The sequence below is a fragment of the Facklamia sp. P13055 genome (assembly GCF_050409445.1).
GTDB lineage: Bacteria > Bacillota > Bacilli > Lactobacillales > Aerococcaceae > Facklamia.
Genome location: NZ_JBNUPL010000013.1, coordinates 1 through 45,097 on the forward strand (window position 1 = coordinate 1; position 45,097 = coordinate 45,097).

The 45,097-nt window shown below is 36.3% G+C and carries 30 protein-coding genes and 2 pseudogenes; 26 read left to right on the forward strand and 6 right to left on the reverse strand.

Annotated features, from left to right (window positions below):
• The first annotated feature begins 146 nt into the window (after positions 1–146).
• Positions 147–803: a fructose-6-phosphate aldolase gene (fsa, locus tag ACQV2O_RS06005; RefSeq protein WP_428875247.1), complete on the forward strand. Its 657-nt coding sequence runs from the start codon at positions 147–149 to the stop codon at positions 801–803.
• A gap of 45 nt (positions 804–848) precedes the next feature.
• Here the strand turns inward: fsa and ACQV2O_RS06010 are convergent, their stop codons facing one another.
• Entirely contained in the window at positions 849–1,001 is a 153-nt protein-coding gene (locus tag ACQV2O_RS06010; protein ID WP_428875262.1) for a hypothetical protein, read from the reverse strand.
• Positions 940–1,131 (reverse strand): DUF1294 domain-containing protein, encoded by a 192-nt coding sequence (locus tag ACQV2O_RS06015; protein WP_428875248.1) that lies wholly within the window; start codon positions 1,129–1,131, stop codon positions 940–942. The genes ACQV2O_RS06010 and ACQV2O_RS06015 overlap by 62 nt, the downstream gene beginning before the upstream one ends.
• Positions 1,132–1,286: 155 nt before the next feature.
• On the opposite strand from ACQV2O_RS06015, the gene ACQV2O_RS06020 reads away from it, so the two are divergent.
• The 12 genes from ACQV2O_RS06020 (at position 1,287) to ACQV2O_RS06075 (ending at position 14,751) form a co-directional block, all read left to right on the forward strand.
• A complete protein-coding gene (locus ACQV2O_RS06020; RefSeq protein ID WP_428873379.1) occupies positions 1,287–1,964 on the forward strand; it encodes an LPXTG cell wall anchor domain-containing protein in 678 nt (225 codons plus the stop codon).
• 211 nt (positions 1,965–2,175) lie between these two features.
• The gene (locus ACQV2O_RS06025; protein WP_428873377.1) at positions 2,176–4,017 is read left to right on the forward strand and encodes a heavy metal translocating P-type ATPase; all 1,842 of its coding nucleotides are present in this window, start codon (positions 2,176–2,178) and stop codon (positions 4,015–4,017) included.
• A 132-nt stretch (positions 4,018–4,149) separates the two neighbouring features.
• Positions 4,150–5,913 (forward strand): ABC transporter ATP-binding protein, encoded by a 1,764-nt coding sequence (locus tag ACQV2O_RS06030; RefSeq protein WP_428873376.1) that lies wholly within the window; start codon positions 4,150–4,152, stop codon positions 5,911–5,913.
• Complete coding sequence (locus ACQV2O_RS06035) at positions 5,900–7,684, forward strand: ABC transporter ATP-binding protein (protein WP_428873375.1); 1,785 nt, start codon at positions 5,900–5,902, stop codon at positions 7,682–7,684. Before ACQV2O_RS06030 ends, ACQV2O_RS06035 begins: the two co-directional genes overlap by 14 nt.
• Before the next feature lie 127 nt (positions 7,685–7,811).
• On the forward strand, positions 7,812–8,177 hold the full coding sequence (locus ACQV2O_RS06040) for a DUF937 domain-containing protein (RefSeq protein ID WP_428875263.1): 366 nt from the start codon (positions 7,812–7,814) through the stop codon (positions 8,175–8,177).
• Positions 8,178–8,525: 348 nt separating this feature from the next.
• Positions 8,526–9,017: an FUSC family protein gene (locus ACQV2O_RS06045; protein WP_428873373.1), complete on the forward strand. Its 492-nt coding sequence runs from the start codon at positions 8,526–8,528 to the stop codon at positions 9,015–9,017.
• 25 nt (positions 9,018–9,042) lie between these two features.
• Positions 9,043–10,032, forward strand: coding sequence for an MsnO8 family LLM class oxidoreductase (locus tag ACQV2O_RS06050; RefSeq protein ID WP_428873371.1), 990 nt, complete (start codon positions 9,043–9,045; stop codon positions 10,030–10,032).
• An 85-nt stretch (positions 10,033–10,117) separates the two neighbouring features.
• Positions 10,118–10,381 (forward strand): YkvA family protein, encoded by a 264-nt coding sequence (locus ACQV2O_RS06055; protein ID WP_428873370.1) that lies wholly within the window; start codon positions 10,118–10,120, stop codon positions 10,379–10,381.
• Between the two features lie 128 nt (positions 10,382–10,509).
• Complete coding sequence (locus tag ACQV2O_RS06060) at positions 10,510–11,301, forward strand: Cof-type HAD-IIB family hydrolase (RefSeq protein ID WP_428875249.1); 792 nt, start codon at positions 10,510–10,512, stop codon at positions 11,299–11,301.
• Between the two features lie 11 nt (positions 11,302–11,312).
• Positions 11,313–12,392: a M42 family metallopeptidase gene (locus ACQV2O_RS06065; RefSeq protein ID WP_428873368.1), complete on the forward strand. Its 1,080-nt coding sequence runs from the start codon at positions 11,313–11,315 to the stop codon at positions 12,390–12,392.
• A 157-nt stretch (positions 12,393–12,549) separates the two neighbouring features.
• On the forward strand, positions 12,550–14,058 hold the full coding sequence (locus ACQV2O_RS06070; protein ID WP_428873366.1) for a DUF1846 domain-containing protein: 1,509 nt from the start codon (positions 12,550–12,552) through the stop codon (positions 14,056–14,058).
• Between the two features lie 342 nt (positions 14,059–14,400).
• On the forward strand, positions 14,401–14,751 hold the full coding sequence (locus ACQV2O_RS06075) for a hypothetical protein (protein WP_428875250.1): 351 nt from the start codon (positions 14,401–14,403) through the stop codon (positions 14,749–14,751).
• A 75-nt stretch (positions 14,752–14,826) separates the two neighbouring features.
• On the opposite strand, the gene ACQV2O_RS06080 is transcribed toward ACQV2O_RS06075, so the two are convergent.
• Positions 14,827–16,167 carry an MATE family efflux transporter gene (locus tag ACQV2O_RS06080; protein ID WP_428873364.1) on the reverse strand — a complete coding sequence of 447 codons (1,341 nt, stop codon included), beginning with the start codon at positions 16,165–16,167 and terminating at the stop codon, positions 14,827–14,829.
• A 161-nt stretch (positions 16,168–16,328) separates the two neighbouring features.
• On the opposite strand from ACQV2O_RS06080, the gene ACQV2O_RS06085 reads away from it, so the two are divergent.
• From ACQV2O_RS06085 to ACQV2O_RS06105, 5 genes and pseudogenes are all read left to right on the forward strand, one after another.
• Positions 16,329–17,516, forward strand: a complete 1,188-nt coding sequence (locus ACQV2O_RS06085; protein ID WP_428873363.1) for a M20 family metallopeptidase — start codon at positions 16,329–16,331, stop codon at positions 17,514–17,516.
• Between the two features lie 117 nt (positions 17,517–17,633).
• Positions 17,634–18,139 (forward strand): annotated as a pseudogene (locus ACQV2O_RS06090) (2-keto-3-deoxygluconate permease).
• A gap of 79 nt (positions 18,140–18,218) precedes the next feature.
• Positions 18,219–18,467, forward strand: a pseudogene (locus ACQV2O_RS06095) (2-keto-3-deoxygluconate permease); the annotation flags it as partial.
• Between the two features lie 92 nt (positions 18,468–18,559).
• A complete protein-coding gene (locus ACQV2O_RS06100; protein WP_428875251.1) occupies positions 18,560–19,429 on the forward strand; it encodes a radical SAM protein in 870 nt (289 codons plus the stop codon).
• A gap of 124 nt (positions 19,430–19,553) precedes the next feature.
• A complete protein-coding gene (locus ACQV2O_RS06105) occupies positions 19,554–19,763 on the forward strand; it encodes a hypothetical protein (protein WP_428875252.1) in 210 nt (69 codons plus the stop codon).
• Between the two features lie 294 nt (positions 19,764–20,057).
• Here the strand turns inward: ACQV2O_RS06105 and ACQV2O_RS06110 are convergent, their stop codons facing one another.
• Positions 20,058–21,251 (reverse strand): coenzyme F420-0:L-glutamate ligase, encoded by a 1,194-nt coding sequence (locus ACQV2O_RS06110; RefSeq protein ID WP_428875253.1) that lies wholly within the window; start codon positions 21,249–21,251, stop codon positions 20,058–20,060.
• Between the two features lie 337 nt (positions 21,252–21,588).
• On the opposite strand from ACQV2O_RS06110, the gene ACQV2O_RS06115 reads away from it, so the two are divergent.
• The 8 genes from ACQV2O_RS06115 (at position 21,589) to ACQV2O_RS06150 (ending at position 36,259) form a co-directional block, all read left to right on the forward strand.
• Positions 21,589–26,703, forward strand: a complete 5,115-nt coding sequence (locus tag ACQV2O_RS06115; protein WP_428875254.1) for a SpaA isopeptide-forming pilin-related protein — start codon at positions 21,589–21,591, stop codon at positions 26,701–26,703.
• A 4-nt stretch (positions 26,704–26,707) separates the two neighbouring features.
• Positions 26,708–28,237, forward strand: coding sequence for a SpaH/EbpB family LPXTG-anchored major pilin (locus ACQV2O_RS06120; protein ID WP_428873358.1), 1,530 nt, complete (start codon positions 26,708–26,710; stop codon positions 28,235–28,237).
• Positions 28,238–28,336: 99 nt separating this feature from the next.
• On the forward strand, positions 28,337–29,683 hold the full coding sequence (locus tag ACQV2O_RS06125; protein WP_428875255.1) for an MSCRAMM family protein: 1,347 nt from the start codon (positions 28,337–28,339) through the stop codon (positions 29,681–29,683).
• Complete coding sequence (locus ACQV2O_RS06130; RefSeq protein WP_428875257.1) at positions 29,664–30,515, forward strand: class C sortase; 852 nt, start codon at positions 29,664–29,666, stop codon at positions 30,513–30,515. The genes ACQV2O_RS06125 and ACQV2O_RS06130 overlap by 20 nt, the downstream gene beginning before the upstream one ends.
• Positions 30,516–31,373, forward strand: a complete 858-nt coding sequence (locus ACQV2O_RS06135) for a class C sortase (protein ID WP_428875258.1) — start codon at positions 30,516–30,518, stop codon at positions 31,371–31,373.
• 145 nt (positions 31,374–31,518) lie between these two features.
• Positions 31,519–32,874, forward strand: a complete 1,356-nt coding sequence (locus tag ACQV2O_RS06140) for a TrkH family potassium uptake protein (RefSeq protein WP_428873354.1) — start codon at positions 31,519–31,521, stop codon at positions 32,872–32,874.
• Between the two features lie 4 nt (positions 32,875–32,878).
• The gene (locus ACQV2O_RS06145; RefSeq protein WP_428873353.1) at positions 32,879–33,541 is read left to right on the forward strand and encodes a potassium channel family protein; all 663 of its coding nucleotides are present in this window, start codon (positions 32,879–32,881) and stop codon (positions 33,539–33,541) included.
• Between the two features lie 204 nt (positions 33,542–33,745).
• Positions 33,746–36,259, forward strand: coding sequence for a CAMP factor family pore-forming toxin (locus tag ACQV2O_RS06150; RefSeq protein ID WP_428875259.1), 2,514 nt, complete (start codon positions 33,746–33,748; stop codon positions 36,257–36,259).
• 981 nt (positions 36,260–37,240) lie between these two features.
• Here the strand turns inward: ACQV2O_RS06150 and ACQV2O_RS06155 are convergent.
• Together ACQV2O_RS06155 and ACQV2O_RS06160 are read right to left on the reverse strand one after the other, a co-directional pair.
• The gene (locus tag ACQV2O_RS06155; RefSeq protein WP_428875260.1) at positions 37,241–40,513 is read right to left on the reverse strand and encodes a G5 domain-containing protein; all 3,273 of its coding nucleotides are present in this window, start codon (positions 40,511–40,513) and stop codon (positions 37,241–37,243) included.
• 411 nt (positions 40,514–40,924) lie between these two features.
• Positions 40,925–44,674 carry a YSIRK-type signal peptide-containing protein gene (locus ACQV2O_RS06160; RefSeq protein WP_428875261.1) on the reverse strand — a complete coding sequence of 1,250 codons (3,750 nt, stop codon included), beginning with the start codon at positions 44,672–44,674 and terminating at the stop codon, positions 40,925–40,927.
• Positions 44,675–45,097: the final 423 nt, after the last annotated feature.

Below are 45,097 nucleotides of genomic sequence, written 5' to 3' on the forward strand. Positions count from 1 at the left end.
ATAGTGGGACATTTTGATTTGTGTTCTCTTGAGACATTATCATTTACGTTTAACAGGGCAGTTGACTATAAAGTTTTCAAGATTGAAATAATTCTTTAAGCTTGTTATACTCAAAGAAGTAAACGAATACAATTAGGAGGCCCTATATGAAATTCTTTTTAGATACTGCAAATGTTGAAGAAATTAAGCGCATCAACGACCTAGGTTTGGTGGATGGCATTACTACCAATCCTACATTAATTTCTAGAGAGGGAAAAGATTTTGAAACAGTTATCAAAGAGATTTGTTCAATTGTTGATGGACCTGTTTCGGCTGAAGTCATTGCCTTAGATTATGAAGGCATGGTTAAAGAAGCTAGACAAGTTGCCCAATGGGCAGATAATATCGTGGTTAAAATTCCGATGACTGAAGCAGGCTTAAAAGCTGTTAATACATTGTCTAAAGAAGGAATTAAGACTAACGTCACACTTATTTTCTCAGTGGCTCAAGGCCTTTTAGCGGCTAAGGCAGGTGCCACATATATATCTCCATTTATTGGACGAATCGATGATATGGGAGAAGATGGTATGGAATTGATTGCTGACTTACGCTTAGTTTTAGATAACTATGCATTAGACGCTGAAATTATTGCTGCTTCCATTCGTCATATTGGACATTTTGAAGCCACAGCTGTTGCAGGAGCAGATATTGCAACGGTACCCGGCAGTCTATTCCCTAAATTATGGTCTCATCCATTAACTGACAAAGGAATTGCTGGCTTCTTAAAAGACTGGGAAGCTTTTCAGCATAAACAATCTAAATAAAAAGAAAAAGGATCTAGCTTTTAGATCCTTTTTAATTAATTATTTTTAAAAATTTAGACCAGTCAGATAACCCACAAAGGCCACAATCATTAAGCAGGATAATCGGGCAGTTGCTAAAAATATCCCTTTACGGCTCTTATGACGGCAAAGATAGATAGCTAGTAGACCACCTAAGCCCCCTAAACAAAAGGTGGCTATTAATAAGCTTTTTTTCTGAAATACGCCAAAGCTGATGTTTGGCTTTATATTTATCAACAGCATAGAGTGAAAAAACAACAATATTCCAAAGACCAAGCAGTCCTATGACAAAGTAAATATAAGTCGGCATAAGTCACCTTTCTATTAATAAGTTAATATTATTATAACGCTAAACGGGCTAAATAGAGCGATGGTTCTTGCAAAATAAACTTTAAGCAAAACATTTTTCTAAAGACAAGTAAATGAGTTATAATGGTTATAACAAAATGACAGAGGAGAATGTATATGATAGATACAAGTACTTTATTATTGATACTCGGATTGGTTATTATTTTAGGAGCCATTTACTTCTTATCACGTAAAAGTAAAGATTCAAATAATAAACCTCAGGTTACTGACAAGACTATGAACGATCCTTTAGGTCCGGTTCATATTAATTCTGATATTGATTCTTCAACCAATGCTTTAGGGGAAGATCCGTTCAAAGATAACGTTCCTTTACGTGAAGGTCAAGCAGCTCAAAAAGCTCAGCATTATAATGATGAAATAGGAGTAAATCCTGATGAAGCAAGTGAAGCAGAGGACGGAAAAACTCCCCCCCTAAATAATAGTCAAAACGCATTTACCTCAAGTGAATCATTCGACCATTCTTCTTATCGTTTTGTTCACTATCAAGAACTAATTGATAATAATGGCTTAAAAGATGAATGGGTGCAACTTGAAGGAAAAATCGCATCGTTCTTTACTGAAGATTTAGGAGTAGAAGGCGCTATCGCCTTAGGTTCTTTATCTACTAGCCAAGAAGAACCCGTTAATCTTGTAGCTTTAAAATTCATTAACGAGACGGACCAAACGCTAAATACAGACGATCATGTCAAAGTTTATGGTAAGATGCAAGGCTTAAAAGTTTCTAATAAACAGCTTGTTCCAGCCATGTTAGTCGATCATTTCGAAAAGATTTAAAAACACCTTGACAAAGAATAAATAGACGGTATAATATGTTTATAAACTTTAACAATTAAATATTTCTGATCAAGCGGTGATATAATCATGCAGCCCGGTCCTCATTGCGAGGACAGCAGAGATACCTTAGCGTACCTGTGAGACAGTTTTTATTAACTGTCTTTGGTGCGCTTTTTTTGTTAGAGAATTTCGAAAGAAAGAAGGAGATTTTGTGGTGGTTAGTATCTTTAGGAATCGTGAAGGGCAGTTTTTTGCCATAGGAACTATCTTAATGATCGCGGGTTTCTTATTTTCATTTAATCCTCTTTTGAGTCGGTTTGCTTTTTATTTAGCTATTTTCTTTTTAGGCTTTTTTGCCACTAAAGAAGCTGTCAGTGAGACTTTTATTGAAAAAAAATTGAATGTAGACCTCCTCATGGTTTTAGCAGCTTTAGGAGCTGTTATTATTAATTATGAGTCTGAGGGAGCTATGCTTTTATTCATCTTTGCAGGGGCCGAAGTTTTAGAAGAATATGCAACCAATAAATCTACTAAGGCCATCGAAGAACTAATGGGGCATGTGCCTAATGTAGCCTTAAAAATTTTACCAAATGGTGAAACGAAAGAAGTGCCTACAGATAGTTTAGAAATAGGTGATCAAGTATTGGTAGCTAAGGGTGATGCCTTACCAATCGATGGTTTCTCAGATCGATCGGTAATCATAAATGAAGCTGCTTTAACCGGAGAATCTTTACCAGTAGAAAAAAATCAAGGCGAAGAAGTTTTTGCTGGTACAATCAATGAAGGAAATTCTTTTAGACTAGAGGTAAGTAAGCTAAGTAAAGATACAGTCTTTTCTTCCATTATTCGGATGGTTCAAGAGGCCCAGTCCAATCCATCTAAAATAGCGAGTTTTATCGATCGCTTTGAATCGCATTATGCTATGGGTGTTTTAATCGCTGTGCCTTTATTCATTGTTGCCTTATATTTTTTAGTGGATTATTCCTTCCAAGAGGCTTTCTACCGCGGCATGGTCTTGCTAACGGTGGCTAGTCCCTGTGCGTTAGTTGCTACGGCTACTCCAGCCACTTTATCAGCCATTTCTAATGGAGCTAAAAATGGTATTTTGGTCAAGGGTGGAGCAGCCATGGAATCATTAAATACCATGGATATTCTATTTTCAGATAAAACTGGTACTCTAACTCAAGGTGTCTTTGATGTGGTAGATTATGAGCTAGAAGAAGACTACTTAAAAGAAGTAGTTTATATGGAACAAGGTTCCAACCATCCCATTGCACTAGCAGTTGTTAAGCATTTTAAGGATCTAGACTTGTCGGAAGTAGATACCCATGAAAAGGTGGAAGAATTACCAGGACAAGGGATGAAAAAAGGAGAAATTCAAGTTGGAAAGCCTTCTACTTTTGAACACTTAGCAAATTATGCACAATATATTGATCGAATAGAAGAAGGGCATACAACTATCTTTATCGCTAATCAAGAAAAAGTATTAGGTTATCTCTCATTAGCTGATAAGATTCGTTCCGAATCAATTGAAGCGGTTAAGAAATTCCAGCAAGCCGGAGTAGAAGTTGTCCTGATTACTGGGGATAACCATCAAGTTGCTAAAAAAGTAGGTCACCAGGTAGGGATTGAAGATGTAGTGGCTGAATGCTTACCCAAAGATAAAATAAAATATGTTAAAGAAAGTCAAGCAAAGGATAAGGTAGTGGGCATGATTGGCGATGGAATTAATGATGCTCCTGCTTTAGCCCATGCTAATATTGGTATTGCCATGGGATCTGGCTCTTCTATCGCGATGGAGTCATCTGAAATTATCGTTGTAAAAAATAATTTATTGAAACTATTTTATTCTTACCAGTTGAGTCATAAATTAAATCGAATCATTAAGCAAAACATTATCTTTGCTATTAGTGTCATCTTTATATTAATTGTCCTTAACTTTCTAGGTACTTTAGACTTACCTTTAGGTGTAGTTTTTCATGAAGGCTCTACTATTTTAGTTATTTTAAACGGTCTTCGTCTTTTAAGACAAAACGAGTCTTTAAATGAATAATTTTTACTTTTAATCTTGGTTCTCTCCCATTTTTGGTATTTTGGGAGAGTTTTATGCATTTAATATGAAATCGAGATTAAAATATACTACAATAAGAGTTACTTGAAAAAAATATAGAGAGGAAGAAAAATAATGTTTGCAATTTTTCGCAAATTAGCATGGTTTTTTAAATTAAGATGGAAGACCTATACCTTGGCAATAGGGGGGTTGATTTCTTGTGCGGTTTTATCTGCAATAATTCCTTTATTAATTGGTCAAGTAGTTGACCAAATGGCAAAAGGTAGTCTAACTTCATCCTCTCTTTTACAGTATATGTTATTGCTTTTATTGGTCGGTCTAATGATGTATGGCTTACGTTATATGTGGCGATCGAATCTATTTACTAATTCCACTATTTTAGAGTCGATTATGCGTAATAAATTATATGACCACTTTACAAAAATGGATCAAACCTTTTACGGAAAATACCGTACCGGTGACTTGATGGCTCACGCTACTAATGACCTACGAGCGTTACGCTTTGTAGCTGGGGGAGGTATTTTAACCTTAACTGATGCCTTATCTATCACAATCGTCACACTTTTTTCCATGGTAATTATTATTGATTGGAAGTTAACACTCTATACAATTGTTCCTTTCCCTTTGCTTATTTTTGTTTCAAGATACTTAGGTAAGTGGATTAATAAATACTTTAGAGAGTCCCTAAGAGCTTTTTCTAAAATGAATGATCATGTGCAAGAAAGTGTAGCTGGAATGACAGTCATTAAAGCCTTTGGCGAAGAAAAAGAAGACCACTTAGACTTTGTAAAAGCAACTGATAATGTAATTGCTCAAAATCGTAAGGTCCACTTAGTCAATTCAGCCTATTCTCCTATCATTAACTTAATTACAGGATTAACTTATGTTTTAACAATTATCTTTGGCTCATACTTTGTCAGTGAGGGGAGAATCTCGATTGGTCAATTGATTGCTTATTTTTCTTATTTAGGTAATATGACATGGCCACTTTTAGCAGTGGGTCGTTTAGTCAATACCATGGAAAGAGGGAATGCATCCTATGACCGGGTAACAGAACTCCTAGCTCAAAAGGCGAGTGTTACTAATCCAAAAGATGGCATTAAGAAACTTCCATTTAAAAACCTAAAGGTTGATATCAAACAATTTACCTATCCTACTAGTGAAGAAATTAATTTACAAGATGTTACTTTTGAACTAAGCGAAGGACAAACATTAGGAATTGTCGGCAAAACTGGTTCAGGCAAAACGACCCTTTTAAACTGTTTAGTTCGTCTCTATGATTTAGATCAAGGTCAGATTTTATTTGACAATCAAGATTTAACTAAGATTGATTTAACTTACTTAAGAGACCATGTAGGCTATATTCCGCAAACAAACCTGTTGTTTTCAACTTCTGTTAGAGAAAATGTTCGTTTTGGCCGGCCAGATATGTCACAAGATCAAGTGGAACATTACACTCAAATAGCTGATATTCACCAAGATATTCTTGATTTTACTGATGGCTATGAGACGGAAGTAGGTGAGAGAGGGGTATCACTTTCTGGTGGTCAAAAACAAAGGATTTCAATTGCAAGAACGCTGGCTATGCAGCCTCAAATTTTATTAATGGATGATGCCCTATCAGCAGTGGATGCTAGAACTGAACAAGCTATTTTAAGTAAGTTAAAAGATGAAAGAGATAATGGCATTTCGATTATTGCGACTCATCGCCTATCTTCTGTTATGCATGCCGATGAGATTATTGTGCTAGACCAAGGGAAAATAACTGAAAGAGGAAACCATCAAGAGCTAGTTGCCTTGAATGGTTGGTATGCCAATATGTTTACCCAACAACAATTAGAAGAGAAATTAGGAGGTGAAGTCGGTGAAGAAGAATAAGAAAACTAGACAAACTAAATTTTCAATTCTTGAACAAATCGATATCTTACGTTATCTCTTCTCTTTCGCTTCCAATCAGTGGTGGCGGTTTCTTATTTCTGTCATTGCAATGATTGCTTCCTCATCTATTGCTGCCTATTTGCCGATTATTATTAAACGTTATTTAGACAGTATTTCAGCTGGTCAAGTGACAAGTTTTAATATCACCATCAAAGTGGCTTTAACTTATTTGGGCCTCTTGATTATAAGAATGATCTTGATTTATGCCAAAGATTTTTACTTCTTTATGGCGAGCGAATACACTGTGGCAAGTATGCGTAACCGTTTGTATTCAAAACTAGGCCGGTTAAGTATGAACTATTTCAACCAAACCCCTAACGGCGAAGTTGTTTCGCGCATTACAAATGACACTGAAACAATTAAAGAGTTCTGGAATGTTTTCTTAACTTTTTTTGATGGCTTCATTAATGCTGTAACCGTTGGAACAGCTATGTTTAGTTTACACGCTGGTATTTCTTGGATGTTTATTGCCTTTCTACCTTTAGTGTTTATTCTAATTTATATTTATCAAAAAATATCGACAGTCGTATACCGCAAGATGCGGTCTGCTCTAGCACGAGTGAATGCTAAATTGGCCGAATCGACTATGGGAATGTGGTTAATTCAGCAGTTTAATCAGACCGAGCGTATGAAAGATGAGTTTGACCAAGTTAACCAAGAATATGTTAAAGCAAGAACGAATATGTTCAAAATGAATGCGATCTTTTTAATGCCAGCGGTTAATTTGATTGAACAAATTGTTCTAGTATTAGTAATTTGGATTTTTGGTAATCAACTATTAAAAGGAAACAACTTAGATATCGGTATAATTTATGCTTTCACCTCTTACTCCAAGTCATTCTTTAATCCAATTGGTAATATGTTGGATAGTCTTTCTGTTTATCAAGATGGCCTGGTATCTGCTTCCAGAGGGCGTAAGCTGTTATCAAACTCAGATATTAACCCCAGCCAAACTAATAAGAAAATTCAAAGACAATTGGATGGCGAAGTTTCAACTAAAGATTTAAGCTTTTCATATGACCAAGAGCAACTGGTGCTTAAAGATATAAATATTCAAGCCCATCAAGGTCAGATGATTGCTTTGGTCGGCCACACTGGATCTGGTAAATCGACCATCATCAATCTCTTAATGCGGTTTTATAACTTTGATCAAGGAGAAATTAATTTTGACGGAGTCTCTATCAAAGACTATGACATAGAGACCCTAAAAGACCAAGTCTCCTTAGTACAACAAGACGCTTTTATGTTCTATGGTAGTATCAAGGATAATATTCGTTTGCATGGAGACTATTCGGATGAAGAAGTAATTGCAGCTGCAAAATTCACCGGAGCTGATCACTTTATTGAAGCTTTCCCTGATGGTTATGACCATTTAGTAACCGAGGGAGGAGCTTCCCTATCAGCTGGTCAAAAACAATTAATCAATATTTCGCGCTCGGTGATTCGCCAACCTAAAATCTTAATTCTTGACGAGGCAACGGCCTCCATGGATACTGAAAGTGAGCAATATATTCAGACAAGTTTAGATAAAATTAGACAACAAGCTACTTTAATAGTGATTGCCCACCGTTTATCAACCATTAAAAAAGCTGATCAAATCTACGTTTTGAATAAAGGAAATATTATTGAAGTTGGCAAACATGATGAACTAATTGCTCATCAAGGAATCTATTACGATATGTACCGTTTACAGTCCTTAAAAGAAAAATAGTTAAGTTGCTAAAGCCTCAGTCAGCGTTTTAGTAGTTCTTTCTTAATTTTTACATTATCCTTAAATAATAAAACTTTAAAGAGTTGATGATGGGCTTACTTGATGTATTGAATCTATTAGATAGATTATTACAAGGTTCAAAGGCACAAATAAGAAAAATCTTGCTAATAAAGCAGGCTTAAATTTAGGAGTCTTGGGTAAAATTGCTACTATTGGTTTACCAATTATCTTGACAGCAATTAATAAAAAGACTCAAACACTTGAAGGCTTAGAATCCATTAATAATGCTTTAAGCAAGCATGAAGACATTAATGACTATCCATCCGTCGACCAATTAAGCGAAAATGTTGATCCTCAAGATAGAGATAAAATTCTAGCTCATGTCTTTGAAGATAAGCCAACTATTTTTGATTGTATCGCCAACACTTTAGAATTGTCTGTGAATGCTGTTAAGCGAACTTTGATTGTAGTAGCACCCTTGCTATTAAAATAGATGGTCGATCGTAAAATGGCTAAAAAACTAGATAAAGAGGGCCCTCAAAAAGAAGTCAGTCAGACTTATGAAAGAGTTAATTCTTCTTTAAAAGAGCGTGGGGAGGTTCCAACTAGCGCAGGTAATACCCTATAGGTGATCAAGCTGCATCCTGATTATAAAGAACAAACTAATGGCGAGGAAGGTATCCTGGGTGGGATTTTGGATCTATTTAAATAATGCTAAAAAAGTTCGCTATTCTTAGCGGACTTTTTTAGCTTCATCCCTTTTTAGGGAAAATATGCGATATAATGATTATCTAGAGAAGCCGTGCTATAATAATTCTATCTATTTAAAGAGGGTGTTAAATTGGATTTTTCAAAATCGCCGGTCGGTATGCGTACTTTTAAAACAGCAGTCGCTGTCTTTCTTTGCATTCTTTTTTCCTTTTACGTCCTTAAAATCAGTCCAACCCTTTCTTGTCTAGCGGCTATTTTTTCACTCAGACAGGACTTGGAAAGTAGTTATACCTTTGGCAAGGCAAGAATTATGGGTGTTCTTTTATCAGGTGTGGTGGCTTTATTATTTATTTTCCTCTTTCCGATTACATCTAGCCAAGATGAAATATTGATTATACTCGCTCCAATAGCCATTATCTTATATATTTCTGTCGCTAATCGTATTCACTTACAAAAAGGAATTATAACCGGCTGTGCCACTATGTTAGTAATTTTTTTTAATATACCGGTAAATAATCAATTAAGCTATACGCTGATTCGTTTGTTTTCAACGGTCATGGGAGTCCTTGTGGCCCTTGCCATTAATTATCTCTTACCCAGTCCGTCAGATAAAAACCATTAACTCAACACTTAAGAAGGAGATTAAAATGAAATTAGGAATTCATGATTTATTACCCTTAAATGAAGGAGAGTCCACTCAAACCAGATATGAAAAGACCATTGAAATGGTTAAAGAATTGGAAGCTATGGGGTATGATCGCTACTGGGCTTCAGAGCATCATGGCAGGTCTAACCTGGCTAGTTCTGCTCCAGAAATTTTATTGGCCTATTTAGCAGCAGTTACCAAACAAATTCGCCTTGGGACAGGTGGAACAATGATTGTAAACTATTCCCCCTTAAAAGTTGCTGAAACTTTTAAGACTCTAACTTTATTAGCACCCGATCGGATTGATTTTGGTATTGGAAGGGCGCCAGGAACGGATTACAATGGTATGATGGCTCTTTCTCAAGGAAATTCGATTGATTTTGACCATTTATATGACAAAGCTCAAGTCATATTAGATTATATGACAGATACTATTCCCAAAGGATTTTACGGCCTGACTCAAGCCATTCCAGTTAAAACCCGGACTATTGCTCAACCTTGGATGTTAGGGTCATCTGGGCAATCCGCTATCAAAGCCGGTCAAATGGGATTGGGATATTCTTTTGCAAAATTCTTTGGAGTAGAAACGGAAACTTCTGTATTTAAAGCTTATCGCGATCATTTTCAACCCAGTGAATTTTTCCAAGAACCCAAAGTGATGGTTTCTTATAAAATTATTTTAGCTGATTCAAAAGAAGAAGCAGATTATTGGGCAAGACCTTCCGAAATTACTCATATTCGTAAAAATAATTTAGCGTTAATGTCTTCTGAACGTGCTCAAGCCATCGATTTAAGTTTAGAAGAACAAGCTATGCTAGACGAAAAATATCAAAGAAGATTTATCCTAAAAGGTACACCAGAACAAGTTGGAGAGATTCTACATGAAGAAATTGATCGCTTAGGCATCGATGAATTAATGGCTTATATGCCCATACCTGATCAAAGAGCACGTCTACATTCTTATAAACTACTGGCTGAACTTTTTAAATAAAGTCAGACTCTAGTTGGATTAAAGTATAACAACAATCATTTAGAATATAATTGTAGAGTCGTAGTCAACCGAAAGAAGTGATTAAATGAAAAAGAAACCGATTAAATTAACTTTAGTCGAAAAGTTTCCACTCTTTATAACATCCTTATTCAAGAGAGAAACACCCATCTTAGCTAGAGTTCTAATTTTTGCAACTTTTTTATATGTCTTACTACCAACCGATTTGCTGCCCGATTTTTTAGGTCCTTTAGGCTTTATGGATGACGCTTTATTACTTCCTTTAATGGTTAACAGTGTGGTCAAACGTTTGCCTGAACATATGCTTCAGCAAGCAATTAAAGCCAATTAATACTATGAATTCGCCAAGTTCACTTCCAATTAAGTGAACTTGGCTTTTTGCTTATAATTTATTTTATATAATATTTGGGGTATACTAAATCAGGTAATGATAACAAATTATGTAAGTAAGGAGAAACTATGTTTAAATTATTTCTATCCGATTTAGATGATACACTTTTGGATCATAATAAGAAGTGGAGTCCCAATTTTGAACAATTTAGAGCCACTTTGGCTGAAAAAGATGTCGCTTTCACATTAGCAACTGGTCGCTCAGCTAAGGCTGTGCAACCCATTATTGATGAATTAGATTTAAAGCTTCCTTATGCGACCTCTAATGGCGCTAATATTATGCTAGAAGGACATGTAATTCAGTCTTTTAGCTTTCCTATTGGACCTTTACGTCCTTTAATCGAAGTGGCTTTAAGCATGGGACTAACGGTTGTTTATGTTGTGAATGGGGAAGAGTTTGCTTTAGAGGATACTGAGTTTATTCGACATGAATTGAAAAACAACTTTACTGAACAAATCATTCGCCCAATTAAGCCAGAAGATTGGGCTAGCATGGAAGTGGATAAATTCTTAATCGTCGATGACCATCCACAAACAGCTTTGTCTCGACTCCATGCTTTAGTTAATAATCTTAAACCAGAGTATCGCTATCTTACTTATTCAGATTGGGCGATGGATATTGTAGCAGCGAATGTTAGTAAAGGGAGAGCCTTGCATTGGATCGCTGATTATCTAGGAATTACTAGCGATCAAGTTATAGCTGCTGGTGATAACCACAATGATATTGACTTATTAAAAGAAGCAGGGCGTAGTATTGCTGCTTTCAATGCTTTAGACGAAGTTAAACGAACAGCCATGATTACAGCTAAGAAAAAATATGGTGATGGGATTATTGAAGAAGTACTCAAAATATTAGAATAGGAGAGAATAAAGTGAACTATCAACACCTAATTCGTGATTTAGTAAACGCTAAAGGGGCGCCTGGCTTTGAAGATGAAGTCTTAGAGGTCCTTAATAAGTATAAGGGAGCTTATAGTCTACAAATCGACAACCTTAAGAATGCTTATTATAACCTTGATCAACTAGACCCTTTAAAACCCACCTTGATGTTAGACTCCCACACTGATGAAGTAGCCTTTATGGTTAAAGCAATTGATAAGAGCGGTTTAATCCACTTACAGCCTCTAGGTGGTTGGCTAGCAGAACACGTTTCGGCCCAACATTATTTAGTCCGTGATAGTCAAGGCCATTACCACCCAGGTATTTCAACTTCTAAACCAATTCATTTTATGACTGCAGAAGAAAGAGCCAAAAAGATAACCTTATTTGATTTAAAAATTGATGTTGGGGCAAGTAGTCGTCAAGAAGTGATTGAAGATTTTAAAATTACAATCGGGCAACCGATTGTGCCTGCTACAAAATTTGCTTTTAATGAGCGCAATCAAGTAATGTTTGGCAAGGGATTTGATAATCGAATCGGTGTGGCCGTTTCGGTGGCTATAATGAATGAGATGAAAGATCATCTTAAAGATCTACCTTTTAATCTTGTCGCTGCCTTTGCTGCCCAAGAAGAAGTGGGAATGCGTGGAGCAGTCATTACTAGTAAACGTGTAAATCCCCAAATGGCCTTAGTTTTTGAAGGGACCCCTTCGGATGACTTTACTGCCGATGAATACTTGGAACAAGCTCGCTTAGGAATGGGACCTCAATTACGTTACCGGGATAACTCTTATATTGCCAACGAATGGTTACTCAATCGCATTCAGCAACTAGCTACTGAAAAAAATATTCCCTTACAACATGCGGTAAGAGAAGGTGGTTCAACCAATGCTGGGTCTATTCACCTTTCTAACAAAGGAGTTCCTGTAGCTACTTTAGGTACTCCGACGCGTTATGCGCATACTAATTATTGCTTCTGCTCTTATAAAGACTTCGAAAATACTGTGGACCTGAGCCTAGCATTCGTTAAGAACTTAACAGCAGAAGACTTTAACCACTTTGAATTAAAGTAAAAGAATACAATGGATTCAGTAATTAGCAGACTTTTTCATGCAAAACTGAACGTTAAAAAGAAAAAAAGTCTTTATTAACTCATTTAATAAAGAAAATCTTTAGTCCCACCAAAAATTTTGATAAAATAATTCGTATGTGATGAAAGGGGTTGGGAGGATGCAAAAATTAGGTTTCGATAACGATAAATATCTCAAAGAACAATCGAAATATATCTTTGAGCGACTTGAGAATATTGATAAACTCTATTTAGAATTTGGCGGTAAATTAATCGGTGATAAGCATGCTAAGCGGGTACTACCAGGTTATGACGAGGACGTCAAATTAACGCTCTTAACCAAGCTTAAAGATCGTGCTGAGATTATTATCTGTATCTATGCCGAAGATATTGAACATCATAAAATGCGGGGCGATTATGGTATTACTTATGACCAAGAAGTGTTGCGGCTAATTGATGAATACCAAGCGTTAGACATTCAAGTAAACAGTGTTCTATTAACTAGATATAAAGGACAAAAAAATGCCACTGTCTTCAAGAAAAACATTGAAAACAGAGGAGTTAAAGTTTACCTACATGAGAGTATTAATGGCTATCCAACTGATCTGGAAGTTGTCTTTTCGGAAAATGGTTTTGCTAAAAATCCATACATTGAAACTAGTCAACCTTTGATTATTGTAACTGGTCCAGGGGCTGGATCGGGCAAGCTAGCAACTTGCTTGAACCAACTTTATCATGAACATCAAAAGGGAATTAAGGCTTCATATGCTAAGTTTGAAACTTTCCCAGTTTGGAACTTACCACTAAAACATCCAATTAATGTGGCTTATGAGGCCGCAACAGTTGATTTAAATGATATTAATGTTCTTGATTCTTATCATTTAGATGCCTATAACGAAATGGCGGTCAATTATAATCGCGACATGCAGATGTTCCCAGTTATTCGTCGGATTTTAGCTAATACGAGTTCACCCAATTTAATCTACCAATCCCCAACGGATATGGGAGTTAATCGGATTAAATCGGGAATTACCGATGAAGAAGTTGTTAAAGAAGCGGCCCAGCAAGAAATTATTCGCCGCTATTTCCAAGTAGAACAAGATTATAAAGTCGGCATTGTGGATGAAGAGGTTCGTTCGAAAATGCACTTGTTAATGGAAGAAAGTGGGTTAACAGCTGAAGATCGTCTTCCAGTGGTTAAGGCTCAAGCTTATGCTCAATCGGTTAAGGAACGTTTTTCGCAGGAAGAGATTCCGGCAGTCATTGCTATTCAATTAAGCGATGGACAAATGATTACTGGCAGACGAACCGAATTAATGGATGCACCGGGGGCAGCGATTATGAATGCTCTAAAGACCTTGGCAGGTATCTCAGACCAAATTGACCTCTTAGCTCCCATGATTTTACAAACCATTCAAAATCTTAAAGCTAACAAGTTGCAAAGTAAGCATCCCATTTTAACTTTAAATGAATTACTAATTGCTCTAGCAATTTCAGCAGTGACAAACCCAACGGCTCAAGCAGCCTATCAAGCCTTATCTAAATTAAGTGGGGCTCAAGCGCATTCTAGCATCATCCTATCACAAGATACTAAAAACCAATTACAAAACTTGGGGATTGATATTACTTGTGATGCCGTTTTTGTTTCGGGTTCATTAAAAGGTAATTAAGCCCAGATGACACTCAATCCAAACTTCTACTTATTGAAGTCTCAGTAGGTAGAAGTTTTTAATTAATAGTTTAAACTAGTTTTAATACTTTATATTTACGATAAAAATTTAGAAGGAAAAAGATGAAGAAATTCACAGATTCTATTCGCTTAAGACACGGTGCACAATTAGCTAACCGGATTGTTCAACCCCCTATGATGTCTTTTTGGGGGGGTTAAAAAGGGGGTTCCAGCCAAGAAACCTTGGAGGATTACCAAAGAAGGGTGCAATTAGCCGCTTTGCTGATGCCTATTTAGCTGGTTTAAAAGAACTAGCTAAAAAGTAAAGTCTAAAGGCAACAAAGTGATTATACAAATCCACCATTCCGGTTACCAAGCTCATCAAAGAGCCAGCGAAGGTTTAACAGTATATGGTCCGTCAGCTGTGGATTTAGATTTCCTAGATCATGAAACTGTGCCCTTAACTATCCAACAAATTGTTTTATTAGGAGGCGTATTTGATGCTAACGCTGCTCAAAGAGCCTTGAATTATACGGATTTAGTGGCTATTGGACGTGCTACGTTCATCGAACCGGACTTCGCCTTAAAAATAAGTCAAGGATTCGTATATTACAAAAGATATTTTGACCGATCTGGCTTGATCGACTGGTCGATACGAGGTTTTTGCTTCACTTCATTCAACACTACCTCCTAGAGCTGGAATGCAAGAAATATTAGAAGAACTCCATTAATTATAAAAGACTGCCGTTTATGAGCGGCAGTCTTTATTTTATGAGATTTGATGAATCCATTTTTTAGATTTTACTCTAAATAGGCCAATCACTAATTTGGTAATTTCTTCCGTGGCCGCTAACATTACAACCCATTGAATAGAAAAGTTAAGCACAGCCGCTCCTAGAAAAGCTAAGGGAACGCCTACTAACCATACAGATCCCATTTCTAAGAAAAGGGAATACTTCGTATCGCCTCCACCTCTTAGAACACCTACAATCAGAATGGAGTTAATAGCTTTTAAAATGAAGATAAAGCCCATATAATTTAGTAAAGTCTTACAAAGTTCATAGACTTCTGGTGTTAAATTGGGAAACAACTGTAAACTAATTGAAGGGGTAACGGATAAGAAAAGGCCTACAAATAAGGCAATGACTCCGCCCATTTTAAGAAAACGGATGGCATGAGGATAAACAACATCCATAACGCCGCGCCCAATCGTATTTCCTAACATAATCGTACAAGCATTGGATAGACCACGTATTAAAACAAAGGCTAAGTTCTGGATGGCAAAAACAACTTGAATGGCAGCTGTTTCTTTAGTACCAACCATGGCGTAAGCCACACTATATAATACTTGACCGAGTCCCCAAAAGGTTTCATTAACAATGACAGGAAAGGTGATGCGCAAAAAGTTTTGAATAAAATCTCCCTTAAAATTAAACATCTCTTTAATCGAACCATTAAGCGGACAATCATAGCGACTGACTGTGTAAAAGATAACCAATAATTCCATTAATCGAGCAATGATTGTACCCACTGCTGCTCCCACTACCCCTAATTCTGGGAAACCAAACTTACCAAAAATAAAGGCATAATTGAAAAAAGCATTGAAAACAAAACCAACTATAGCGGCTGTTAATGGCGAACGAGGGTTTCCAGTTGAGCGAAGAGCCACACTGTTCACGAAGCTGACACCAGTTAAGGCATACGACCAAGCAACTACTCTTAAATATTTAGACCCTTCTGCAATGACAGCAGGATCATCAATCATTAAGCCTAATATTCTTTCTGGTATTAGCCATGCCAACAAAGTGAAAAGACAAGCTACTACAAAGGTAATTAAGCACGAGAAAGCATTAACCTTTTGTAATTTAGCAAGATCACCTCGACCATGGTATTGAGCAATCATTACTGAAGCTCCCGTGGCTGTACCAAAACAAATCATAGTGAAAAAAAAGAAGACTTGATTGGCCAAGCCGACTCCTGCGATTGATTCCGGTCCCAGTGATGAGATCATCATGGTATCTAAAGTATTTAGAAACGAAACGATTAAACTTTGCAAAGAAATCGGAATCGCAATGGCTAACATTTTACGATAAAAATCTTGATTATTCATAGGACACCTCACTTTAAACTGTCCTTTCATTATACCTAATTCTAAGAAAAAAGCTGTAAGAATTTGATGAGAATTTTTTTGTCTTAATTATATATCACCCTATGTGTATGTCTTTACTTTTTAATTAAAGTAGATATGATGGAGTAGAGGAGGCGTTTGCTATGACACTATTAGAGCAATTAATTTCTAAAATCGAAAATAAAGAAGAACGCATAATTGAAATCCGCCGTTATTTACATCAACATCCAGAGTTATCCTTTCAAGAAAAAGAAACTTCTAAATATATTAAAAACTTCTATAAAGACCTTGATATAGATCATATCGAAACGGACTTAGGAGGACAATATGGCCATGTTATTACAATTAAAGGGGGGCAAGAGGGACCTACAATCGCTTTAAGGGCAGATTTTGATGCATTACCTATTACGGAAGAGGTAGATTTGCCATTTAAATCTAAAAATAATGGGGTAATGCACGCTTGTGGTCATGACGGCCATACCGCTTATATGCTGATTTTAGCCGAGTCTCTAATTGAATTAAAAGACCAAATTAAAGGTACAATTAAAATCCTTCATCAACCAGCTGAAGAAGTTCCACCAGGAGGAGCTAAAGCAATGATTAAAGCTGGAGCCTTAGAAAATGTAGACTACATTTTTGGTGCTCATGTGATGAGTCAGTTTAAACTCGGAACCGTTTATACGCATGAAGGAAATACCCAAACTGCCCGAGCTTATTTTAAATTAACCATTAAGGGTAAAAGCGGACATGGTTCGGCTCCACATGATGCAAACGATGCAATTGTAGCTGCTTCGTCTTTCGTCATGAATGCTCAAACGGTAGTTAGTCGTCGAGTAAATCCATTTGATATGGGCGTTTTATCAATTGGTTCATTCGATGGTAAAGGTCAATTTAATATTATTCGAGATAAGGTAGTTCTAGAAGGTGATGTTCGCTCAATGTCGGAAGAAACAGCTAAGACTATTCAAGATATGGTAACACAATTAGCCAAAGGTTTAGAAGAGAGTTTCCAAGTAGAAACAGAATTAGAGTATAAGCCAGACTATCCTGTATTATATAATGATCCTGCAGTTACTAAGAGGGTTACATCAGCACTTGAAAGTCTAAATATCTCTGATATTAAGGCTGTTGAAGATAGTGGACCTATTTCTCCTTCGGAAGATTTCTCTTATTATCTTAAAGAAGTTCCTGGTTGTTTCTTCTATATTGGTGCCAATGAAGATCCAGAAAATAGTTACCCTCATCATCATCCAAAGTTTGAAATCGATGAAAAATCATTAAAAATTTCGGCAATATCAATGGCTGCAGTCGTTGATGAGTTTGTAGGTTAAAAAGGAGTCCCATCTGTTACAGTGGATAAAAAATACCTGCTGGAACTTTCCTCCTTCCCTTACTAATTTCTTCTGTATTTTCACACTTTCTGGCCTGATTTGTCCTATATTGTTAGAATGACTGAGGCTATACTAAGTAAAAACTCAATTGCTTTTATTTTGGCTGCCATCACTTTTTGTTTGGGAACGATGATTAATACAAAAAGTTTGATGAAAGTTATTCAACGAGAAGGGGGCCTTTCTCTTGTTAAAGCTAATTATCAATCATTATTGGGGGAGTGATATTAAAGGTGTTTGGAGATGAAGGTTTCTTAGGTATTAGTCTTTTAGCGCTTATTCTTGCAGTATGTTCAGCCAATCTAGCCATCTTCTTACCCTTAGTTACTGATTATGCCCAAGAAGAAAATAAGATTGGCTTTAACTTTATAGTCTTTTTTAGAATACCAACTTTTCCATTAATCGTCTATTCGCTTGGAAAAGCTGATAGCTCTGGCTTTAATTAGATGCCTTTGCTATCAACTCTTATTCCCCTAGTAGTAGGAATTATTATTGGAAATATCGATAAAAAGGCAGTAAAACTTTTTTCGCCAGCTATCGGATTATTCCTGCCTTTATTAGGATGAGGAATCGGTCAGGCTATGAACATTGTCGATAGTTTGCATTCTGGATTAATCGGTGTGATGAGTTGTATTCTTCTATTTAGTAAGCTCACCACTATTTTTAGTAGACAAGTATTTACTTAAAAATGATGGTGTAATGGGCATGTCCTTCAATGCTAAGCTAGAAAGTTCTGCTTCATTTCCCACTTTAATCGCTCAAAGCTATCCTAGTGTAGAACCTTACGTAACACAAGCATCTGCACAAATTCTAACAGGGCTTATTCCCACATTTTTAACATCATTCTTAGTAGCAAAATTCACCAAAAAGCTTCTTAATGCTTTCTGTGGTTGAAACCGATACAAGTTCAATCATATAATTAAGCTAACCATAATTTGGGGTTAGCTTTTTATATATAAACTATTCAAATAGGAGCGATTAAGACTATGAACCAACTTTATTTAAAAATGGTCAATTTCATAACCAATCAGCTAAAAGGCCAAAAAATATCTATTCATCACCCAGCTATTAAAAATGATCAAAAGGCATTCGATTCAAATAAACCGTTTAATGTACAAGAATCTATTATAAATAAGAAAGAATTAAAAAGTAAAAAAGGTGAAGAAACAAAAGAGATAGTGATTATTAATCAAAATATATTAGATGTAGATATAGAGAGTTTAATTAATATAATCCCTGCAATTAAAAAAGATCTTTCTAATGCAAAAACTTTAAAAGGTATTACTAGCTCACAAAGTATTTTAGATTCTTCAGAAGAAGATTTATTGAAGTTAAGACTTCACGGTTTAGACCAACTTTATCTTTTAATTGAAACAGGATCAGATCAAACATTAAACTTTTACAATAAACATCTAACTATTCATCAAGAAAAAATCGCTTTAAAAAAATTGAAAAAAGTAGGCATTAACTATTCTATAGTGACTGTTATAGGAGCTGGTGGAAATGGTTTATCTGATAGACATGCCATTGAAACTGCCAAACTTATTAACCATGTCGATGCAGAAGAACTTATTTTATTGACAATCGATGCAGAAGACTTATCTAGTTTAAAAGAGGAAGAGAGAGAAGGCTTTGTAATTTTGACGCCTCGTGAAAGTTTAGAGGAAGAATTAATGCTACTGAATCATATTAATACAAATATCAAAATAAATGGAAATCACTCCTCAAATACAATTTCATTAAGTGGGAAGTTCCCTCAAGATAAAGAAGAAATTATCAGTCAACTGGAAGACAAGCTTTACAATTGGGAAGAAGAAAATAAAAAGAGCTTTAGGGACTTTTTGAAAATATTTTAAGCATCTAAAAGTTATAGAGATTAATTAATGCAACTTTTTTGCTAAAAAAGACAAGCGAATTTATATTTAGTAATGTAGGAGAGAGTATATTTATACAATCATATCGCATCAAGTAGACTTCACCTTGTGCAGTCATTTTCTAAGTAGTAAATATTTTGACTCTTTAGATAAGTATGACCGTATAACAATCTCGCAAGTAGCCCAAATAGATAATACTTTTTATGAAAGTTTAGCTAAGATTGGCTTTAAACAAATTGCCTATTTATTAAATATGGCAGGTGGTGGCATCATTCATTCCAATGACTGGATCAAAGTTTTAGATGAAAACCATTGAGCCGGAGCTGGTCTGGATAGCTCTGAGGGTGAAGGCCCTTATGCAGGCAATGGCTTTAAAAATCAAAAAATTTCAGATGAAACCTTCCTTCAAATATTAAATCACCCTAAAATCATCTCCTCACCACACAGTGCTTTTTATACCGACCAAGCCGCAAAAAACTTAGTAGAAGGTGAGCTTAATACCATTTTAGATGTTTTGAAAACAAGAACAACAGCCTACCTCGTGAATTAATCTAAAAAAACTCTGTTAAACACTCAGGTGCTTAACAGAGTTTTTATTTAAAGGGTAAAATTATTGATCAGAAAACTTATCGAAGTAACCTTTGATATAGATGAAAGGTGTTCCTTTATCACCTGAGCCAGAAGTTAAATCAGCTAAAGAACCTAATAGGTCTGTTAGTTGACGCGGGGTAGTTCCGATTCTTTCTGCTTGGTCTTGGCTCGCCTCCGCATGGCCTGCAATATAATCTGAAATAGCTGTTTGTAAATCTTGACCTTCAAGATCTTTAAATTTGCCATCTGCTAAATACTTTAGCTTTACTTCATTAGGTGTTCCTTCTAACCCACTGGTGTATGCAGGGGATACTATCGGATCGGCTAATTCCCAAATTTGACTTTGAGGATCTTTAAAAGCGCCGTCACCGTAAATCATAACTTCGATTGTTTTACCAGTTAAATCTTTAATTAAAGACTGGACCTCACTGACAAAGGCTTCACCATTAATAGGGAAGAGTTTTACGATTTCATCAGAAGATAGGTTTGCACCTAACAATCCAAATTCTGGATTCGAACCACTACCGTCGACTGGCTGATTCATAATCTCATCCAGTCGGAGTACTTTTGAAGCACCAGCTTGTAATAGGCGTTTTTGAGTACGATTGCGTGTATGAAGATCTGCTGTAATTATGGTGTCTGTGTAATCTAGGACAGCTTTTGGTTGGTTAGCTAAAATAATCGTGCAAGCAGCTCCTTCAGCTTCGATGGTTTCTCGGTAAAGACTTAAATAATCAACACCTGTGAAGGGGTGCTTCATATCGGCAAATATTTTTTTTATTTCTGCTTCTGTGAAGACATCTGTCCATGGATTAATACCAGCATCATCCAAATCTTCAATTAACATAAGCGGATTTCCCACTTCATCGGACGGATAACTCAATTGAACGATCACTTCATCGGCTGCACGAGCAATCGCTTTAAGGGTTGATTGAAAACGGTTACGACTTGTAATAGGGAAGACAACTCCTATTTTTTTGGCTTGCAATTTATCCTGAATGTCCTTTGCAATTTGATCAAGGGTCACGTAATTGCCTTGGGCACGCGCTAAAATGGATTCCGTAATCGCAAGAACATCTCGATCCTCTATCTTGTACTGAGCTTCCTTAGAAGATTCTAATAAAGTCTCCACAACAATCTTGACTAAGTCGTCTCCTTCATGGACAACTGGTGCTCTTAACCCTCTTACTACGGTACCTACTGTTCTTTTCATAATCAAATTCCTTTCTCTCATTGAGATAAATTAATCGACCAACAATGTATAAATGAAAAAAACGACGGAAGACCGCCATCACCCATTTACTAAAATAGTCTATCATAGAGTCTTCTTTGGAGAAAGATTTATATGATTTTTTACAAGAAATTTAAGCCGAATGTTCGGATTCATAGTTATTTTTGCTCTTAATGTTTAATTTTTTTATAAATGCTATAGATTTATTTGCAATGGAACTGTTTTTTTAGATATAATATTTGAAGAAAGCTATGCAATTGATTATGATCTTAAAATGCTATTAAGTTAAAGAATACACAACGATTAAGAGGTGATAAAATTGAAAAAATATTCACAAACCCTTTGGAATACTATGTTAGTGCTCCTATTGCTTCTATCAACCATTCCCTTTAAAACTTTCACTACGGCCTATGCCCAAGAAGCAATAGACCCGAATATTCTTCAATTAAAAAATAATCCTTCTACTTGGCAAATATTTTTGAATAGCAACAATAATATGGAACCAAGTGATCAGCTTATAATGTTTGAAACAGATGCTGAATTTGAACAAGTCCATTCATTTAAACTTATTACCAATCAAGAAGAAACTATTTCCATGCGATTAGTTAATCAGCAATCAGATTTTAATAGGGCTATTAAGAATTTTATGCAATACCGCGAAGAGATGGAGGCCTATCAGCAGGATAAGGTTCATTACGAAGAAAAATACCAAACTTATCTGGAAGCTAAAAAGCAAAATGATCTTGAGTGGCAAGCCTACCAAGAAGCCCTAGAGACTTATCAGCTAGAATATGCAAATTATGAGCAAGAACTAGAAGCATACTGGACACAATATAACCAACTAATTGAGAGTGGTCTTGAAATTCCTTCCGACCTAGTTGAACCACAAGCCCCAAGTCAAGCTGATTTAGTAGAACCTGAAGTTTTTACAATGGAAGAACCATTAGCACCAGAAAATCCTTATAATGAAGAAAAAGAGAAACTTTGGCAAGTCGGATTCAAAGCGAATGCTAATGAAGAAGTTTATCAATTTTGGATACCAAAAGCTTACTTTAAACATACACTGCAAGCAGAGGTAGATCGTTCAGATTCGATGAGTAAAAGTTTTACCGTTAAAGCCGTTACGCTTTTTTCGAATAGGAAGATTACTGCCCAGCAAACTGTTCCTAAAAACGATGACAATAATAAAGAATTAGCGACAAACGAAGAATCAACAACAGTCACGATAGTTGATGATAATGCAACTACTATAAATCAAGAAAATAAAGAATCAAGTCAAGAAGATCAAACAAAAGATAAAAGTACTCAGCTAAATCCTGAGCCGATCTTAAAAGATGAAATTCTTGTTCAAGTCGATCAACCTTTGTTAGCGGAAAATGTAGTCGAAAATTACAGTGATTTATCGAAAGAAGTGCTGTACGAATGGGAGGAAGCCATAGATACTTCGCAAACAGGGGTCTTCCAAACCATTTTATCCATCACTTTTCCTGACGGTGAAACCATTAAATTACCTGTAGAATATGAAGTAATAGCAAGATTTTCTAATATCCAAGCGCGATCAGCAACGGATTCTACCACACCCGTCTCAAATAAATTTAATATCTTAGCCTTAGACCAGTTTGATAATCCGGCGCCTGATGTAGAAGTAAAGCTTTTTCATTATAATCGAACAGAAGAAGATTGGTTTACCTTTGATCTAAGCCTTGTAAATGACGACTCCCAACCAACTTCATATACAGGGACTAATGGCTATACTGCTTATTACAACGTTCCAAGAGATGGAAGTTACCCTTACTTTTATGTCAAGCTTATAAGTACACCTAATGGGTATGCACCGCCTAAAATTGGCCTACTAGAAAAGAATCCAAGTCTTGTTGCAAATAAATTCGACCCCAAAGAAGGCAGTTATTATGGAGCATACAATCTTTCAGCCAATGGTACTTTATCTCCTGATTATAATAATATTTATCGTCCATTTGCCAAAAATGGTCGTGAGGTACTAAATAACGCCGCACTAATCCGACTGGAGATATTGCTGACGGATTTAACTTTTAAAAAAGTTGACCAAGAAACGCAACAACCCTTAGCGAATGCAGTCTATCGCTTAAGTAAAGAGGGGGATCCTTCCTTTAGTCAGACCGTAATTTCTAATCAAGAAGGAAAGTTAGATTTTACTAAGTTGAGCTATGGTAGCTATGAACTCAAAGAAATTAATGCGCCTGATGGGTACCTTGAAAGTGAGAAGATAATTTTATTTGATATTGATCAAAACGAGGATAAATCAGCCGTTTTCGCCAGAAATTTTCGCCAATCCTATAAAGGAAGCGTTACTTCGCTAGGGGATACCCCTCCCATTTTAGAAAACAAACCCAATCGTTTAAGAATTCGCAAAGTTAATAAACAAGGCGATTTACTTGAAGATGCTCAATTTACATTAAAAACACTTAATGGAACAGTAATTCCAAAAGAAACTAGCAATTCGTCAGCAATTTTTGAATACAGTCGCTTATCAGAGGGAAGTTATCTCTTAACTGAAGACAAGGCCCCAATTGGCTACTATTTGCCTCACAATAACAAGTGGACCCTGGTGGTGGATGCAGATGGCAAGATCCGTCTACAAGGCAATACAAGCAATATTAGTGAGATAAATTCTACAGATGATAGCCAAAGCTTTAATCTTATCAATCAAGAACATACACTTGATTTTAAGTTCACAAAAATTGGCTTAAATGAAAGCCGTTTAGCTGGGGCTCAATTTGATTTGAAACAAACACAGCCCTTTGAAGCTGAGATTGCTTCAGTCACAACGGATTCCAGTGGAGAGGTTCAATTTGAGGACTTAGGAGTCGGCTCCTATGAATTAATAGAAACAAAAACACCGCCTGGCTATGTAAAACAACATTTAAAAACCCTTTTTGATTTGGAATTATTAGCAGATAATAGCGGGTTAATAATTAAAAATATTCAAACAATTAACTTAGACACACAAAAAGAAGTGGAACCCCTTTTAAAACGCAATCCAGTTTCTAATCTTTATGAATATAGCAATACTAGAGAATCCTATTCCTTCTTTAAGGTAGATGAAAAAGGCAAGCCTTTATCAGGGGCTCAATTCCGTGTGGTTAATGACGCTAAAACTGAAGAGGTTTTAATAAAGACAAGTGATACAAAAGGGCGAGTGACTCTCAATCGAACAGCCACTCAACCTAATTCAACCTTTACTATTCAAGAGATTCGAGCACCTTTAGGGTATCAAAAGAGTCAAGCAACATGGAAAATTACAACAGATGAATTTGGACAAGTCACTATGGAACCCCCTACTGGATCAGACGAATTTACTGGTTCAAGTGTCGTAGATGGGGCAGAGGATCAGATCAAAATGACTAACAAACTCTTAACCTATACCATTCAATTCACCAAGGTGGGACTTAACGACTTGCCGTTAGAAGGGGCAAAGTTTACTTTAACGCCTGTTATCAAGAATGATCAAGGTGAATATATTGAGGACTCGAATCAGACTGCTCTGATCGCTCAATCAGCTGCAGATGGCACAGTCATTTTTAACGATCTCCCCCTAGGTTTCTATCGTTTACAAGAAATACAAGCTCCACCAGGTTACGTTGCCCAAAGCGATGCCTATGATATCATTGAGATAAAATTGGATACGCTAGACAATAAATATATTGCGGATATACTGCCAGAATACAATCAATTGCTCACTGGAGATGACAATCAAGGCTATACCGTTTCAAACCTAGTGGACTCGAACTTTAAAATTGTGAAATACGGCTATAGTGAAAAAGGGGAAGAGTTGGATCCTTTTACGCAACCGGTTATTCCTTTAGCTGGTGTGCAATTTGAACTAAAAGGAATAGAAGGAAAAGACTATCTACAAACAGCCACGACCAATGCGACGGGAACAGCAGGTTTTACCGATGTAGAAACAGGTAAATATGAATTAAGGGAATTGAGTAGTCCCAACACTCATTTAAGGTCAAATAATGTCTATCAAATAGAGATTATTTCGGATGCAGGAGGAATACGCCCTCACATCACCCGTATAGAAGGTACTGATGAGGAGGACTTCTTAACAAAAGACGACTCTGGCAAGTATCGCTTAGATTTTGCCATTAATCGTCAAAACCCCACCAATATCCAACTAAAGAAAGTAGCAGATGATAATGAAGGTCTGTCTATCGAGTCAATGCCCCCTTTAGAAGGTGCAAGCTTTCAAATTTATGAGTACGATAGACAAAAACAAGAACGAGTCGGACAAGCTTTGGCTACTAAAGTAACCGGAGCAGATGGCTTGCTTGCATTCAAGAATTTGCCAGTTGGCAAAACTTATGAAGTTGTAGAAACCCAATCACCTGTTAATTATGAGACAATAAGTGGAGGAGGTATCAGTGCAAAAGTAGAAGTTTCTGACAAAGGAGAATTAACTTGGCTTTCCCAATCTGATGCCCATTGGAATTTCGAAAGCAGTGATGGCATTCCGAGAGTGATCAACCGTTTCCATCCGATCGAAATTGAATTTTGGAAACGGGATGATATTAATAATCAAAATGGAGACTATGGCAATGCTATAGCTGGTGCCGGCTTTACATTGACCCGTATGGAAGGGGACCCAGCAAGTGGATTAAGTTCGAGTCATGAAAGCTGGACAGTTACCAGTGATACCAATGGAAGAGTTAGTTTTAACCAAGAATTATCTAATTATCGTCCCATCAGAACAGAGGAGAATTATGTTTATTTCCATCTGGATGAAAGCTTTGTACCAGATGGCTATCGAAAAATTGTTAAGCCAGTTATCATTCAAGTAGATAGAAGTAACAACGTCTCTATAATGCCGGATGATTTAATTAAGAACGAAAATGCAATCGTCCTAGATGCTAATAAGGGCTATGTTGTGATTAATGAACTTATCAGGACCGATTTTAGTTTCAATAAAATTGACGGTGAGGACCCTACTACAAGAATAACTGGCAGCATCTTTCGCTTAAAATCTAAAGCTGAGGATAATAAAGATCACCGTCTTATTGATCAAGTCGTTAGCCAGAATAATTATAATTCCATCGTCTTTAAAGATTTACCTCTTGGAAAGTACCTATTATATGAAGAAAAGGCACCTGCAGGCTATAAGCTCCTGGGACAACCATTAACTATTGAAATTATTGAAAGTACCGATTCCCAAGGGAATAAAACAGGCCAAGCGGAATTCATATTGGATGAAAAGCAAGTCGATTTTATTAGCAAACGAGAAACAAGCTCTGACGGTAATGACAATGAAATTGTTGTAATGAATTACCAATCGCATGACCTTATACTTACTGGAGGAACGGGGGTGCTGATTTATCTAGTTTCCGGCTTCATATTAATGGCTTTAACAAGTTTTTATTATCTTCAATCAAAAAAAACACATGAAAAGGAGTAAACACATGAAAAAAAGCAACTTATTAACAGCAGTCCTTGTTTTTATTTTGGGACTCTCGAACATTTTAACTCAGGCCCCTTCAGTATTTGCAACAGAACCTTTCGATGCAAAGGTAACCATTCATAAACTGCAAGCAGATTCATATAATTCTGATTTGCCAAAAGCAAACCAGGACGGGACAATAATTACAGACCTTTCTACTCTCGGTACCAATGTAAAACCCTTATCTGGAGTAAGTTTTACAGCTTATGAAATTGATAAAGATAGCTATGATAAAGCAATTGCTGGTACAAAGCCTACCCAGCCAGCATCTGGAGGCCAACTTCTCGGTGAAACCGATTCAAATGGAACGGTTGAATGGACAGTAAATGTTGATCCTGCTAACCCTAAATACTTTGCTGTTTTTGAAACAAAAAAACCAAATTCCGTAACGGAGTCATTAGCGGTTCCATTTGTAATTGCTTTTCCAATGACTAAATTTGACGGTAGTGAATATCTTAAAGATATTCATATTTATCCTAAAAACGTCACAGGTGCTTTTCCGGTTATCGGTAAGGATATTGCTAAGTTAGGTTTTAATGAAGCCTCATTCAATGTTGGCGAAGCTTTTCAATATATTTTAAAAGGAACCATCCCAACAAATATTGAAAAATATTCAAAATATACCTTTACAGACCAGTTAGATCCGGCCTTAACGATTAAGCATGATGACCTTAAACCGACGATTAAGGTGGGGAATGAAACGTTAATTATAGAAGATCATTTCAATTATTCAGTCAGTGGTCAAACTATAAGTATTGCTTTAACACCAAAGGGTATCGAACAAATCGCTTCTCAAGTTCCTTTAGCAAATCGAAATAAAATCGCTGATAATGAAATCGATGGTATTTCGTCCAATACAAATGAAGCACCATTTATTGAAGTTAGTTTTACTGCCTACCTTAACGGCACTCACTCATCTACTGATACACCAATTACAAACAATGCAACAATTACTTACAATAATAGTGTGGTAGAAGAGACTACTAGCGCTTCAAATGATGTTTCGATCAAATACGGAAGTCAAGAATTTCAAAAAGTTGACTCCAATAAGAAAGCTCTTTCAGAAGCTGTTTTTACTGTCTTAGAAGATAATGCTCCGATGAAGTGGAACGAACATCTTATCACCCTTAACAATGCCGAGAGTAATCCAAAATTCCCAGATGCAATGGTTGGTAAGGTTATCCAATTAAAATCTGATGCCGAGGGTAATTTTTCAATTGACGGACTGGCATACTCAGCGCAAGGAAATGAGGGAACTAAACCATCGCAGTATTCAGTTAAAGAAACTAAAGCACCGGAGGGTTATCAGTTGTTAGCCGATGCTGTTAATTTTTCAGTAGAAAAAGATAATCAAAAACTTGAGATTACTAATAATTTACGTCCATCTATCCCAGCAACTGGTGGTATGGGGACTGTCATCTTCATCGTAGCAGGCGCATTACTAATGTTCCTTGCAATTTATGGTCGTCGTAAGGCCAAAGAAGAAGCCTAAACGATTAAGAATTTAAGGTATGGAGATTTTCTCCATCCTTTGTTAAGGGAAATAGGCCTATTTCCCTTAACAAAGGATATTCAAACTAGGAGGTATGATATGAAGTTATTTAAACAACTTACTACATTTCTATTGATGCTTTTTACCTTAATGATCATACCGTTTAATCATATTTCAGCCACATCCAATCGCTTGATCATTCATTCTGTTGATAGTGAAACAATAAGAGAATATAGAGTATGGAAGGTCGATCCCACCTATTCTCAAGCAGATATCGCTTCTTTAAAAGAAAAGAAAGTTAGTGAATTAGATCATCTATTTAAACAATCTTACTCTTCAAAAACGAATGAAAATTCTCTAGCCATTATTGACGGGCTTCCGGATGGTAGCTATTACGGATTAGAAATCAATCAAGCCGGTAAAAAAGAAGAGCGTACGGTACCATTTATCATCGATTTGCCTTATCAAAACGCTTTTGAAGTTGATGTTTTCCCTAAGCGCGTTCAAACGGGCTACCTAAAAATCAAAGTGATCGGTGAAGTGACCACTAACCAAATGGATGATTGGAAGAATTTAGCGAATGTTACTTTTTATATTTATGCAGCGAATTCAGACCAGCCAATGTTGTTTAAAGAAGGGCATTTTACAACGGATCCTTCGGGCAAGGCTGAATTGAAGTCGAATTCTCTTGGTGAAATCACTCTCGCTTCATTACCAGAAGGAGACTATGTATTAGTTGAACTAAAAACGGTCGATGGGTATCAGCTTTCAAAAAAAATACATTTCACTATTAAGGCTGGTGAAGTTACTGAAGTTTTAGTTAAAAATTATCTGATTGCTAAAGAGACTTCTCAAGACTCAACCACAGAGCCTACAGATGAAAGCTCATTTGAAGAAGGGCTTGAAAAGGGCGGACAACATTTCCGAAAGGTCAACCATAAAAAGCCGGCGCAAGGCTTGATGGGTGCACGCTTTGAAGTAGTCACTTGGAATAGTAAAAAACGCCTCTTCGAACCAGTCTCTTCGAAAGAAGGGTCTTTCTACATTGTAGAATCTGATTCACGAGGATATTTTGAAGTCAATAATCTGCCCTTAGGAAAATACTATCTTATCGAAATCGAAGCCCCCATTGTACAAGGTCTAAAATACCAACCCTTTGAACAAGCCATTCCCTTTGAAATAACCAGTCAGAGTTATTGGAACTATACTGTAATGGAGATCGTCAACCATCCAGTTGAAGCATCAAAGCAAGAGCAAGATATTCCTATTAACCGACCTGCTAAACCAAGTGATATTGGCTTTTTACCAACGACAGGAGAATGTAAAACTAAATATTTCTACCTTGCTTTTCTTTTTATAACCATCGGTTTATTCATTCTTTTTTATAAGTCGACAACTGGTACAGAAAGGATTTCATGTAAACTTTATGAAGAAGAAAAAAATTAAACTCTTTTTTTATAATCTACTTTTTATAATGGGAGGGATAGCTTTATGCTATCCTTTTATTTCACGTTACCTCTATGACCAAGCCTCACGCGTGGAAGTGAATAGCTATAAGGAGGCTGTGCAACAACTGTCTATACAAGAAGTGGACCGACGTGTTTTTCTTGCCCAAGCCTACAACGACCAATTAAGTCAGAAAAAAGAGGGCGTTTCAAAGCTTTCGGATCCTTTTTCAGAAAAAGATCATCAAGAAGGACGTGCAGCCTATGCGCATATGTTGGAGATTAATGAACAAATTGGTGTCATTGATATTCCTAAAATAAATGAATACTTACCAGTTTTTGCTGGAACCAGTGAAGAAGTGCTGCAAAAAGGAATCGGACATTTAGAAGGGACAAGTCTGCCGGTAGGTGGACTTCACACCCATGCAGTTATTACAGGGCATCGAGGGTTGCCGAATGCACGTTTATTTTCGCATTTAGACAAGTTAAAAATAGATGATGTCTTTTATTTTAACAACTTAAATGAAACTTTAGCCTATCAAGTCGATCGAATCGATGTCATCTTACCTCATGAAATAGGATATCTTGATATTGTTCCAGAGCATGATTATATGACATTAATTACTTGTACCCCCTATATGATCAATAGTCACCGCCTACTGGTTAGAGGACACCGTATTCCTTATGTAGAGGATGAATTTGAAAAAGACCGCAAGACCTCTATGAACTTCTTTATCAAGTACCGCTGGCTTTTATTACTCCTGTTACTTTTACTACTACTTACTATTCTTTTTTGGCTGTATAATCGAAAAAAGACTGACAATGGAAAGTAGGTGGCTACAATCAATAGAAGAAATATCAAAGCTGTTTTAAACATCTTTATTTTCCTTTTGGGTTTGACCTTGGTCGCCTATCCTTTTGTAGCGCGTTATATTCATAACCAAGCGGCAAGAACGCAAGTAGAAGAATTTAGGGACCAATCTATCAAAATATCACAAACTGAATTAGACCGTCGGATTGAATTAGCCCATGCTTATAATTCGACCATCCTTCCTAGTATGAATGGCGTGGTGGATCCTTTTACCAAAAAACAAAAGGAAGGAATTAAAGAATATGCTCGCATGCTCGAAATCAATGAACAGATAGGCTTTATCGATATTCCTAAGATTGATCTCTCATTACCTATCCATGCAGGAGCGACTGAAGAAGTCTTACAAAAAGCAGCCGCTCACCTCCAAGGAACCAGCTTACCTGTTGGTGGTAAAGGAACAAATAGCGTCATTACAGCTCATAGAGGCTTACCAAGCGCCAAATTATTTTCTGATTTAAACAAAATGGAAGTTGGCGACTTATTTTTCCTCCATAACTTGCGCGATGATTTAGCTTATCAAGTGATTGAAATCAAAGTGATTGAACCTAATGATTTTGAATCCCTCAAAATTGAAGAAGCAGAAGATCGAGTAACTTTATTAACCTGCACACCCTATATGATTAATAGTCATCGCTTATTGGTTATTGGTAAACGTATTCCATATCCGAAAGAAAGCGTTCAAGAGACAATAACAAGAAGACAGCCATCTCCATGGAAGTTATGGCTTACGATTGCGTTAAGCTTATTTATTTTCTTGTCTATTATAGTTTTATTCATCAAAAGAAAAAAAGCTAATCGTAGCTTTTCTAGGGTAAAATGAGTCTATTGATAAGTTGCTGGTCAAAATAAACAATGAGTAATTTGTGTTTGAAATTCCTGTTTTTTTTCACTACTATAGGAATAGCAAAATTAAAAAAGCTAAACCACGATATAACTAACTTTTGTGCACAGAAGGGTGGAAAGTCATGCTTGTCTATAACCAGTGGAAAAAAGATCTCATTTCAATCAATCCTGCTGAATTATTCTTCTATAGCTACTTGGGCCTCATCTTAATTGGGAGCCTCTGTTTAAAATTACCTTTTGCAACTAATGAGGGTGTGCAGACCTCATTGATTGATAGTATCTTTACAGCCGCTTCTGCAGTTTGCGTCACGGGTCTAGCGACTTTAACCACCGCAAGTCATTGGTCGCCATTTGGTAAAACGGTCATTTTAATTCTCATACAAATAGGCGGTATTGGAATCATGACCGGTGTGGGAACCATTGGTATGTTAATGGGGAGACGGCTGTCTTTTTCTAATCGTAAGTTCTTAGCAGAAGAAAAAAATACCACTACTTTTAGTGAGGTAGCAGACCTTGTGCGGTATGTCGCTTATTCTACTTTAATTATTGAAGCCATTGGTGCTGTTTTATTAAGCTTTCAATTTATACCTGAATATGGGGTCATTAAAGGCGTCATCAATAGTATCTTTCACTCTGTTTCTGCTTTTTGTAATGCCGGCTTTGATATTATCGGTGACCAAAGTTTTATGGGCTATGTCGATAATAATTGGATAAATATCGTACTAATGTTCTTAATTATAGTAGGGGGACTCGGTTTTTCAGTTAGCAGAAATTTAATCCACCATTACTTAAATGGAAAGCCTCTTCGCTTGCATACAAAACTTGTTATAGTGACAACAAGTCTTTTAATTATCTTACCTGCCTTATTCTTTTTAGTTGTTGAATGGCAAAATCCTAGTACGTTAGGACCCTTAAATCTTGTGGATAAATTGACTGCGGCTTTTTTTCAATCGGTAACGACAAGAACGGCTGGTTTTGCGACGATCGAACAAGGAGGCTTACGCACCCCGAGCTACTTGGTGACGAATCTACTGATGTTTATTGGGGGGGCACCCGGAGGAACAGCCGGTGGCTTAAAAGTTACAACCTTTGCCTTATTAATTCTTTATACTCTGTCGTATTTGCGCGAAAGTCAAGATACCGTTGTCTTTAGACGTCGGATTCCTAGGAAGAATATATTGAAATCACTGGCCATTTTCTTTCTTTCTTTTTCTTGGGTGGGTATCGCTTTAATCTTGCTTACCCTCTTTGAACCTAATAAGTCACTGGTTAATCTTTATTATGAGATTATCTCTGCTTATGGTACAGTGGGATTAAGCCAAGGAATTACAGCCAGTTTAAGTGTGATGAGTAAAATAGTGATAATCTTTACCATGATTTTTGGTAAAATTGGACCCATGGCGATGGTGTTTGTCTTCTTCAAATCCAAAGCCTCGAACAATTATCGCGAAGCACAAGAAAGTATCTTAGTGGGGTGATTATGTGAAGGAATATCTAGTGATTGGCGCCGGAAGATTTGGGCGTAGTTTAGCGGAGAATTTAATGAAACTGGGACATGAAGTGATTATTATTGATCATAATGAAGAAAGCATCAACCGAATCGCTCCTTATGTAACCCATGCAATTTGCGCAGATATCAAAAACATTGAGGTTTTTCATGAGTTAGGGCTAGCGAATATCCAAACAGCCATTATTGCAATTGGATCGGATTTAGAAGCGTCTATATTATCTACCATCACTTTAAAAGAAATCGGTGTAAAAACAATCATCGGCAAAGCTTCTACCGATTATTATGCCAAAGTTCTTAAAAAGGTTGGCATTGATAAAGTGATTATTCCAGAAAAAGAAAGTGGCCGTAAATTAGCTTATAGTTTATCCTCTAAGAATCTTGTTGATTATTTTAATATTATTGATGACTATTCCATCTTCGAAGTAACCACCCCTTCATTATGGGTGGATAAAAGTCTAATCGATTTAGACGTGAGAGCTAAACATGGCTTTAATATAGTTGGAATTATTCGAGATTCGGGTGATTTTCTTGGAAATCCTGAACCTCATTCGGTCATCCATAAAGGGGATATGTTGGTAATACTGGGAACCTCAAAAGACTTTATGACGGTTGAGAAGCTGATTAATGAGCAATAATTGATCCATTGAATAAAGTATCAAATCCTGAAACAATCTACATTTTAGATTGTTTCTTTTTTATTTTAAATGGGAGGGTTTGAGAATGAACATATTACGCATTTTAATATAAGCAATTTGTATCAAACTGTTTCGAGATAAAATATTGATTTTTTTTCTAATCGTGTTATAATTATTTTATCATAATAGATCGAGGTGGTATTTATGAGAAAAATGTCAATCATTTTTTCAAGTGCATTATTGCTAGCTAGTGTTGGAACTCCTCTGATGCAACAATCAATATACGCACAAGAAGAAGCGTCAAATACTTCGCAAGCTTATAGTGCAAATGTACAAGATTTAGCAATAGAAATAGTAAATCAAAAAGACAAATTAGAAGCATTAGAACAAACGGTCTTAGGGACTCCCTATGAAGATCTCCTAAATAAAAGTTTTGATATTTTAGAAACAGTCATCTCAGACGCTACTGCAATAGCAAAAGGCGAGGGTATAAATCCTGAAACAATTTATGCTTTAAATTCAATAGGGCCACGTCTAACTGCTATTACAGAAGTAATTGAGGCAATTGATTATTCCGTTAATCATTTGAATAATAAAATAATCGATGCCCACCATATGATGGGATTAAAAATTACACATCTTACATACACTCTGTTGAATCCGCTTTCTTCGAACAATAGCATTGAGAAATTAATTGCTGAATTGAGAGAAACCAAGAGTGAGGCAGCTGCTCTACCAGATCTCAGTGAAAAAGATACAGCAACTATTTACTCAAAAGCTAAATTAGATAAAGCCATTTGGAATACGCGTTTTATTCGGGATGAAAAAATATTAGGTAAGATGGGTGCCAATGTCTATCATTCTTTAAATCGCGCAATCACAAAAGCAGTAGGAATTCAACTTGATCCAAAATCAACCGTTGGAGAAATCGACCAAGTGGTGGCTGAAATTGAAAGTCAACTTAATCAAGCCTTACAAGGTAAAGTTGTAGAAGTCACTAAACGTGATCGTGTAGCTGATCACAAGGAAGATCTGCTCGTAATTAAAGATAAAGAAGAGCAAATTAAGCATCTGAAAGAAGTTTTAGCGGGTACAAATTATGAAAATATCCTTGAAAGAGCTTCAAAATTGGTTGAAAACATCAAGAAAGAAGCCACTCTCGAAGCAAGCATAGCGGGCAAAGTTCCATTAAAGGTTGATACAATTGGAAGTCGGATTGAAGCATTAGTAACGATCATTGATGGAATTGTATACGCAACGACTGAAGCTACTAATAAAGTCAGCCATGCCCATAAAGACATGGGATATACAATCACTAAAGCTTTAATCACTTTAGCAGACCCATTTTCTTCACAAGCTTCAATCGATCATCAAGTACAACAAATCTTAGGTCTAAAAGAGGCCATCAATGATTATCCAGATTTAACTGAAGAGGACATTGCAACAATCTATGTAAAAGCTAAATTAGATAACGCCATTTGGAATACACGTTTTATCAGAGATAAAAACATATTAGGTAAACTTCCTTTTGAACAGTATAATGATCTTAATAAAACAATTACTAAAGCCGTAGGTGTGCAGTTGGATCCAAAATCGACTGTCAAGGATATTAATTTATCCGTTCAACAATTACAAGAAAAACTTCAATCAATTTTAGGTTACGAAGTGGGATCAATCGTATCAAAAGACTTGACACTTCCAGACATTGTAAAAGATCATGAGGTTGCTTCAGATCTAGAAGAATTAAAAATTGAAGAAGATAAACTGGTAAAAATTTCTGAAAGAGTTCTTTCTAAAAAATATGAAAAATCATTAGAACAAGCCTTTAAGTTAATCGATAAACTCGGTGGCGAGTTAAATGGGATAAAACAATCAGATACTATATTTAACCTAAACTCAATTGGTAGCCGGATGAATGCTTTAAAAAACATTATTGAGTCCATTGATTATGCAACAAGTGAACTCAAAAATAAAGATTTATCTATACATAAAGATTATGGTTTTGCAATTACAAGAACACTAGTTACTTTATCAGACCCATTTGCTTCAAAAGAAAAAATTGAAAAAAGAATGGCTGAATTGCAAGCTTTAGAAACAAAAGCAGCCCATACACCCGATCTTCATTTAGATTCTCGTGCTAATATTTATGTTCAATCAATCCTAGATGAAGTGATTTGGAATACAAGATTTAGACGGGATAAAGAAGTTCTCGGTAAACAACCTTATGAAGTATATTCTAAAATCAATCAAACACTTACAAAAGCAGTTGGGGTTCAATTAAATCCAAATTCTACTTTAAGAGATGTCTATTCAATGATTCATGAATTAGAATTATTGTTTGATGATAAGATAACAGAAACCGAAGAAGTGATTGCAACAGAAGTCACTGAAGAAGAAGCTACCATCCAAGCTCTTAATGATGAAGTTGCTGTGGATGAAGCAATTGAAGCTAATGAAGAAAGTGTTAGTGAAGATCAGAGTGAAGGAGCTTCCGTAGAAGAAGTGATTGTCGGCGATACTTTTGAAGAGCTTTCTACAGATGAAGCGATCGAAGAAGAAATAACATCAGTTGAACAAATTGAAGAAACAACGGTTGAGAAATCGGCAGATGATGCTGAAACTGAAGAAACTCAACTTGATACTGAGCAAACAGTTCTTCAAGACGAAACTATAAGTGACCTCTCAATAGAAGAGTCAGCCGTTGAATCAGATCTTTAATCATAGTTTGGTCCGTCTCGTTAGAAGCCTAATAGAATGATTCTATTAGGCTTTTTAGTTTGAAATACAATTTATTTATATGGGTTTACATAATATACATTATCTTGTTTTTACAACGGTGACAATTCACATAGCCTCTAACCAGTAAAAAGATGAAAAGCAAACTTAGCATAACTCCAAAAGTAAATGGTAATGGAATCCTATCAATAGTACGGGGGCTTTGATTAATAGATATCAGCGCCAAAATAGATGAGACGCTCTTTACTGACTAGGGTTAATTCGGGATAAACAAAATGAAAACAAGGGCTAGGTACCCACCAATTAGTGCCTGCCAGAGCAGTGAGAGTTGATCAATAGTTTTTAGCAAAGCTGCAACAATTAGTCCACTCCCAAAAGTAATTAAAAAAGTTAGCACAGAAATTTTTTCCAAACCATTTTGATCGATACGGGTAATTTGTTTGCTAATAAAGGATATTCCATCTTCTCCCCTCCTAAAAAATTATGTTCTTTCAATTAGTTTAACGAATCTCTTAATAAATGCCAAGCTTCGAAGCTGACAGGTTTTTATCATTCTAGAGCTGTCAAATAATGCAGAAAGCCTGATACAAAGATTGTTAGTGATTGTTTCCATCGTGTCCATTTACTAAATGGTGCACTCATCCACCCGCTAGCCTTCAAGGAGTATTTAGCTTCAAATCCACGCAGTTGTGTGCTTAATCAAGTTTCATGAGCCTGTGGTAACGCCTACTAAAAAAAGCGAGCGTTTAGACTGAAAAAACGATAGTACACTTCTAGGATTAGAGAGCTTGATTCCCTATCGTAAAAGAAATTGCTGACTCGTTGATTCATTCAATTCATCTTTTAAATCAAAGGATACTCTAAAAAATCTAGAAAACAAAAAGACGACCCCCAATAGTTCGTTTTTACTCGAACTGTTGGAGGTCTCTAGATGAATCACAGTCTTTTTATTTTTTCTGAGCGTTAATTGAGTTTTTCTTTAAAGTGCTTCTCTTCTTCAATCAGAGTTAGGATATCATTTCTAGCATCATTTGAAAGGTTTTTCCTATTTAATTCATCATTTAAATAGTCCATATACCCATCTGGCGAATAAGAAGGTGCAGGATTTTCAGCATCCCCTTCAGGAATTTTGAATACATACTTGGTTTTTATCTGCCCATTTTCTTCGAATTGAATTTCAGTTGCTTGAGCCAATGGTGTACCAAAGTATTGAGAAGCATAAAGTAACTTATTCACTTCATCATAATGGATGCCGGTTCCTACATGCTTAAATTGTTTTTCTAACAGAACCATCCGGTGTCCCCGGTTAATATTGCCATTGCTATCACGGTTGTTAATGTCTCCATACCAACCAAGAATTAAGCGTTTACCGAGTTCCTCTGGGCTACCAAAGAAAGTTAATGGATCTGTACTCAACCTCATTTTATAGAGATTTGCTTGAGCGTATGGATTGTTTATTAACTCTTTAACATCTTTTACATATCCTTCTTCAATAGCAATCCTTCGATCATCTTGATGACCAAATGGCACTCCAGGTTGAGCTAAATTCTCAGCATTTTTTTCTGCTGAGCTGTTAAGCTGTTCGTTATTAATTAGAGTAGTTAAACCATTCTTATCTCTAAGATTATTCAGAAATCCTTCAGCAAATTTCGAAGCCTTTTCTAAGAAAATTTCTAATTCGGTAGCCGGTTCCACAATCTTAGTTCCCATTAAAGTGATTTGATTTTCAGCTTCTTTAGTCACCGTATTACTAATTTCTTGGCGAGAAATCTCTTTGTCGTTAATGTAAGTAATTTCTTCTTTGATTGTTTTTTCACCTTCACTACCTTCTGAAACAATCTGAGTGTGTCCTTCAGGAAGTGTTGCATCATAAATGACTTCCACTTCAAATGGAATTTTTTCTATCCTTGATTGTATTTCAACTCGTGTTTCTTGTGTCCCAACTTCAATAATTTCTATCAACGGTTCTACAGTAATTTCACTACCAATTTCTTGGCGTTGATGTTCAACCAATGTACCATCACTTAATTGAATATAAACAACTTCTTCTTTTATTGTTTTTATGCCATCTTTACCTTTTTGAATTATTTTCACTTCGTCTTTAGCAAGGTCCTTATTAAAGCGTTTTTCCACTTTGTAAGGTACCGGCGCTTCTTTTTCTTCAATTTTAGTAATTCTTTCTTGAGATCCAACCTCAATAATCTTATTAATTGCTGGTGTAACGACTATACGCTCAATTTCAATGCGTTCTTTCTCAATCCCTTTAATCGAAATGACATCTTCAATAACAATCATTTCACCTTCTTTACCTTCGCGTACAACTCGTTCTATTCCTTTTTCCAGATCAGGATTCTCACGAATTTCAGTCTCATATGCGATGACATCACGAGTCTCTATTCTATCTACGGTTTTTGTACCATATTCAATAATCTTATCCACTGGTTTGATCATCTCACGACCAATTTCTTCCCGACGGATTTCTTCGCAGTTGACAGTTACTACTTTTTCAGTTATTACTTCCTTACCTTTAACACCTTCTTGAACAACTTTACTTTCGCCTACTAACAGTTCTGAATTTTCACGTTGAACCACGTCAAAGTCAAGTTCCGTTATTTTCTGTTCTTCAGTGATGACTTCTTCGTATGTACCGATTTCAATGATCTTATTGACAACTGGTGTCTCTTCTTTTGAGGTCTCTTCTCGATGTATTTCAGTACCTTGAGCGTCAAAAGTGACTTCATATATCCGAACATTTTCACCATCTTGTCCTTCTTCAATGACCTTTTCTTCTCCTTTCGGAAGATTCGGGTTCTCTTTGTATTCAATTCCTCTAGTGGTCATTGTGGTTTCTTTGATAGTTTTAATTGTTTTAACTAATTTTGATCCTCTACGTTCAACACGAGGTTCAGCTGCCACTAAATCTTCTAACTCAGCAGATTGGGTAATGATTTCCCCATCTTGATCAATAATTGTTATTATAGTCGTATAAGATCCTTCTTTGCCTTCTTTTTCTACCACTACTTCTCCTTCAGCTAAAGTATTGTCATAGATAATGGTAGTTTCTGGTATCGTCTTGTAATATTCATGCTTAATTGTTTGGGTTTCAATAATATCTGGCCCTCGATCTGGAGTCGGAATATTTTCAATTATTTGATTTCCTTCTTCATCCAAGACAGGATTTCCTTCTTCATCCACTTTCGGTTGTTGAACAAAAATGAGGTTTCCTTCAAGAACAGTTTGGCTTTTTTCTTCACTTGTATCTAATACAATATCATAGCTTGGTTGAATTTCTTGATGATTTTCCCCAGATATCACTTCTTTGGAACCGATAACTTCTACTACTGGTTGGTTCACTACGGGAGCGACATTTTGTGGTAATGGCATTTTTTCAGGAATAACGCATTGATCGGAATTATCTTCTTCGTCTTTATCTGATGGGTCTTCAGTAACTGGTGGTATCACTTCTTCAGAATCTTGATCGTCATCCTTATCGGTATCTGTTTCTGGAAGGACATCTTCATTTGAAGCATCGTCTTTTATAGGATCTTCACTAGTGTTTTCATTAGTATCTTTATCCGACCCTTCTTGGTTTGGATCAACTACAGGATCATTATCCCTATCGGTGTTCGAAGGGGCTTGATTATTTCCGGGAACGAGTGGGTGCGAAGGCTTACTATTGGTTGGATGGTCAATCTTTTTGATTGCTTCAGCCCCCTTGCTCGTCATAGTCATAGAGCTTGAAGCGAACTCACCTTCTAATAGAAGGATATCGCCCGTTAAAATAAAATCGACATCTTTTATACCATTTAATAGAGCTAAATCTTCTACTGTTCGACCACTTGCTTGAGCAATTGCACTTAAGGTGTCTCCCCATTGAATGGCATAAACAGTTAAACCTAAGTCTTTTTGACGCTCCATTTCTTGACGGATGGTATCAACAGAATTCGCTTCCCACTTAAGTGTTACTTTATCCAAAGCATTTTGTGCTTCTTCTTTAATTTCGTCAAGTGCTAATAACGCTTCTTTTTTGTCAAAAGATGTTGCTAAAGGACTTTTCCATACTTGTTCCATGTTCGAACTTTGAGCCAACACTTCAACTTGTTGAGAAACTACACCTAAAGCTAATGAAGACAGTAAAGCAGCTGCGACCCAAGCCCCTTTGACTTTTTTCATCAGTTTGAAACCTCTCCTCGACTTACTAGTATCAATACGATGATACTGATTGCGACTGATCATTTAATCCTCTCCTGACTATACATGGTTTTAAATATATAATAGCATATATATAAATAAAATCTATATAATTATATAAATGTTTTATAGTCCTTGCTATCCTTTACATCACCCAGTTTGTCACCAATATAAGATACATAGGCTAAAGTAAAGTCCCCATTACCTTTTGCATTAAATCAAAATAAGAGACGACATTCAATTGAAGAATTCATCGCTTGAATTTAAGCACAGACAATTTGCCGAAGGTTTATTCAATACATGGAGAAAGAAGGTTACGGATCGTTTTAAAAATAAAAGACCAAGCAACAGTTGTTGCTTGGTCTTCAAGATAAATTGAATGCATCAATCTTAAGTTTCAGTAAGCCGAAATTGAATTCGCCTTTAAACTTAGGTTTCTATTCAAATTATTTAGTATTATTCTTCGTTTTCTTTCTTTTTAGGCATTGTAAGGAACAATCCAGCTAAAATAGAAAGGGCAGCTCCAGAGAAGATGGCATATGCTCCTGCATCCCCTGTTGCTGGTAAAACGGAAGCTTCATCCATCTCACCATTAGGTGCTTGAGGGTTAGGCTTTTCAGGTGTCTCTGAACTTTCAGGTGTTTCTGAACTTTCAGGTGTCTCTGAACTTTCAGGTGTTTCTGAACTTTCAGGTGTTTCTGGACTTTCAGGTGTCTCTGGACTTTCAGGTGTCTCTGGGTCTGTAGGATCATTAGGGTTAGATGGAACGTTTGGGTCAACTTCTTCAACTTCTACTATCACTAAAGATGACTTTGTAACACTTGCACCGTTCTTATCCGTTACTTTAAAAGTAATCGTGTATTCCCCAGGAACATTTGGGTTGAACCCTCCATCATTGGTAATCACAACGGACTCTTTTAAATCACCATCTTCAGCATCTTGTGCGTCTGTTATTAATGAAGCTAAAGTAAAGGTATTATCACCTTGTGCAATACGTATATCTTCAACGGTGAGCGTTGGTGCTTCATTAATTGAGGTCCATTTTGGTGAAACAGTCACTACTGCTGATTTAGTAATGCTTGCACCCATTTCGTCAGTGACCATGAATATAATCGTATATTGACCTGGTGCATTGACATCAAAACCACCATTGTCAAAGATTTTAACTTCGTTAATCAGATCACCATCTTCTTTGTCATGAGCCTTTTCAATAAGCGATTCTAAAGTAAAGCTTTCGTCACCTTGAGCAATGGTGCTATTTTTAACACTAAGTGTTGGCGCTTCATTAAGTGGCGTCAATGGTGTCATTTCTTCCTCTACAGTTACGACTGCTGATTTAGAAATAGTTGCGCCATCTTTATCCGTTACTTTAAAAGTAACAATATATTGACCCGCTGTATTGACATCAAACCCACCATTGTCAACGATTTCAACTTCGTCAATTAAGTTGCCATCTTCAGTATCATGAGCCTTTTGAATGAGTGATTCTAAGGTAAAGACATCATCTCCTTGGGTGATTGTTTGATCTGTTACTTTGAGTGTTGGTGCCTCATTAAATGGAGTCCATTTTGGTGAAACAGTAACAACAGATGACTTTGTAACACTTGCACCGTTCTTATCCGTTACTTTAAAAGTAATCGTGTATTCCCCAGGAACATTTGGGTTGAACCCTCCATCATTGGTAATCACAACGGACTCTTTTAAATCACCATCTTCAGCATCTTGTGCGTCTGTTATTAATGAAGCTAAAGTAAAGGTATTATCACCTTGTGCAATACGTATATCTTCAACGGTGAGCGTTGGTGCTTCATTAATTGAGGTCCATTTTGGTGAAACAGTCACTACTGCTGATTTAGTAATGCTTGCACCCATTTCGTCAGTGACCATGAATATAATCGTATATTGACCTGGTGCATTGACATCAAAACCACCATTGTCAAAGATTTTAACTTCGTTAATCAGATCACCATCTTCTTTGTCATGAGCCTTTTCAATAAGCGATTCTAAAGTAAAGCTTTCGTCACCTTGAGCAATGGTGCTATTTTTAACACTAAGTGTTGGCGCTTCATTAAGTGGCGTCAATGGTGTCATTTCTTCCTCTACAGTTACGACTGCTGATTTAGAAATAGTTGCCCCATCTTTATCCGTTACTTTAAAGGTAATTGTATATTCTCCAGGAACATTTGGGTTGAACCCTCCATCATTGGTGATCACAACTGACTCTTTTAAATTACCATCTTCAGCATCTTGTGCGTCTGAAATTAATGAACCTAAGGTAAAAGTATTATCACCTTGAGCAATACGCATGTCTTCAACGGTGAGGGTTGGAGCTTCATTGATTGCGGTCCATTTTGGTGAAACTGTAACAAGAGAAGACTTAGTAATAGTTGCGCCATCTTTATCCCTTACTTTAAAAGTAATCGTGTATTCCCCAGGAACATTTGGGTTGAAGCCTCCATCACTGGTAATCACAACGGACTCTTTTAAATCACCGTCTTCAGCATCTTGTGCGTCTGAAATTAATGAACCTAAGGTAAAAGTATTATCACCTTGAGCAATACGCATGTCTTTAACAGTGAGAGTTGGCACTTCATTGAGTGGTGTCAACGGTAGATTATCTTCAGGAATATATTGCACAGCTGCAATGTCCCGATAATCATCCGTTTCTGAAGCATAATAGGTTATTGATGGATTACTATGCAAATTGAATGTTTCTACATAATTAAAAGTAGAACTTGTCACATCATTGCCGATCATTTTCCAGTCACCTGTATATTGGTTAAGGCCAACTTGTGTCCCTGCCAATCCATCTTTTGATAGTTGGGTTTCTTGAATGACTTCAGGATGCGCTAAGAATTGATAGGCAGAGGTGAAATCACCATAAGAAGTTAAATTTAGAGATCCATCTTCATGACTATCCGGCTCACGACTTTCAAAATAAGCTCGCCATTCTAATCCAGCCCATAGTGGTAAAATAGGCGTCTTTTGGGCCTGTTCTTTTGTCACAACATAATCCAACCGAATAGCAATAGGAAAACGAGAGGAAAGAGTTCCTGAATTAATGGCAAATCTTCGAACTGTGCTAAAGCCTTCATCATCCAATTCTTGATTTTGACTTAACTTGAATTGCTTGATTGCTTCTTCCGGAGAAGCGTATCCTTTCGTAGAAGTAAACATTTCTCCTTTAGGTTGATATGATGAGTGTGTTGCCGTGTAGCCTCGATCTACAATGCCTCCAGGTAAATAATCAAATCCTTTAGCTTTTAAGGCGCGCACTTCATCCAATGTTGCTAAATTACCGAATTTTCCGGCATAACTATACTCATCCCCAGTATATTCTCTTAGTAGTTGATCACGTAGATCAAAGGCATCTGATAAAGCTGGGTACTCGACTCCTTCATACTCTTTAATCATTTCTAATGGTAATAAAATATCAACTGCTGCATCATGTGTTTTTTTAATATCCGTATAGTGCCAATCACCTGCTTCATCTTTTAATTTATCCCCATCATATGTCCCAATTTGTGTGATTTTAATATCTTTTAATAGAGAAGGAACCACTAAACTATAAGATGTTGCGGTTTGGACATGATCCGAACTTGTAATTCCTGCAAAAGAGACCTGGAAAGAATACTGAATATCTCCCGTCTCCAGTTTTTTCGCTTCAAGTGGAGTTACATCAACTCCACCTCCTGTATAGGAAATAACATTTTGTGAGGGAAAATTTTGAAATTGATTATAATTTTGCATTGGCTGAAATTGAACGTCATTGTCTGTAACAATTTGAGGTTTCTCTTGTAATTCAAGTTCATTACTGTTTGAATTAAGTGATGAAGCTTCTTCTATTTGATTTAAATGAATTTCCTCTTCCGTTACTGTTTCTTCTTCAGTTACTACTTCTTGTTCAGTTACTGCTACTTCTTCAGTTACTGCTTGCTCTTCAGTTACTACTTCTTCTTCAGTTACTGCTACTTCTTCAGTTACTGCTTGCTCTTCAGTTACTACTTCTTCTTCAGTTACTGCTTGATCTTTAGTTACTACTTCCTCTAAAATTACTGCATGAGAAAAATTCTCATCAGTCAATTCGTTAGCCGAAGCTTGTGTAATGCCAAATGAACTCATTACTATAAATGAACCAATTGCTACTGAACATAAGCCAAAAGATTTTTTTCTTAAGGCAAATCTGTTTTTATTTTCTAACACCATATCATAACCCCTTTCAAAATAATCAATGTATAATATACATTAATTTATTATAAACTAATTGAAATGTAAAGAAAAGTCAAGTGTATAAACTTCTTTAAATATATTTTTGCTTTTTGACAACAACTATTATGACCTCAAAAGCTTTAGATAAAACCTTGAAATTTATTATTTTAAATAATACAGCCTTAAATCCCTATATAAATGTATTATAGATCAATGTCGAAGGTAGTGTCAGATAAATTGTGTAACCTACATTTCAAGATTGTAATTATCAGATCAATACTTCTGTTATTTCCGATCCTAACCTCGCATTTTAGATGATCTTTCGAATACCATGTGGATTCGCTTAGATCTGTAGGATTGATAAGTCCTCTAAAATGCGAGGGAAGCAACCGAAGGGTGCTAGTTTACTCCATTAAGATA

Coding starts and splice junctions, on each gene's coding strand:
- ACQV2O_RS06085 (WP_428873363.1), top strand. CDS start 16,329: ATGACACTATTAGAGCAATTAATTTCTAAAATCGAAAATAAAGAAGAA.
- ACQV2O_RS06050 (WP_428873371.1), top strand. CDS start 9,043: ATGAAATTAGGAATTCATGATTTATTACCCTTAAATGAAGGAGAGTCC.
- ACQV2O_RS06120 (WP_428873358.1), top strand. CDS start 26,708: ATGAAAAAAAGCAACTTATTAACAGCAGTCCTTGTTTTTATTTTGGGA.
- ACQV2O_RS06030 (WP_428873376.1), top strand. CDS start 4,150: ATGTTTGCAATTTTTCGCAAATTAGCATGGTTTTTTAAATTAAGATGG.
- ACQV2O_RS06060 (WP_428875249.1), top strand. CDS start 10,510: ATGTTTAAATTATTTCTATCCGATTTAGATGATACACTTTTGGATCAT.
- ACQV2O_RS06080 (WP_428873364.1), bottom strand. CDS start 16,167: ATGAATAATCAAGATTTTTATCGTAAAATGTTAGCCATTGCGATTCCG.
- ACQV2O_RS06160 (WP_428875261.1), bottom strand. CDS start 44,674: ATGGTGTTAGAAAATAAAAACAGATTTGCCTTAAGAAAAAAATCTTTT.
- ACQV2O_RS06155 (WP_428875260.1), bottom strand. CDS start 40,513: ATGATCAGTCGCAATCAGTATCATCGTATTGATACTAGTAAGTCGAGG.
- ACQV2O_RS06140 (WP_428873354.1), top strand. CDS start 31,519: ATGCTTGTCTATAACCAGTGGAAAAAAGATCTCATTTCAATCAATCCT.
- ACQV2O_RS06015 (WP_428875248.1), bottom strand. CDS start 1,131: ATGCCGACTTATATTTACTTTGTCATAGGACTGCTTGGTCTTTGGAAT.
- ACQV2O_RS06130 (WP_428875257.1), top strand. CDS start 29,664: ATGAAGAAGAAAAAAATTAAACTCTTTTTTTATAATCTACTTTTTATA.
- ACQV2O_RS06070 (WP_428873366.1), top strand. CDS start 12,550: ATGCAAAAATTAGGTTTCGATAACGATAAATATCTCAAAGAACAATCG.
- fsa (WP_428875247.1), top strand. CDS start 147: ATGAAATTCTTTTTAGATACTGCAAATGTTGAAGAAATTAAGCGCATC.
- ACQV2O_RS06020 (WP_428873379.1), top strand. CDS start 1,287: ATGATAGATACAAGTACTTTATTATTGATACTCGGATTGGTTATTATT.
- ACQV2O_RS06125 (WP_428875255.1), top strand. CDS start 28,337: ATGAAGTTATTTAAACAACTTACTACATTTCTATTGATGCTTTTTACC.
- ACQV2O_RS06150 (WP_428875259.1), top strand. CDS start 33,746: ATGAGAAAAATGTCAATCATTTTTTCAAGTGCATTATTGCTAGCTAGT.
- ACQV2O_RS06110 (WP_428875253.1), bottom strand. CDS start 21,251: ATGAAAAGAACAGTAGGTACCGTAGTAAGAGGGTTAAGAGCACCAGTT.
- ACQV2O_RS06100 (WP_428875251.1), top strand. CDS start 18,560: ATGAACCAACTTTATTTAAAAATGGTCAATTTCATAACCAATCAGCTA.
- ACQV2O_RS06055 (WP_428873370.1), top strand. CDS start 10,118: ATGAAAAAGAAACCGATTAAATTAACTTTAGTCGAAAAGTTTCCACTC.